Below are 54,368 nucleotides of genomic sequence, written 5' to 3'. Positions count from 1 at the left end.
GCTTTGACGGGGTTATCCGTGAGCCCGGCAAAGATGTCGCGCAACCGCCGCCCGGCGAGCGCCCGCAGATGACGGTCGAGCAGGGCGGTTCCGAAGAAAAACAGCCCCAGGCCAGCTAGCATGGACCCGATCAGCGACGACATGCGCGCGAATCTGGGGCATTATCCTCCTAGAAGCCAGCACTTTAAGCAGGTTTCTTACGGCATTTATACTTCGGGCCGCCCGTCCATACTGAGCCGGGCGGCCTCCACTGGTTCAGCGCGGGGGGACGCTGCACAACCACTTAAAAACCAATGCCGATGACCGTCAGCACCATCAGTAATCCGAGTCCGGTAATGATCAGCAGCAAAGTCATTTTATCTTTCGCTGACAGTTCCATGCCGTCCTCGTAGGTGTTATGCTCCCGGCGGTCATCATGCGAAAAGTGCATGTCGGGGTTCATAATGTACACTAGCCAGATTTCAGCTATTGGCAACTTGCCCGGATGATCAGTAGACGGGCTAATGGCTGGCTTTTTGTTTACTGTCCAGCGTCGTCTTACTCGACAGGAATCTGGATTTTTTGACCGACCGCCAGTCGTCGTGGGTCCACGTTGGGATTGGCTGCGAGGATAGCCGCCACGGACACATTATACTGGTCGCTGAGCTTGGTAAAGGTGTCGCCCGAACGGATGGTGTGTGTGCGGGTTTCGGGGCTGGCCAGGGGCAGGGAGGTGGTGTCTTCCTGGCTGGTGGTGGCGACGGGCAGTCGCTCCTGCGGAGTTGACGCCGTTGGAGCCGCAGGGGCGGCTGGCCCAGTGTTGATCCCGGTGGAAGCCGGAGCGCTGGCGGCGGGGCGTCCACTGCGGTTAAGCGAGTCAATCAGCTCGGAAAGCTTGTCTGCGGAGACGTCGATCATATCTCGGTTTTTCGTGATCTCGATGCCGACCTTTTTGAATGCGCCATTGGCGTCATTGGTCAACTGCTCAAGCTTCTGCTCGGCGTCGGCCAGTTGGCTTGCCTGTTCGTTGTACTTGGTTTCGAGATCGGCCAGGCGGGTTTCCAGACCCTCGGCCTTGGCGGTCATTTGCTTGAGGTTGCTTTGAGCGTCATCAGTCGCGCCCGCGCCGGTGAGGCTGAAATACAATGCAGCTCCGCCCAGGAGCACGCCGGCAAAGCCAACCAGTAGCGGTGCAATCATGCCGCCCCCCCCGGGGGAGGAACTGGTGTCAAAGGACGAAAGGTCGGAGTCAACTGACATATCCCCTAAACGTAGAGCAGCCTTTGCGGCCAAATCAAGCTGCATGTGCCATTTCTCTGGGGCTTTAACCGATTTTTCAGCTGAAGTGCGCTGATTTCGGCTCCTTTTGAGAAATTCGTATCGACTTAAATGAACGCGAACCCGACAAAAACGGCAGCAATGATCCAGGCTCCGATGGTGACTTCCTTGGCCCGTCCTGCGAGCGTCATCAGCAGAACGTAAAAGATAATGCCTGCCATAATGCCATGCGTGATGCTGAAACTCAGCGGAATAAGCAACGCAGTGAGGATGGCGGGGGCGACTTCGAGCAGGTTACGATAATCGATCTCTTTCAGGCCCTGCGCCATGAATAAGCCGACCATGATGAGCGCTGGCGCAGTCGCTGCGCCGGGGACAATCGTGAGGATGGGCGTGAAGAAGAGCGCTAGGAGAAAGCAGCAGCCGACGACGAGAGAGGTTAATCCGGTGCGTCCGCCTGCCTCGACGCCGGTTGCCGATTCGATGTAAGCCGTTGTGGTTGAGGTGCCCAGCAGGGCCCCGAAGGTGGTTGCGAGTGCATCGGCGGTGAGGGCGCGGTTGAGCTTGGGCATTTCGCCTTTATCATCCATCAGGCCACTTTGACGCCCGACAGCGATGAGCGTTCCCAGCGAATCGAACAAGTCCAGGATCAGTAAGGTCGCAATGATCGGCAAGGCGGTTTTCCATTCCTTAAACGGGTAAAGCCAATCGAGCGCCAGAAAGGTCTGCTTCATACTGGCGGGCAGCCCAAAAAAGCCATCGGGCTGCTGAGTGATTGCGTTGTCACCGTCATGAAGAAATAAGCCTAGAACCGTTAGTCCAAGCACAGTCATGATGATCGCGCCCGGAATTTTCCGGACGGTCAGCGCGGTCATGATGAGCAATCCACCAAGCGCCATGAGCGGGGCGGCGGTTAGCAAATTGCCTTCGCTGACGAGGGTGAAGGGGTTGTCGACGATCACCTTGGCATTCGTCAGACCGATGAACGCGATGAAAAATCCGATGCCGCACTGGATGCCCACCTGAAGGCAAGCTGGCAGCGAGCGGATGATCGCCTTGCGCACGCCGGAAATTGAGAGCAGGAGGAAGATGACGCCGTTCCAAAAGACCATGGCCAGCGCGCCTTCCCATGGAACGCCCATGCCAACGACGACGACGCTGGCAAAGTAGCTGTTGAGGCCCATGCCGGGCGCCTGGGCGATGGGATAATTCGTCAGCGCCGCCATGAAAAAGCAGCCCAGTGCGGCCGCCAGTGCGGTGACGCTGATCAGCCCCGCCTGATCCATGCCAGTGCCTTGCGACAGGATGCTCGGGTTGACCACGAGGATGTAAGCCATCGCCGCAAAGGTGGTGAGCCCGGCCAGGCATTCGCGGCCTGCGGTCGTACCGTGGGTTTGTAGTTTAAAGCAGCGTTCCAGCATGATGATGTGTGTGCAGAAGTTGCGCCTTTTTGACAGGCTTTTACGGCGTTGGCCAGACTTAGGTCTTGGACAAGCCCGGTTTCGACTTAACCTTGCCGACATGCAAATGGTTATCCTCGATGCTGGCACTTTCTACTTTGAAGACGAATCACCCTGGGCGCCTCTCCATGAATTTGGCGACGTGTTCATCCATGAGCATACACCGCACGATGATTCTGCGCTGATCGCCGAACGCTGCGCAGGTGCGGAAGTCGTGCTAACCAATAAAGTCCCGATGAGCGCCGATACGCTGGCGCAATTACCGGGCCTGAAGTTGATCGGTGTGCTTGCGACCGGCTACAACATCATCGATGTCGCGGCGGCCAAGGCGCAGGGAGTCACGGTCTGCAATGGCCCCAGCTACAGCACGCAATCCGTCGCCCAGCACACGCTGGCGCTAATGTTGGAGCTGTGTAATCATGTTGGTCTGCACAGCCAAAGCGTCCATGCAGGCGATTGGGTGAACTGCGAGGAATTTTGCTACTGGCAGAAGCCATTAGTCCAACTGACGGAAGCCACCGTAGGCTTCATTGGCTGGGGTGAAATCGGAGGTCGTGTTGGAGAACTGGTGCACGCCTTGGGCGCGAATGTCATTGCTCACACCCGCAGTCGCCAAGGCGCCCCCAACTGGGAAACCGGCTTTACCTGGGCGGATCTTGACGAGGTGTTTGCGCAGTCAGACATCGTCACGCTGCATTGTCCGCAAACGCCCGACAACACCGGCTTCGTTAACCGCAACCGCTTGGCGCTGATGAAAAATACCGCGTTCTTGATCAACACGGCGCGTGGTGGTCTGGTGGATGAAGCCGCCTTGGCTGAGGCTCTGCAGCATGGCGAAATCGCGGGCGCCGCTCTGGACGTTGTCTCCCAAGAACCCATGACGGCGGATAACCCACTGCTCGGCGCGCCGAATTGTTTTATCACGCCGCATGTTGCTTGGAGCAGTTGGCCAGCGCGTCAGGCTTTGCTCGACATCACCTTGGCGAATATCCGCGCGTTTCTGGCTGGGCGCCCGCAGAATGTGGTCAATTGATCCATCGTTTGACATTTTTGGGTAATAATTCGCTATTGCGCGACAGCGGGCGCAGCGCATGCTGGTGCGTTTATTTATCCACTAATCATCGGCTACTGTGACCTGGGAAATCATCTTCGTATTGGCATTGCTCGTCTTTGCCATCGTCAGCTTTGTGAAAGAGAAGCTGCCGGTGGACGTGACGGCGATTACGGTGTTTGCGATCTTGCTGGTCGTGGGCATGGCCTCGGGCTCTGACCACCTGCCGGATAAGGATGCGCTTATTGACGTCTTCGCCAACTCGGCGCCGCTGACGATTGCCGCGATGTTTATCATCAGCTTGGCTCTGGAAAAGGTCGGCGCCATCGAGCTATTGGCTGAGGCCTTAGGGCGGCTGACGAAGCTTCCACTGCGCATGTTCATGGTGGTGATGATCCTGTCCATCGCGTTCGTCTCAGCGTTTATGAACAATACGCCGGTGGTCGTGGTGTTCCTGCCGGTTGTTATCGGACTGGCGCGCAAGATGCAAACGCCGGCTTCCAAGCTGCTGATCCCGCTGTCTTATGCGTCGATTTTTGGCGGCGTTTGCACCTTGATGGGCACCAGTACGAACATCTTGATGAGCGGAGAGTTACGTGACGCGGGTATGGAGCCATTGGGGATGTTTGAACTATCAGCGGTGGGCTTGCCGTTGTTGTTCATCGCTACCGGATTCCTGGTCCTGTTTGGCCCGAAGCTGCTGCCCGTTCGTGAGACTTTGACCGCCATCCTATCCGAGGAAGAGCGCCGTGAATTCATCACCGAAGCCTTCGTGCGTGCGAAGTCGGAGCTGATCGGCCAGAGTTTTGGCGAGTCATCACTCAAACGCGCGCGCGGCATTCGCCTGTTGGAAATTATCCGCGACGGTGTGGCGGTGGATGGCGATATCCGTAAAACGAAATTTGAGGAAGGCGACCGCCTGGTCTTATCCTGCCGTCCCTCTGGTCTGGCCGAAGCACAGGCATCGGGGGAGGTCGACTTCGTGCATGAGCGTGGGCTGGACCTTGAGCAAATCGCCGCGCACCAGGGAGCGATTGTCGAGGGTGTTATTGGCCCGAAATCGAGCATCACGGGTAAGAACATTCGGGAGATCAACTTCCGACAGCGTTACCGGATGATCATCCTGGCGATCCACCGTCATGGCCACAATGTCCGTGACCGCCTGGAAACGTTGCCCTTGGACTTTGGTGATACGCTCCTGATGATGGGCACCGACCAGGCGATTGAGAAACTGCGCAACAGTGACGACATTATGCTGCTCGATAAGCCCCCCGTTTCGGCGAACAGCCTGCGCAAATGGCTGCCGTTGGTCGTGGGCTTGGTTGTGGCGATGGTTGCTGCGGTGAGCTTCCTGCAACTGCCGATCGTGGTGGGGTCCATCGCCGTCATGGCGATTATCATGGTGATGGGCATTGTGAAGCCGAAGGACGCTTACGCTTCGGTGGAGTGGCGGATTTTAATGCTGATTTATGGCATGCTCGCGCTTGGCGAGGCGCTCGAGGTCAGTGGCGCAACGGGACTGGCGGTCGAGCAAATTGTCCATTTGTCCGACCATGTGCCGGAAGGCATACGGCCGTTCCTGATGCTGGCGGTCGTCTATCTGGTAGGCAGCATTTGCACAGAGTTTCTATCGAACAACGCCACTGTCGTGTTGATGGCTCCCGTGGCGATCAGCATCGGGTTAGCGCTCGACGTCGATCCGCGTCCGTTCGCCATTGCGGTTTGCGTGGCGGCTTCAGCCAGTTTCGCGACTCCGATTGGCTACCAGACAAACACCTACGTTTACAGTGTCGGCGGCTATCGTTTTTCGGACTTTGCGAAGGTGGGCATCCCGTTAAACCTGCTTTATTTCATTGTCAGCGTAATCGTGATCCCCATGTTCTGGAGCTTCTAATTCGCTACTGCACATGAAACGTTGGTTCCTCGCCTCTGCGTCGCTTCTATTGATCATCAGCCTGGTCGGCTGTGAAACTTGGCCCATCGCCGCCGCTCGCGCCGCCAAAAAACGCACGTCGCAAACGGGACCTGTCGTTGGCGAGCTGGAGCAAGCCGCCGACATCGACGACCCCCTCGGTCGCAAGCAGAACGACATCGACAGCACGGCGAATAATATCGGCGATAAGCTCGATAATCTGTGAGCAGGTAAGGGGGGGCTGAACGATTAAAGCCTTTGTTCCCCTCACAAAAAGCCCCGGCCATTGCTGACCGGGGCTGAAATTGATCGATGCTTAGCTTGCTGCGTTAAGCGATGGCCTTGCTGTAGTATTCAGCAACCTTGTCCCAGTTGACGACATTCCAGAAAGCGGAAATGTAATCCGGGCGCTTGTTCTGATACTTCAGGTAGTAAGCATGCTCCCAAACGTCGAGGCCGAGGATTGGCGTGCCGCCGCAGCAACCGAAGGCTTCGCCCATGTAAGGGTTGTCCTGGTTGGGGGTGGAGCCCACGCAGAGCTTGCCGTCCTTGACGATGAGCCACGCCCAGCCGGAACCAAAGCGAGTCGCTGCAGCGTCGGAGAACTTGGACTTGAACTCGTCGAAGGAGCCAAAAGTGTAGGTGATGGCTTCGCCGAGCGCGCCGGTTGGTTCACCACCGCCGTTAGGGCCGATGACGGACCAGAAAAGGGCGTGGTTGGCATGGCCGCCGCCGTTATTGCGGACAGCGCCGCGGATGTTTTCTGGCACTTCGGAAAGCTTCATGCAGAGTTCGGCGGGGCACTCGGGGGCGTCAAAGCCGCTGCCTTCGAGCGCGCCATTGAGCTTGGTCACGTAAGCATTGTGGTGCTTGCTGTAGTGGATTTCCATCGTTTGCGCGTCGATGTGCGGCTCGAGCGCGTCGTAAGCGTAAGGAAGAGGTGGCAGTTCGTAAGCCATTTGATGTCTTTCTGTGTTTTACGTGGTTTTTGAGTGAGTTACGGAACTAATAACGTGAAGGCATCCGGGGCTTACGTCAATGTCCGTGAGCATTTTTTGCTTCAAGTTTTCCTACAATGACCCCGCCAACGCTAAATTGCAGTAGGCAATAGAGCAGCAGTGGGAGAATGACGACGCCGGAGTCCCATTCATGATAAATCAACAGGCTTTGCGCCATGGGCACGCCAGCGGCCACGGTTTTTTGAGTGGAGCAGTAAAAGGCGGCAATCTTGTCCTCCCGCGAAAAAGGCATGTATTTGAGCAGCAGTGCGCAGAGCCCCCAACCCACGACTGCAATGAGAATAATGCCCAGTACTGCGGTTGCCAGAGCGCTCGCGGGTTGCTTTTCCCAGAAGCGATTCAAGACAGCCTTGGCAAAGGAGAAATAAATGATGCTGTAGATAATGTAGGGGCAGACCTTTCCAGGAACATGCTTGTAGCGATTAATAACTGCATGTGCGAACGGGCGGATGGCCTGACCTAAAATCAGCGGCAGCAGGAGCAGCAGAAAGATTTTGAACAGCATGGAGCCAAGGGGAAAATCGGCGCTACTTGAGCTAGCCCCGGTATACCACAGGAAAAACGCTGGCACGATGAAGATCCCCAGCACGTTGGCCACGGATGTGTTGAACAAGGCGACGATAAGCGAGCCGCCGGACTTCGTTGCGTAGACGACGGAAGTGGAAATCGTGCACGGGATGATGCCCAGATACAGCCAGCCAAAGCTCAGTACTGGTCCGACAATGCCCGTTAATGGCATGGTGACCAACCAGGCGATCAGTGGCATAACCACGAAAATATAAACCTGAGTGAAGACATGCACCTTCCACTGTGAGAGGCCGCGCCCTAGTTCTTCCGTTGGCAGAATCAGCCCTTGTAGGAAGAAAATTACGAACACGCCAAGCTTCGTCGCGAATTCGGGAAACAGCCAACTGTCCTCCGCCGCGCCTTGTGGATAGATCGCAGCCAGCAACGCAGCAACGAATACGCCGACAATAAACTGGTTGGACATCACGAAGCGGACCATGGCGCTAGCATTCGGATCGTTGACGTGGAGTCACTTGCAAAATGTTGTCAGGGGCCACGGACAGACTCCAGTTAATCCGCCTTCTGGTCTCGGGTGAGGAGGATCACCAGCATGACCCAGATGCTGAGGATCAGGTTTTGCAGCGGCACTTGTAGCGCCAATGGAAAACTGTAGATGATGGCTGTGGCCGGAACCCACACGCCCCAGTTAGAGATCAACAACGGGATGCAGCGCTCCCAATAGCCACGCCGCGCCAGTGCAGCTCGGGTCTCGGCGAGGCTGTAATTACATTGTTTCCAGAGGTAGCCGAGCACCATGCATGGCACCGCAGCCAGTGGGACATACACGAATTGGTCGACGAAAATTTTCGGCAGCACGCTCTGCCATGTGGCGTCTTGGCCGAAGAGTTTTGCCTGCAGTTCGTAGAGCAGGAAAACTTGCAGCCCCATGTTTCCCCAAAAAAGAATCTGGAAAAGATAATCCCGCCCAGTGCTGCCCTCTTTAAGAAAGAGTCGTCGGAATACCAGTGGCACGATGCCGCCAAATACAGCGGTGGACGGCACGGATAGAAGCGGCCCCAGCCGTGCCTGCCAGCCGCCAATCCAACTGAGCGCCCCGTGGATTGCCGCCACCTGATAATAGCCGAGCACCAGCAGCACGCCGCACACGCACAGGATCGAACCCGGGATCAGGTTCTTCTTGGCGGCGTTGAGGCCTTCCTGGATTGCGGCGCCCAAGCGACTTGGCTCAGTATTGGACATGGCAGCGACGCTGGACATTTAACCGGCAATGCGCAATCCCGCTTGCAACAAAGTCATTTTTCGACAAGGTCATTGGCAACATGAGGTTAGCCAACGCCACCGAACAGTAATGCCGCTTCTCGACGTAAAAGACCTAAAGATCAGTTTCCATGGCCGTGACCGTGTGACGCAGGCCGTGAAAGGCATTAATTTCTCCCTTGAAGAAGGGCAGACACTCGCCGTAGTGGGTGAAAGCGGCAGTGGGAAATCTGTCACCGCCATGTCGCTCACGCGCCTCTTGCCAGATCCACCGGTTTGCCAGATTTCGGGTGAAATCATGCTGCGCGGCAAAGATGTGCTCAAGATGCCCAAGCGCGATTTACGCACCATTCGCGGCAAGGAGATTGCTTATATTTTCCAGGAGCCTTCGACGTCGCTCAATCCCGTTTTCACGGTGGGTTACCAAATCGCCGAGGCGATTAAACTTCACGTGCCGGAAGAAAAAGACATTACGGGCCGCGTGATTGATTCCCTACGCAAGGTGGGCATCCGAGACGCTGACAAGCGTTACAAGGCCTACCCGCATGAGATGTCCGGCGGTATGCAACAGCGTGTGATGATCGCCATGGCGTTGGCCTGCGAACCCAAGATTCTTGTGGCCGACGAGCCGACCACCGCGCTCGATGTAACCATCCAGGCCCAGATCATCGAGTTGCTCAAAGAGCTGCGTGAAAAGACGAATATGTCGATCATCCTGATCACGCACAATTTTGGCATCATCAAGGGATTTGCTGATCAGGTGCAGGTCATGTTCCGCGGTGAGGTGGTGGAGCATGGGCCCACGGAGAAAGTTCTTGAGAATCCGCAGCACGCTTACACCAAGGCGCTGATCGCCTGTATCCCGCGCCCCGGCGTCAAGCAACGTCGCCTCACGACGATTGATCATACGACGCTCGTATAATTTTCAATTTTCGGCTCTCGAATATCAATTTTCAATGGAGGGAGATTTAGCAGTAGAACCTAACTGATATTTGAAAACTGACCTTTGATATCTGAGAATTACCTTTCTAGCCCATGCCTGAAGACCAACCACATCCGCACGAAGCGCCGCTCCTCGAAGTCAAAAACCTCAAGGTTTATTACCCGATTCACGGTGGGCTGATGCGGCGCGTGGTGGACCACGTGAAGGCGGTTGATAAGGTATCCTTCCAAGTGAAGAAGGGGACGACTGTCGGGCTCGTGGGCGAATCCGGCAGTGGCAAAACAACGATCGGTCGCAGCATCATCAAGCTTGCGCCAATTACCGGTGGGCAGATCTTTTATCAGGGTAAAGGTGTTGCCCCAGCGCCGACTTATCAGGATGCCGCGTTGGGCGACGACGTAAAGCCTTCGGCGGGGATGGTGGAAATTGGCGGCATGACGCGCAGTGAGTTTTTCCCGTTTCGCAAGAAAATCCAGATGATCTTTCAGGATCCGTTTAACTCGCTGAATCCGCGCATGACCATCGAGCAGATCATTGCCGAGCCGCTGGACATTCATTTTCCGCAGTGGGACAAGGCGAAGCAATCAGCGCGCGTCATAGACCTGTTGGATAAGGTCAATTTGCCCGCCGATAGCCGCAGCCGTTATCCGCACGAGTTTTCCGGCGGTCAGCGTCAGCGCATCGGCATCGCACGCGCGTTGGCGGTCGAGCCGGAGTTGATTTTGTGTGACGAGCCTGTCAGCGCGCTTGATGTTTCGGTGCAGGCGCAGATTGTGAATTTGTTGCAGGATCTGCAGGAAGAGTTGGGCTTGACGTATCTGTTCATCGCGCACGACTTGGCGGTGGTGGAGCACATCAGCGATTACGTGCTCGTGATGAATCACGGCAAGATTGTTGAGCAGGCCAACGCCGATGAGATCTACGCGAATCCGCAGGATTCTTACACAAAAAAGCTACTGGCTGCAGTGCCGACGCTTTAGACAGAACTTGTTTATCCGAGGTTTTCTTGAGCGTCTACCGATGTCGTTGGTTCCAAGCTATGGCTTCGGTTTATCAGGTGCTTCAATAACTTTGTTGCACAAACGCCTAGCAGAATCGGGCCAATGATGAACGCCATTTCCAGCCATGAGGCATTGTGTGCTTGGTCAACACTTTCCCAATCCGATGTGAACGATACCAAGACACCCCAAACGATAAAACCGGACATCATGGCAAGACCTTCGGCGTAACTTTTTCGGGCGGTGCGCAAATAGCCGATGGAAAAGATGAGGCAACCGACAGAGAAGACTAGAATTGGGAGTATAAAGATCAGCCCCAGAAAATTTTCACCCTCCCAGAATATACTCAATAGCGCTGCAAGTGGAGCAGTTAGCATGAGCATGCCCAATACCAGTAGTATCCAGGAGGTTATTTTCAGAAAGAGTTTCATCGTAAGGTTCAAGTTCACTGGCTCTGGTTTTGGGGCGGGGAAATCCTTAATTATTGTCGATCAGTGATTGGTGTTTGGCAATGTTTTTGAGTGATCGATAGAGGGTGAGGTCAAGTGAGCTTGAGTAACTGAGGTTGCGTTTTCTGCTCCGTCGGCGAGTGTTTTAGTCAACTTGTGCATATTGTTTCAAAGCAGCTCAATTTACAACTGGGCCGTAAAAGACGATCAATAGGGCGTAACGCTTTGTAGCTGATACCCGTATTGAAGATCCCCTTGAAGAAACAACAACCAGGCTTTGCGCTCGTTATCGCGCTCGTATTGATGGCTTTCATGGTCATGTTGCTATTGTCATTGTCGACGACTTTGATGGTGGAGTCCAATGCGACTATCGCCAAGAGCCAGGATGCCGAAGCGCGAAGCAATGCCCAGTTTGCCTTGGTGAAGGCGTTAGGAGATTTACAAAAACTCGCGGGACCCGATCAGCGCATCACGGCGCGGGCTGATATTCTAGTCGATGATGCGCCTTATTGGACGGGTGTTTGGTCCAGTGATCCTGACGACGAAAATTACACGACGAGTGGCGATCAGACTCAGGCGGAAATCAAAGATCGCGGCCCAATGAAGTGGTTGGTGAGTATGCAGAATACTGGTAGCAACGCCGCGATGACCGCCTACCAAAATCGCTCTGCCAGCAGCTTGACCGATGACGAGGTGTTGATGACGGATGACGATATTGACGGCCAGGCAATCATCCTGCCCAAAGAAGACATTGTCGGTGATGGCGTGGTCAAGGGACACTATGCCTACTGGGTGTCGGATGAGGGTTTGAAGGCCAGTATTTCAATGGTTCCCGATGATGGCCGATCGAACAACCGCGATGCCCGAAATCCATCGACAATGAATATGAGCGCATTTGATGGCGTCGCAGACTTGGTCAGTGATCCGGGTGACGTGCGTTCGCTTCTGGGGGCAACGAATCATTTATCGGAACTGCCATTGGCCTTGTCGACGGATGACTCCCTCCTGTTGGATTACACGCACGACATGACGAGTCAGTCTCGCGCGCTGCCCGTGAATGTGCGTGACGCCGGTTTGAAAAAAGACCTCAGTGCGGCTTTCAGCGATGCTGGCGATTTCCAGGATTTAATTACCTTCCATGGAAGCTCTCAAGTCTTCGATGCAGAGAGCGGTGTCGCGAACGATCGTGATCCTGGCGGCCCGCGTTGGGAGCAATTGCGCTCGTATTACAACTTACGGCCCAACGAAGACGGTGAGCTCGTTTCACGCGAGCAAACCGACACCGAAGTTGGCCTCTACCCGGTCATCGCGCAATTCTCTCTGCATCATCATTTGATGGTTTATTCTGTGGGCTCCGGGCAGTACCAGCCGCGTTTGTGCGTTTTTCCGGTAGTCGTTTTATGGAATCCCTACAACCAGCCTATCGCTGCGGACACGTATTACCTGAAGGTCACGGATAACAACACCTACGACGGCGCCGAAGGCATGACGATGGAAATCCAGTCGCGCATTTATCTGGAAGAAGACGATGGTCGCGCCGACACCATCACCTACACGAATCCGAATAACGGCAATACTTCCTACTACAAAGAAAGCGACATCTTTCCGGATACGAGTGATCCAATGCGCTTTGAAATTTCCAGCCCGGTCATTGAACCAGGCGAGGCGATTGTGTTCTCTCCAGGCAGCATTACCGAGTGGGATTCCAATCCCGAAACACCGATGCCGCTCGAGCTTGGCTTTCGCGATGGCGAGTTTTTTTACCGCGAGGGCGTGAGTCCATATCATCTGGATGACTTAGGCGTCAGCCAAAACATTAATGAAATGGGCTTACGGATGATGTCGGCCAATTACCTGCGCCTGCGTCTGGCGCGGGAGAGCGTAGCCAAGGTGGAAAATGATGAGCTGTTACAGCATGTGTCCGGGCAGAATTATTTCATTACTGGTTCCGGCAGCACCGGCAAAGGCAGCGTGCTTTGGCCGGCCAACAATGCCTCCCTGATCAGCTCCGCGCAAAGCAATCAGCCGATCATCGCTGGGCACCCTAACTATAACCTGGCAACCTATCCAGCCGCTGGCGCTTACATGCACCTCAAATTGGCGGAGAACTATGCGGAGGTAAACAACAACGACGATCTTACGGACGCACAGCGTGATTTCATGCCGTATGTGAAAATGATCGCCAACTACAACCCTCGCGCTCCCCGCAGCACCAAAAGCCCTTTGGAGTCAGTGGATTACGGTAATAACAATGGCAGCGACTTCGCCTTTAACCCGAACTACTTTGGGAATACGGAAAACTACCATTGGAATAATGGACTGCCTACCAACAATTCTTACTTCGCCTACAATCACGGCGACGAGAAAGTAAACTTCAGCTATTCCGATGATCCGAGCGGAATCGCTGAAGGCGGCTTTATTCTTTATGAAGCGCCTACGGATGAAGATTATTTTTTCTCAATTGCTGACCTCGCGCACGCAAATTTATCACAGCCGTTTGTCAACCCAAACAAGTATTTCAATAACCCGACTAAAACCTACAACGCTCAAAATACATGGCCGGCATACGCCATTGGAAATTCGCTGCAAGATCCGCGCATTCCAGCAGCTCAAACATCGCGCAGCGTGTGGCCGGATAGTAATCCCGATCCCATTGGCTATTATCACTACGATGTCTCTTACTTGTTGAACGACGCGCTTTGGGACGCCTACTTTTTTTCGGCCTACAACGTGGCTGATGCTGTTAGTGATAATGTCCGCTATTCAGTCTCCGATGACTTTGACTTTGGCTGGGATACCTCGGCGAGCAGCCTGTTCATCGAAGGCGCCTTCAATGTCAATTCCACTTCCCAACGTGCATGGAAAGCATTCTTGTCGAGTGCTCAGGTCGCCGCCGTTCAAAGTCGGGCAGGGGAGTTTGACGATGATGATGTGACGCCGTTTCTTCGGGTCTCAGCGCCCGATGGTGACCCCACGCCAGATGACCGCAACACACTCTCTGATGAAATTTACAATGGCTTCCTCACACTCTCACCCAGCGACATCGACCGGTTGGCTACGGCAATTGTCGAGCAGGTGAAACAACGCGGGCCATTTATTTCCCTTTCGCATTTCGTTAACCGAGTCCTGGCGGATGGAGACTATCGCTCCGAACGCGAACAGGAGTATGGTGATTCCGATGATGTCGGCGCGCGTGCGATGATGGTTGGCGCATTGCAGGCTGCGATTGAATTGTCCGAAGTAAATGTCGAAACAGACGAGGGCTTACCGCGTTTCAACGATGAAGCATTTCAACTGACCGAAACCGAAATGTCGCAGTTTTACCGTGAACTTGATATCGACGCTAGTGTCGGGGATCGCGCCACGGGAGCCTTGGGCTACCTGACTCAACTGGATTTACTGGACGCAATCGGGCCATATATTTCAACGCGCTCGGACACCTTCGTCATCCACGCTTATGGCGAGTCCATAAACCCGCTCTCCGGCGAAGTGCAGGCGACGGCTCGTTGCAAAGCCACGGTGCAACGACTGGCGCAATATGTGGATGCAAACAATGCGGCGACTGATGAGTTTGATGCGCTCACTACTACGAACCAAAACTTCGGACGCCAGTTCCGCATCATTGATTTCCAATGGATCGATTAAAGTCATTACTCTCGCTTGCGCTATTGATCGTTGCTTTTTTGAGTGGTGCGGAGGCCTACGCTCAGCGCACACAGGACGCTTGCTCGGTTGAGTTCCAGGTCATGTTGTTCAGTGCTCGCAAGCAAGTTTCTGCTGGCTCCATGCAGAGGCAGCGTGAGCCGCTGGAATTGCCAGAGTTGTTCTACCGTGGCGCGGATGGCTACACTGCGCTCGACATCAACCCTACAACGCTTTCGAAACCATACGACTACGCTGGGCCAACGCAATTCGATCTCTACACGCAGCGTCTTACGGACGATGGCGCGGTCTATACTCCGGTCATCAGCGTGAACTTTGGTTCGGCTTGGAAGCAAGCGATCGTAGTTTTGGTGGCCGACAGCTTGGGCGAGCAAAAGAGCCGTGCATTCGCCATCAATACTTCGACCTCTAATGTTCCCGTTGGCACCATCTTGATCTATAATCTTTCGCTTAAGGAATTGGTGCTCAATGCTGGAACGGACGTCTACAGTTTGCCGCCGCTGGAGCCTGCGTCAGTGCCCATTGGCAATATTCAGAATAACACCTTACCGGTGCAATTGGCGCTGAAAGACAACGACGACTATAAGCTCGTTTACCGTCGAAAGTGGCGTATGCAACCGGAGGTCAGCGGCGTTTATTTCCTCTTCACGCTCAACGACGATGATCGCCGTTGGTTTATGCGTAATGTGATTTTATGAAGACGGTTGCTCCGGAAGACAAAGTTCCGTTCTATCAAAAACTCGCCTATTCTTCAGCCGCTCCCATCGATTGGTTTTCCGTTGGCTTGGCGACTGCTGTTTTATGGATGCCGATCTGGAACATCGCCTATGGTGTGAGCCCGGCGATACTCGGTATAATCCTGCTCATTTACCGCGGTTGGGATGCACTGGCTGATCCGGTGATGGGGAATATTTCTGACAATACGCGGACGCGTTGGGGGCGTCGCCGCCCCTACATCTTTGTTGGTGCGATTCTCACGGCGCTTCTGTTGCCGGTTTTATGGAATCCGCCTGCCGGGCTCACCGACTGGACGCCGCATTTACCGTTCCTGGGTGATGAGCACCAGGTTAACGGGCTCGTCATCTACCTGACAGTCGTTGGTCTGTTGCTCTTCACTGCGTTTACCGTTTGGGCGATGCCGTATTACAGCCTTATGCTGGAGATGACGCCGGATTACGACGAGCGAACGCGTCTTGCCGGCTACCGCACTGCGATCACGAAACTCGGGGTGTTTGTTGGAGGCTGGGTATTGGCGCTGGCGTCGTTGGATTACTTTATTGATCCCGCTACCGGCGAGCCTGATGTCAGGCAAGGGATGGGGGTCGTCAGCTTTGGCCTTGCAGCCCTGGTGTTGATTCTTGGCGTGTTGCCAGCGATATTTGTTAAGGAGCGATATTACAAAAAAGAGGCGGCGCAGCAGAAGAAGGTTTCGATCGTCGCAGGTATAAAAGAGACAATCAAAATCAAGCCATTCTGGCTACTGTGCGGATTCATCTTCTTGTTCATGTTTGGCAATGGCGTGGTGAGTAAACTGGGCATTTACCTGAATATTTACTTCGTCAATGATGGGGAACTGCAGAAGTCTTACATTATCGAAGGTTGGAAAGGCACGGTTGCTGCCGTCGTTGGCATTGCGACGATTCCGCTCTGGACTTGGATCTGCGAAAAGTTCGACAAGAAGTGGGCGATGTTCATGATTCTGGTTTCAGGCTTCATTGGCGCAGGTCTGAATTATGTGTGCTTGCAGCCGGACTACCCGTATCTGCAGCTTGTGCCGGTGGCGTTTAATGCAGGCGTCATCGGCGCGATGTGGTTGATCGTGCCGTCGATGCAGGCGGACATTGTGGACTACGACGAAAAGACGACGCATCAGCGACGTGAAGGGAGCATAAACTCGATCTTTTCCTGGTTCCTTAAAATGGCTTTCACGTTGTCGGCTGGCGTGTCGGGCTTCATCATTGAAGCGACTGGGTTTGATGTGAGCGTTGGCAGTGAGCAGCCGCCGGAAGTACTCACGCGTATGCTGCTGTTTTTCGTTCTCATTCCACTCGGTTTTTGGGGCGTTTCGGCCTACATGATGTGGATTTACCCGCTCAATCGCCAGAAGATGCACGCCATTCGTGCGGAGCTTGAGGAGCGCCGCGGTAAACTTTAACGTCGCTTACGAGGCGCCTTCTTTTTCGATTGGACAGGCTTGGCTTTGGGCAAGCTATCTCCGTCGACCCATTCACCGTTAACCATTTCGATCAGACTGGCTTGATCGGCGCCGTGTTTGCTGGAGCGCACCATCAAGTTGAGTAGTTGCAAGCCCTGACGCAGCAGGATGACGTTGTCTCGGTAGTAGCCTGCTATTTGCCCGATGTATTCCGGGTCCCACATGTTTATGGAAAGAAACGCCAAGTCTTTGGGCATCGAATAGCCGAGCGCTTCCAGAGTTTCGTAATGGTGATGAGTGTCGCCAACCACGACCTCTGGTCGATAGCGTTCAGCCCATTCGCCGACTGCCGCGTGTTGATCGGTGTCGTGGAAATCGTAAAAATGAATTGGGATCGTGTTTTGCGGATTCGTCTCACGATAGTGGCGGCAAAGTACGGCGCTGAGTCGCTGATCCATGGTGAAGGACTCCGGGTAATCTTCGAACAATACTCCAATGCGCTGATAGCCTTCCGCTTTGAGGCGCCGCCAAATATGCTCAATGGCAATGAACTCATCGTGCATGACGATTGGGCAATCGGGCTGCATCGCCGAAACGTTGATGCTCACTGCGGCAAACCGCTTTAAGAGTTCATCGATCTCGTAGGGTGCCTCCGAAATATACGAGAGCACCACACCACTGACTCCCTTGGCTTCAATGCGCTGGATCAATTTCTTAACACTGGGATAGCTGCGCAAGTCCTCGGGAATCAGCGTATAGCCTTGGCTAAGCGCGTTCTCCCGATAGCGCTTATACTCCATGTCATCAGTCTCAGTAAGGTCCTTGCTGTCGTAAATGTAGCTGATGTTCAGCCCCTCGTTGGAACGTCGTCCCCGCCAACGTCGTTCCACCAGTATCTGAAACCCTGGGTCCGGACGATAGCCCATGCGTGCTGCAGCGTCTTTGACTTTTTTAATCGTCGATGCCGCAGTTCTGGGGTCGGACCGTAATGCCCGCGAAATCGTGGCCAGGCTCATGCCCGTTTCTTTGGCGATGTCACGCAGGGTTACGTTCTTATCGGATGTCTTCTTGGGGTCGATGCCGTTATTTTTAAGACTGTTTTTCGAGAGTCAAGCTTGGCGCATCTGGCAATTGAGCGGCAATCCTTGAAACCTGCATCGAGGTGCATGGCGTGGTGAGGCTTTTCGCTGTGGATCTTGTTACATTGTCGTCCCCTTGAACTGACTACGCTGTTGGATATGATTCCATTTCATTAACCCTAACCATAGTTTCGAATGAATATACCCAATTCTATCCCATACGTCCTGGCCTCGCTCATTCTGGCGCCTTTGGCTAACGCTCAAACAACCTGGATTGGCGCGACTGACAGTGCTTTTGCTGATGGCTCCAACTGGTCTGATGGCACACCGAATAGCGAAGGCAATGATGGCTTCATCACCAGCACCGGCCCATCGGTTTCCATTGACAACACTTTCTCCGCGAATGTGACGCAATCTGGCAATACGGTGACGTGGGATGTTACTGCAGCTAAGAATTTCACTGATGGCGTCTACAACTTGAATGGCGGCACATTTGATTTAGCAACGTCCAATATATTAATCCTGAATGGATCGACTTTCAATGTCGCTGGCGGCGCTTTCACTGCAAGTGTTGGTTCCGGTGCGATCCGAATGATAGGGGCCTCTCAGCTTAATATTTACAACACGGTCAACATGCCCTCTACGACGAACAACCAGCGTGATGGCAGTGTGCTCATTGATGGTGCTTCGGCCACCTTCGGCACCTATCTGTTTGCGCTGAACGGCGAAGTGGATCCCCAATTGATGATTCAAAACGGCGGATCGCTTAATGTGAGTATGCTCCAATATGGAGCGAATCCGGGCACTGGTTATGGACAAGTAACGATGGGTAGCGGCGTGAACTCGATAGTCGCAGGAGATACGACTGGTCGCTTTACGGAATTTGACTTCGACTTTGCTTTGGATTCCGTTGGCAGCAGTATCACCGTTTCTGGAACCAGTGCTCCAAGCGAAGCAACTTGGATATCGCAATGGGAAGCGGGTAAGCTGACCATCGCGGGCAGCAATGCGGGCACGTTTGGCGACTACTTCACCTACAGTGGCGAAACGCTTACGCTTACTGCGGTGCCGGAGCCAGGAACCTATGCGCTGCTCTTGGCGATCGGAGTTCTCGGTTTCGCGATACGCCAGCGCCGCCGTTGATTGTCTGGACAGCTAATTCCTTACGTCGAGTCGACGTTCGCGTTGAGTGCGCTGTTTAGAGGGCATTATTTTACTTTGAATCGCAGTACCGTTTTCAGCTTTTCAGGAGCCGTCTTCCGGAAGTCCGACAAGTAAATTTCACGATGTAATTTTGATTGCCGGGTGAGTCCTTGGTTAGTGGCGTAGGCCTCCATTATCTTGAATGTTTCTGCTTCGGTATCGAAAGGTCCTACGTGTAGCATCTGCAAACAAAGTCCTTCTTCGATCTCGGTGAGTTCAACTTCATCGAATAACGGGTTCGGAATCTTCTGCTTTGAAATATCCAGAATTCTGAGAAAATAATCCCTGGTGACAAACGCTGGCTGGCGCAGCATCAGTTCGTAAACTAGATCATCCTTATTGATCTTACCGCTGAAATTCTTTTTGGCTTCGTCGCTAATATCCCAGACGCCTTCTAATGGATACACGGTAAAATCATAATGTCCCTTCGGCGCCATTTCAGGCTTTTTTGCGATCATTTTAATCCCGTATGCAATGGGATAGAGTGCTCGGATTCGTTCATTGAATGGTTCCTTGTTGGGATCGCCCTCACCACGAATGCGAATGAACTTAAATGCAGGCGCCTTTATCAAGGAGGGTATCTGTTTCGGGCAATAAATTTCCTTTTCATGCCGTCTCCATTCATGTTTCGGTTTTATCATACTTCTATAGACGTGAGGTGGAAATCTGGCGTGGATTTGGAACCGTGAAACAGTGGAAATACAACACCAATCTTAAGGAGTTATGCTATCAGATTCGCTTGCCTGGCTAAATTAATTGGATGATTTAGGTCGTTGAAGAAGTCAAGGCTTGGCGAATCGAGATCGAAGGCCAGATTTAGCCCATGCTTGGTTCGGCGGAGGAGATTTCCTATTGGTGATCCGAATGGGTGCGATGTAGCTCTGCGAATGCTGCGGATGGGTTCATTTGTGTAAGTTCGATCGGTCTACGTACTGTTTGGAACGAAAATAATGTTTGCTAAATCTTGGGAAGGATTTGGCCACGTCAGCTTGGAAGTCGTCCAGGTAGCGTTGCAATTCGTCTGATGACCTAGCTAGTCCGCCCCTATGCGACAGATGCCGAATTGGCATAACAATTACACGCCTCTGCTAAACCATAGCAGTGCCGCTGCTAAGGAATGACATTGTCAGTGTTAAGCTTTAGCATGGGCGCTGCTAAGGAATGACACAGGCTGTGCGCTGGCGTGGCAGCGGTCAGGCCGCAAAAAATCCCGCAAGGCTTAATGTCTATGCGGGTTCGCGGGGGGCTTGGAATGGAGCCGGGCATCGGATTTGAACCGACGACCTACTCATTACGAATGTTCTGCTATGGCTGGATTGGTGAAGGGTAGGGGGCACATTGATGGATAGTTGATAGAAAAATGATCTTACTGCATAGAGTTAGCGCTATGAAAATAAGAATGTTTACTTCATTTTTTTCTGTTCATCCAAATGCATAGTGCTGTTATGGACTGATATATGGAGATTGTAGTTATCATTTTGATAGTATTAGCTTTTGGGCTACTGTTTGGCATTGTTGCGCTCGGTAAACGCTTGGAAAATGCTGCCAAGGAAAGCGCGAGCATTGAAGAATCTACTTCGGGTATCCCTGAGAACTCAATAGAGTCTAGAGGGACACTATTAACGGAAGCCGAACAAGTATTCTATGCCACGCTATTGCAGACGGTAAATGGCGCATACGTAGTGATGGCCAAAGTGCGCCTCGAGGATATCGCGCAGGTTAAGAAGGGCATTGATCGAAAAATAGCATTTGGACTTCGCAATCGGATTAAGTCCAGGCACATTGATTTTGTGCTTTGCGATCAAGGCACTTTAGCTTTGCGCGCCTGCATTGAACTGGATGATAGCTCACATGCAAAGGCAGATCGACAAAAGCGCGACGAGATGGTTGATGCAGTTTTAAAACAAGCAGGTGTTTATCTGGTGAGGGTTCCTTGGAGCCCAGCGTATGACACAAAGCAACTCTACCAGCAGATATTTGCCCATGAGGCACCTGTTGTTGGGCAAGGCGCTACAATATCCTGATTTCCGTGTAGTTACCGTCTTTGTCCTTGAGGTGCACTGTGTTTCCATTGTCCAGGACTAGCTCAAATAAAGCGAGTGCGCGTCGAATGACTTCTACATTGGACGTGGATTCAGTGCTAGACTTCATCTTCTCAAGCTTCTCTTTGACTTGAACCGGAAAATCTAGGTTTAGGCGAAATTTATTCTTTGTCTTCATCGTGCGTACGGGCTCGATAGAACAATTGCATTGCTCCTATCCCGCTTAGGAATATTAGCAGGTATGCAAACCAAGGGCCTTGGCTTATCGCAATTGCTGCTATCGCACCTCCGCTAATCAGATGAGCGAGTAGCGTCGCGCTTTGCCACGGGGTGGTGTTGCGAAGGTTGCTAACTTCTTTAAGGTCTTTGAACCCCTTGAGGTGATCTTGATATGACTTTTCAGTTGAGGGAAGGTTGTCGTTTTCCATCTAGTGTTGCTTTGTTCAGCAACAGTTTCTCACAACCTTTGGAAATGGTTTTTGAGGCCATGGTAAGCTATTGCTGAATTGTTAAGTGTGGCAGCTGCCGGAGTAGCTGCGGTTTGGCGAGTTCGTAACCATGATTGTGCGTGTTAGTTAGTTAGTTAGTGCTTTTCGTTTTACTTATTAAGCTGTTGATAGATTTTTACGGCTTACTTTTTATTTCTTAGCACTTTATGAGTTGGTATCTTGTGGCTGTATGTTTCCATACATTAGCCCTACTTTAGCACGTGTTTTTAATGTGTCAAGCGTAAGAATTGAATGTGTTTTTAATGGGTTTTTCCGGTATTTGGATTTGATAGAACATGAACGCTTAAATTCCGAACTGCTCCAGAGCTGAGGTAAAAGATTCGTTGGATGGTTTGTCAGTCGTGATTGGCGCGTGCTTATAAATTTCACCTTCATACATGATGGCTCCATCATGAAGACGCACAAATAGCTTGGGATCTAGTTCATTGAGAACTGACCCATTACTCAAAGTCACAGTCATCGAGGAGTATCGGCAAAAGTCTTTCCGGTAAGGCACGCGGGAATTCATGCGGTATTCGACTGCCCCATTAACGCCCATTGACGTGTAAGTCAGGCTTTCGGGTTCAGTAGGAATCTCTGCTTGCGATGGTGGATTGTTCGCTACCTGCTTGGCTACAGGCGCGGTAGAGGGCTTGGGTTGCTCCTGAGAGGGGTTGTCTTCGCTGGCGGTTAGGAAGGTCGTAGCGCCCGCGATCAGGGCTCCAAAGGCGGCGCGGCGAGCCCAGCGCTTAGCGAAGTTTTTAACCGGCGTGGGCTTGGCGGGTTTGTCGACTTTTTGCATTTCGATCTTGGGCTTTTCCTTGATCGCCTTCACCGCTTCGGACTGGACGTCGTGCGAAACGTAGAACGTGTAAATGCGTTTGTTTTTCCACTTGAGCGCCTTGTCGTATTTGATTTTTGGGTTACGTGCGTCGACCTCGGCAAAGATGTAGGCCGGGATTGGGCAGGTTAAACCAAGGAACTTGATTTTCTCCAGGTCGCGAAACCAGAGGACCGACTGCGCTTTATTGCGAATCTGCGCGAGAATCTCATTAAAGTGGTGGGCAATGAAAACGGTATCGATGTGCAGCTTACGAGCGTGGACAATCATTTCGAGAACCTTGCGGTCCATCTGGCGTTTATCCATCGTGTTGTGGTGCAAGCCTGCTTCGTCAATCACGAGCTTGTTGGGCTTCTTGTGCTCGCCCTTGACGAGTAACTCCACGAAGTGCCCCGCCTGTTCTGGCGTGATGACGACGTATTGCTTGTCGTCCAGTATGAGGCCCTTTTCGTCCTCGAAGAACATTTTGATGCGGTCCCACTTGAGCGGAATATTCGTCATGACGACGCCGCCTTGTTCAAGGGTGTCGAGGCATTCGACTACGCCATGATAGCTCTTGTAACTGCCGAGGGTTCCGGCAAAGACTCGGAAAATTGCGTCTTTCATGTGAGCGTGGGGATAAAGGATTTGATGATGCGGACAGTGGCCATGGTCGCCTTAAGGCCGAGTAGAATAGTTCCCAGCTCAAAGACGAGATCGAGGGGGAAGAAGGTATTCACGGTCACCCAAAAATCCGTAGCGACGCTATCGAGGCCGTGACTGCCGACCGACACATCTAAGGACGATACGGCTTGATCGACTTGGCCCAGCAGCCAGCCCAACAGTTCGTGGAGCTGCGACAAGACCGTGTAGCAGATCGTCAGGAAAATGGTTAACGGCGAGAGGACGACGCCGAGAAAGCCGTCGATGCGCTTCAGCCAGTTGATGAGTTCTTGCAGTGACTTGAGCATTACGCGAAGCCTCCTCTCACGGTTTTGATGGCCGAGACCATGAACATGATAACGACGAGTCCGACCTCAAGCGAGCGAATCAGTTCAATCACGCTTTGGTAGGGCGTCAGATCGATATCGAATGAAAAATCAGCGCCCTTGTAGGAGGCGAACGACATGGAATAAGTGTAGTCGCGGCCGCTGACGGTTGGCAGCGCTTGAGGGTTGGGCACGAGTCCAAGAATCGTCGTTACGGTGCCCTGAATGTCCTCATTCATGGATTCGAATAGCGAATCATCTTGGCCGTTGGTATACGCATCAACGTTGACCGGCCCCGGGTCTTCTGCGCCTTCCACGCCGGAAGTTAGCGCGCTGTTGAGTTCATCAATTGCGTTCTTGGTTGCGGCGTGGCCATTGGAATTGATCGTGGTGTTTTGCGCGATGTAGGCAATGATTTCATCTTGGCGATACTCTTGCGCGGTGTTCAAATCATCGAAGCGCTGAGTCAAGTTATCCTCAGACTGACGCCACATGTTTTCGTCAGTGAGATGCTCTTCGCGGCGGTTGTTGTCATGCCGGTCAATGGCTTCGACAATATCCGTGCTGTCGGCTTCGGGATCAGGGATTGGATTGTTGTCGTAGTCTTCGCCAAACTGATCTTCGCGATCATCCGCAGAAACGAATTCAGGCGACTCTGGCCATTCGGGGAAGAAGTTATTCTCGGGAACGAAAGGCGGCGTTGAGCCTTCGGTCAAGTGAGGCGTTACGCCTTGCTCGTCGGGCGGATCATCTTCGCTGACGGTGAGCGAGGCATAAAACTGGCCCACAAAGGCGGTGCCACCGGCATACTCACGGTAGAGGTGCACGGAAAAGTTTTCGTAGAGCAAACCGGTAAACTGCAAGTTGTGGTTGGCGGGAACAACGACGCTGGCTCCGATCTGCGATTGGGGTTCCGATGCGCCGCCCGTGCCATAGTAGCGGATAACGTAATGATAGGTTACGTCCGAGCCTGTGTCGTTGTAAAAACTGTCCGTTGCGAGTTCCCACCATTTATATTCCTGCGCAATGATCGGCGACCAGTAGCCATCCAGGACGTTATCGGCGTTTTGCGCTAGCATGTAATAATGACTGCCTGCGCGAAAATCTTTGATGACATCATATGTGTAAGGATAGGGGCCAGTGTTCTGCGGGTCGTAATAAATAACAATATCGTCAGTGTCATTCGTTGGGTAGATGTTCATGAAACTGCCGCTCTCATTGGCCCAAACATTGAATTCTACGCGCCACCACCCCTCATTGTCCGGCGACTCATAGACCGCAGTCACGCTCAAGTGTGCGTCCTTATCTGGGTGCTGATAAGTGCCCGTCGGGACATTGGCCGCATGCCCAACAACGGTTAATGCCAAGCAAATAAAAACAAGACATGTCTGCTTGGCGCTCATGATTCGCGGGTGCTCCAAAAGACCGACCAAATCAAAACGACCACGGCGGCAATTTGCTGCTCAAGCGTGATGCGAATCAGAGTGGCCATGGTCTCGGTGTTGTTGGCGATTTGCTGTAGTAGTTCGTTGTCAGTCATGGCTTAGTAAGGTGTCCATTCGTCATCGACGGTGATCTTGCGGGGTGGCTTGCCTTCCTGGTCTTGGACCCAAATTTCGTCGCCAACCTGCGGAGCGGAAGAAGCTCCATCGTCTGTCACCGACTCCCACATGCGGCGGGCAAACTTGATACCCTGTGGCGCGGCAAAGAGTCCGACAACGGCCACGGTGATGCCGAGGCCCAGTCCGAGGATACCCGCAAATTCTGCGGTCATGGAGCTGGTTAAAGAGGAGAAATCAACTTGAGCGAACATGGCGTTTCCTTTCGTGATTAGCGGAAATGGGGCGGAGGAATGAACCCCCGCCCCATGCCGATTAGCCAGCAATGGCTGCCCACATGCGCTTGGCGAACTTCACGCCCTTGGGAGCGGCGAAGAGGCCGACAACGGCCACAGCGACGCCGAGGCCGAGCGCGAGGATGCCCGCGAATTCACCAGTGAGGCCACTGGTAACAGTCGAGTAATCGACTTGTGCGTTAGCGATAACAGGCAGGGACACGAGGCCCACTCCAGCGATTTTCTTGGTCTTAGTCATGGTGGTATGGTGGTGTTGGGGTTGGTTTGGATGTGTGGCCTTAAGCCACGGAGAGATCAGCCGCAGCGCTGAACATGCGCTTGAAAAACAAGACGATGTATTGGCTGGCCCAGATGGAGCCATAGCCCGCAATCCATGTGCTTACGCCTGTCCAGAACTCGGAGTTGAAATCCATTGGTTTGCGTCAATTACGAAAGGTAAACCAAGTTAAGCGGCGGTCGCCTTCGTCCGCGCAGCGCCACCGGCGCTCGCGCTGGACGAAGCCGCTGCGCCGAGGCCCTTCGGGCGAATTTCGAGCTCGGTGACTTCAAGCCAACGGACTTCGGTAAGCTCCGCCACGGTGTTGGCGCGTTCGTTGCCGTTACGGTCCTTATACGTGCCATCGGTTACGCGGTGGCTCTTGAGTCCGCCGACAGAGAAGACGTAATAGGTGTCACGTTCGAGGTCCAAGGGCTCTTGGCCTTCGTTCAGGTTCGACCAGCTCGAATACTGGTATTTGCGGCCATCGGATTCGATTTCGATAGCGGTCTGAACCTTGTAGACGTTGACGCCGTCCACTTCTTTAACGTGTGGCGTGTGCTTAATGGAGATCACCTTGCCTGCAAGCAGGAGGCCCTCCGGATTGTGTTTGCCCTTCAGCTTATCGGCTTCGGGCTCAACAAAGTATTTATTAAGCAGCGCCTTGGAGACCTGCTGGGAGTTGGATTCTTGGTTTGACATAATCTAGGATGAGTTGGTGTTTTCTTACAGTTGCGTGAAAGGGCGCCAGAAGGTCCCGCAAGTGGTGCGGAAGATTCCAGAGACGCCCGAAGAAAGATTCGGTGCTGATGGTTAGCTCGAAGGCCCTGACCTGTTTGCCGTCTTGGGTTTCGTAGACGGTCGTAATGCGGCGAGCCCAGCCCTTGAGCCGTTGGCCAATCGTGGGAGCTTCGGAGCGGTTATCTTTGCCGTGTTGATATTCGTCCTCTAAGCGGTCGAGTTTGTCTTCGATGCGCTCTTCCTTGGGCTTCTCCTGCTTCGGGAAAATGCCCTTGGTTTGAATGAAGCGGATACGCTTGTATTTGAGCAGCCAATTAGGCGGGCCCATGCCTTCTTTGAAGACGTACTTGAACTCGTAACGGCCAATAGCTTCACCGTGCCCAAAGCACTCGATGCGCTCCACATCGACCCCGCCGAGATTCCAGGCGCGCTTGATGATTTCCCAAGGAATGAAGCGGCGCGTATCCAGCAATAAATGCCAGTGCGTCCACTCGGGGGAATCGGGGTGAAACTCAAGTTTCCAGATCCAACGATCAAAGCTGAATCCGTGGCGTGAGAGGTATTCGAAGAACCGCCGCATACGATCTTTGCCAGCCAGATAACCGGCTTCGGGATCGTGGTCGAACTGTTCACGGTCGAGAGTCAGCGTAACGAACAACCAGCCGGTAAAATCGGTAGGCATGCCACGGCGAACCATGTCTTTGTGAACCAGTCTGCCACCACCTTCACAAAGGTAGCTCTTGGCGCGGTAGGGCATCACTTGAATGTCACCGCTGGCCAGATCGGCATTAGCGTATTCATCCTCATAGGCCGTTTCACTACGGCCATTGGAATACGCCTCGGCGCGGTCCATCTTGTTGTGCTTGGGGCTACTCACGACGCAGCCTTCCAGTCTTCGGCTACGCCTGCGACGCGCAGTGGGGTAGCAATTAGATGGAGTCGAAGGGGGTTCAAGACCTCCGCGACAAAGTGAGTAGAAAACAAACGGAAATGATCCCGTCCCAGCGAAGCAAAGCCGCTGGAACGGGTTGGCATGGTGGATTGAGCGCAAAGAGATGCTGGCCGTGACGCGCTATGAGAACACCCACTGTTGGGATGCGTCACGGCCAGCGGGGCAACTGCAACGATTAGCAGGGAAAGAAAAGCCTTCATGCTGCTTGCACCTCCATTGCCTTGGCTGTGTTTCTTAGGTAAGGAACAAGATAGCTATCGCTTCCCTTGCCTTCGTTGAGTCGCTTTAAAATTCGTAAGACCGATGCACGGCGAATGCGCGTAGTCAGCTTGCCCGAACGTCGTGCGCTCGTAAATGCGGCGCAGAGGCGTCGATACCAAACCGGATTGCGGTCGTAGGGAACACGGACCATGTGCCCCTCATGCATCGGACGTGGAGCCGGAGCGAGCACCACCAAAAGTTGATGACTCTCAAGCTCGTTAATCATTTGCTCGATGCCGGTCATTGCTGCTCCCCAATCGTGTTGCCATACTCGGACCACATGCCAGCAGACCATTCTGCCATGAAACGGCCCAACTCCAGAGCCGTGTCTGCTGAATCAACTTCCACGGTCAGAAAATGCAGCCCGTCGTTTCGCTTAGCGGTAAAGCCTGTTAGCTCAAGCGTTCCGGGGTGTCCAAAGTCGGCGAGCTTAGCACTGCATGACTTGACCATCATAATGCTGTTCTCCACCGACTGAAATTCACTGATATACAGTTTGATTGCTTCCATTGCTATTGCCCCTTTGAGCCGTACGGTTTGTAAGAAACGGTGCAAAGCATGCGGCCTGAGCCGTGGCACTGGCCGCATTGCTTCGTGATTTGTTTAAAGTCTTTACCGTGACCGTCCTTTGGTTCGCTCCATGAGTGAGAGCCAGATCCCCGGCAGCTGTCGCAGATGACGACGTAACGTGTTTGCTTCCCCTGCATCGTCATGACCCCTTAAGCGGCGCTTAGGCCGTTGTTGAAATTGTGGATGCGCGGACGAATGCCGCAGCGGTCCAGGCGCATGACTTCGGTTCGCTTGATACGGTAGCCGGAGGGCTTGCCTTTCCTGTTAACGCGACTCGGGAAAGCTTCGATATTCCCGGCGTCGATGTGCTTGCGGATTGTAGACGGGCTTAAGCAGAAGCGACGGGCTACGAAGGAGGGCGTTACCCAGTCTTTGAGTTGGTTCTTCTTGTTCATGTCGTATGAGAATGCATAGGAATCCTACGCAAACAACATAAAAATAGGAATCCTACGCAATGGGTCCCAATGGGATGCATGCAAGTATTTGATTGTGTGTGGCTTGCATGTGCTGGACAAAAGCGAAAAAAAATATAGGGATACTATATTATGGGCAGGAAACAGATCAATGTAACCGTCGAAGACGACCTTAAGCGTGAGTTTGAGGCCGTTTGCGATAGCGTTGATATGCCTGCCGGTATGCTTTTACGTCACGCAGCCCGCGCTATTATCGAATTCTACAATGAGCACGGCTACATTAGTAGCCCCCTGAAGGTTGTTCCTTCGGGCAAAGCAGACTCAGGATTCAGCCCACAGCGTGAGCCCGAAGACAGCCCTTATAGCCCCAAGGCTAAGAAGAAGGCTGCCGTTCGTAAGGCTCAATGACCGATCAGATACACGGGATGAAGCCCGCAGTGTGGGCATACCGGCAGGCTCTGAGGGGTTGTCAGACTCTAGAGGAGTGCAGTGAGATATTACTAATGCTGTCTGAGGAAATAATGCTTCTTGACCAGCAAATTGCTTATTTAGGCCTTGATTTGCCAGAATGGGAATTGCCAAAGATGAGTAGTCTATCTCTAGGGAGTGCGTTTGAGGTAGGCCTTACGCTGTGCTGCCGTCTTGAGTGTTTAAAACTTCATATCCGTGAGACAAGTGGCGGCAGGGAATGGCCGTGGCGTGCATATGATGCACTATCTATACATGATGGTCTAGGGCTTTGACTTGCAGTCAACTTGTAGTTAAGATATACTAGTTAACGCCCATAATAATTCATGTTTAGACGCTCCAGATATGAGCTGCCTGCTTAGGATATATGATTCTTCAGATTTGCGCTTGTTGGTGAGGGTAATTTTAGTTGGACCAATATTCCGTATGCCATCTTTTTCATTTATAGTTTTTTTCGAGAACTCTTTTACTAAAGATTTTGTGTCATTTGATTTGATTAGACTTTCAATGCTTTGCGGTAAAATGTTGTTTTTAAAAGAGTAAAACACTTCATTGCTGTCAAATTCTGCTGTGCCATCTTCGCCCTGACTGCATAGCCCAACTGCAAAGTTGATACAGCCTTTATAGTTTAGACAATCGCTCTTGGGAGTTTTGTTCATCAACTTTAAGCGATGGATAAACGTTTTGTTTGTGACTGCAGAAAAGTTTACTAGGCCTATGATTTCTGTTAGGCTGGGCGGATTATTTCTGTCTGAGAAATAGGCCTCGAGTTTGTTTTCAGAGAGTAGAAAATAGGGGTATAGATCGTCGGTTTCAGCCTCGTATTTTTCAATTCTGTCGGACTGCCTTGCTGAAGATCTGTTTGGTTTTTCTTTCAACTTTCCGTGGTGTCTGTCAAAGCTGAGGATATGCCCCACTTCGTGAGCGATCGTCTCTCTTAAATCCTTATCCAGTGGCTTATTTGATGATTCCGCGATGATGGCTTCCTCATTTGTCTTGAAGCTTTCTTCATCAATTAAAATTAGCCATGGGTTTTTCTTTGATCCGTCGGTTTCACCATGTTCGTTTTTTGCTGACATTAGCATGCCTTCGACTAGCAAGGGTCTAATCATGATCTCAGCATTGAATTTATTTAGTAAACTATTTGCTGTTACGTAACCATAACTATCTGCGCATGAATTACCTGCGGCTATAAATTTATGAACTATAGTATCCCTCATTGCTGTGCAACTTGTCTCTGTTTATAGGTTTGAAGCATCTCTTGATATCTGCTTCAGCTTTTTTTCGCTTATTGAGCTATGATTGCGGTTAGAATCTTTGTTCAGTGAATATTTTTGATTACCCAAATCGGAGAGGTCGTATCTTTTGAATTGTTCTAAGATGAAGCTTAGTTTTTCTGGACTGTCTTCTCTATGCTTTAGTTTGAAGGACTTATAATGATCGTCATACCTAATGGTTTTTCCAGTCATGGGTATGTATTGTTTGTAAATTCTATCGCATTCTTTTTCGAAGGGTGTCCACCGTATGTGAACCTGCGTAGGTTTCGAGATTGTTTCTTCGTCTTTTTCTGTGCTTTTTGCTAATAGGCCTTTGAGATATGGAAGGTATGTTTTGTTTAGCTTTAGTTCAATAGCCTTAAAGGCATCATAGCATTTGTTTGAATCAACTATATGCGACAATAGTATTAAGTAGAATTGGAACCAGTATGGCTTAAGGGCTGATTCTGCCTTATCGATATACGTTTTAATGTTTAAATTATTTATCTTCCCAGATTCATGTCTCAACACGGCTTCATGCATGCAAAATTCATTCACTGATTCAATTACCCCTTCCCCGGGGGGGATGGCATTCATAATCGAATTTTCTGCTTCTGGAGATCTGTAAAAAGACTCGATAGTCTCTTTTGCGTTTTTGAAGTCTCTTTCGTATAGGTGCATGGAGCCTGCAAAGTATACGAGTTTGCCGCATTTTACGCCAACATTATTGGCAACTATTTCTGCGAGCATTGAGAATTCAAAAATATTGTATGGCATCAACATAAACGCGTTGTTAGAGCGCATGATGATTGATGTAATAAGTTGTTCTTCCCTAATGTGAAAAAAAATGCCGAATGCGCATGGTATATCCCGGGAATTTCTTGCAGAGTCTTCGGGATAATAAATAGATACCGCAGCCCTTCTACTAGCGGGGTTTCTGCGTAATTCTTCTATGCAGGATACTAGTTGGTCAAGGCCTGGTCTGGCATTTCGCATTCGTTTGCCATAGCTTGAGCCAGGAACTATGAGGCCATCGTCACTAAATTTGCCTACAGCCTTTGTGTAGAATGCGATGTCTTGCAATCTATCATTCCCAGAAATGAGCCAAGTGAAACGAGCAACGGCCAGAGGTAGGCGGAATTTGAGATGTGGATTGGTCGTTAAGCGGGCGAGTGGGTTTGTTATGGTTAGTTTGTAACCAATTATTTCTTTAGTCTTATGGCCTGCCCCAGTGGACTTGGTCGTGTTAGGGTCAATAATGTCTGACCCTTCTCGTATAAGGTTAGATAGTGTATGGACTACTGCTTCTTCTGAATTATTGGCTACACTTTCACCATTCTTAGCTTCTTTTACCATAGAATGACGAAAACACTAATTATCAGCTTAACGCAAGATTTTCTGAGCTGTTTCCCGTGGTTGTAGCGGGCAAGGTTTCTGACCGTTTTTGAATGATATTTGAAACTATTGCCGCAATCTCCTCATTCGTTTCGTAGGGGCATTGCCATGTAGATGATTGAGTTTCGAGAAAGCCTCTAATGAATCGACTTACCATCTTGCCTGATTGCCAGACCGCGATGATTGGAATGCCCTTGTTCGCAGCAAGAGCTATTTCAGCGCCTACTCCATGGGATGGCTCATCTAATATAGCTAGAACATAGTTAGCTGAAAACATGGCATCAATATCGTCCTCGAAAACATCTGTCGGCTTGGATTCAATGTTGATGACGGGGTCAGTTTTTTTATGAGGCAAATACGGTTGGTAGCCCAAATGCCGCAGTTCGTCAGCGATATTTTCATATAGCAGTCTTGCATTTTTGAGATCGGAGGAGGCCGCAAGGGCTGATGAGATATATATTCGTGAACTCACTTTTTAAATTATGCCTTCGTTTTCGAGTATTTTGATCGTCTTGTCTGCGCGTTCAATCGGGTTTCCTGATATGGTGCTAAAATTTATACCAGTATTGAGTAATGATTCTTTTATGTCTTTATCGATTTGCCTTTGGAATGCCTTGTCATCTTCTCTTACATCGTCCTGCTGAAGTGGTATTTCGATTGGTATATATAGGATTAGTCTATATGCTGACAGGGAGTCAGCTACTGCGCTGAACAGTATATCCCTTAGTTCTATAAATTCTTTAGTGGCATTGAATGTATTCTTGGTATAGATCCAATGATCGAGGATAGTCCGATCACTAAGTGTTATTCTGGAGGTTGCAGCACGTTCCCTCGCAAGCTGCAACATCATTAACATGGTTTGTTTACTTAACGTATTTTTATCTCGATGAAAAGCATCATCCCCTAGTTGCCGGCAAATTTCTCGGGGTATTTCACTAATTACCGAGTGATCAAGGCCTTTTGAATTCAGGGACCTACTTAAGTCATTGATGAGAGTGGTCTTGCCGGTTGAGTGCGACCCGGTTATGGCGATAAGCTGTGTGTTTGACGGCATCTTTAATCGGTGTATTGCTGACGCGGGTTAATCTCGAGAAAATCTAATAAATCAGATTCGGTGACAAGTTGATAATAGTGTCTGTAGATGATTTCAGGTGTGTTTCCAGCTTCTCTTGCTGTCGATCTTTCGTTCTGGGTCTCAGCAAGACGATATGATATCCAGGTATGTCTTAGGATGTCGGTGCACCAAGTGTTTCGTAGGCCGGCCTTTTCAATTGCTTTGTCCTGTAGCTTGCGGAAGTTAGCTGGTTTTATTGGCTGATAGGCGAATGAATCTAACCATCTACGTAGTGTTGGTATCATCGGAACAATGCGAATAGCACGGCGACCTCTAATCTTTCCCTGGGCGACACGAATTCCATCTTTAAGTATGTCGCTCTCTGATAGATGCTCCTGTTCGCTTGGGCGTAAACCCGCAAAGAGTCGCAATGCTACTGCTCGAGCAATTCGCCCGCCTTCGATTTTCTCGACAGCTGCCATGAATCGTGCCGCTTCCTCAGGTGTTAGGATTACAGGTTGCTTGGCGTCGATGGTTATCGAGTCGAAGCTCTCTAGTGGGTCTGTGCTCATCCATCCTCGCTTCCGGCAATAGCCAAAGAATACGCTCAATGTCGCCTGATAGCGCTTTATGCTGGCGGGGGATAGGTGAGGGCGGGATAGGTAGTCGCGGCAATTCTCAGGCGTTACGGCGCCGACATGCTCAGCGAGTGAGAACTTCCGGAATTCCTTCAAGCGGTTTTCGTGCTCTTGGAGTGTCTTAGGGCTACGATTGGCGCGGCGCTTGGCGGCGATGAAGTCATGTATGGCTTCGAGGAAGTCCTTTTCGGCGCATTTGGGGTGACGTTCGAGCCAGTAGTCGACTACCTCGGATAGCGATACGTCGTAGGGATCAAGGCGACGTTTAGCGGCTATGTAATCCGCTCTGGCTTCAGCTCCAAAAACAACACCTTCAATGCCCTCAGCTGCAATCGCGTCATTGAGCCGGTCCACCTCCGCTTGGGCCTTTTCTTTGTCCGAGTAGTGCTTGCGGATTGGCTTCTTACCGGGCTGGTTCAGGTAGACCTGCCACGGTGTAGAAGGGTGGTTGATTTTGTAGAGTCTAGCGCCTTTGCGTTTACGTCCCATCGTTGACAAAGAATTGATAGATAACTTGGAAAAACTGCCGAATTTTGAATGTATGAGCAGTGGTATTGCTATCACTCTGCCAGGGCGCAAAAAATCCCGCAAGGCTTAATGTTCATGCGGGTTGTGGGGGTTCTTGGAATGGAGCCGGGCATCGGATTTGAACCGACGACCTACTCATTACGAATGAGTCGCTCTACCAACTGAGCTAGCCCGGCAACCAAGAAAGCGAAAATAAACAACATTCTTGGGAGGGCGGGTCAAGGACGAAAATCGCGTTGTTCCAGACTCTGTCGCCGTCTGTTTGTTGTATACTGCCTCGCAGGCTTGCTTTAGCGGTCCGGGTGCCCATGGTGTGGGGATGCGTTTTCTAGAGAGTCGTTTGAGGCGGGTTATGCTCATGGGAGTTATCGGTTCGTTGTGGCTGTTTGGTGGGTGTGCGCACCAACAGACGGATGCTTTACAGGGAGACACTAAAAACCGCCGTGAATTTGATCGCCTGCTCGATAGCGTGGTGCGGCTCGACGTGTGGGAAACCACGTTTGAGGGCGGCGCCAAGCGCACGGCGCGGGGGGTTGGCAGCGGTGTCATCATGACTGAAGATGGGGTCATTTTGACCAATGCTCATGTGGTGAATCCCTATGCTGAGCGTATTTCGGTGACGTTGAACAACCTCGAACGCGTGCCGGCGAAGCTGATCGGGTGGGACCATTGGACAGACCTTGCGGTAGTCCAGTTGGACGCTGATGAAATTGCCAAGCGTGGATTGAGTTTTTCGCATGCCGAGTTTGGAGACAGCAGCAAGCTTCGGCCCGGTGAGACAGTCTATGCCGTTGGCACTCCCAATGGTCTGACACGCACAGTGTCCCGTGGGATTATCTCCAACACAAATCGTTTCTTTGAAGGCCGCACGGTGGGGCAGGGCTACGAGACCGGAGCCTTCAACACTTGGTTGCAAACCGATGCGGCGATCAATCCAGGGAATAGCGGCGGACCACTGGTGTTGCCTAATGGTCAGGTAATCGGCATTAATACACGCGCCTACCTCGGAGCAAACAACCTGGCGTTTGCAGTGCCAAGCGATATCGCACGCGAGGTGCTGAGACAGTTGCTGGAGACGGATTCCGTGATTCGTAGCTATGTGGGAATCACGCCGGGGCCGTTACAGGATCTGGAGAATTTCTACCAGCTTGAGGCGAATCGCGGCATGTTGTTGCAGAGCATCGACCCGGGGTCGCCTGCGAGCAAGGCAGGCATGAGCCCGGGAGATATTGTATTGAGCATTAATGGAGAGGCGGTTGATGGGCGTTTCCCGGAGCAGTTGCCAGCGATCCAGAACTCTATTGCTAGCCAACCGGTTGGTAGCGACATTGAGTTTGTTGTACGCCGCGGTGATAAAACGCAGACTATGATGCTTATGACCGAGCCGCTGGAGAGCCGGGTTGGCGCGATGGAAGCATTTGAAAAATGGGGCGTTAGTGTGCAGCGTATATCGAAGGCTGTGGCGCGGGAAGAGAAGTTGAAGTCCAGCGACGGCGTTCGGGTGATGGGGGTGCAGGCTGGTTATCCGGCGGCTGAAGCTGGCGTTGGACGGGGGGACATTATTTTAAAAGTCGGCGATAAATCGATCACGACGCTGGATTCCCTCAAGGAGGCTTACGAGGCATGGGTGGCGAAACCAGAGAAGGTTTTAATCGAGGTCGACCGTGGGCATCAGGCATCCTATCTAGTGCTGAAACCTCGCTAGGGCCAACGGACATTCATTCTGAGCGCCAAAGGCGCGGTTTTATTCTAGCCTAGGGTCAGCAAGGAGCGCAGCGACGAAGCGCAGCCCTAGGAATAATCAACAATGTTTCTTTGGAGTGCTGAAAGCACGGCCTCATGAAGCTACCCTTTCAGTGCTTAAAGGTTTGTTTGTGTCTTGATACCTAGAGCACTTTTCATCTAGATTGGCCGAGTCAGGTGGGGTAGAGATTGGATGCCGCGCAAGGCGGCTTTGATTGAGCGGGCTGGAAGCCCGTGATTGAAATGCCAACGCGGCGAACTTCCAATCTGGCCCCAAGCCCTAAACCGAGTGCTTTTCCGCGCCAGTGTTGTTGGCTTTTCGCTCACAGGCTTCCAGCCTGCGACGCTCAAGCCGCCTTGCTGGACACGAAAAATCACTGCGGCCTGATCGGCCAATCTAGATGAAAAGTGCTCTAGGGCTGCACTTCAGTCGCGCTGCGACTTACGTTGACCCTAGGCTAGAATGAGATCGCACCTTTGGTGCTTATCTTCAGTGACATATGATAATTCTACTCCTGGACGAATTGCTATTTTGAATGTCCGTTGGCTCTAGAGACGAATGCTGAGGCGTGGGAATTTGCGGGTATTTCGGCGGACAAAGCCTTACTTGGTGGCTTCGTGACAGAGCGCTTGATGACAGTTCAATAAAGTAAGATGTATCTGGCGACCAGCCATCTCCTAACGCTAACTTGAGAGCATTCTTTTCATTAAAGTAGCCGTATCAATCTTGCCCCGGGCGTTTGTGGGGATTTTTAGCAGGCGCTTGACGCGGATGCGGCCTTGGAGGTAGGGGAACGCAGTTTGTAAGTTGGCTAACGCAACATCGGCCAGGGTTTGCCCCTGGATGGCTACGAGTAGGCGGTCGTTGCGAACATCGTGGAGCGCCGTGGCGCAATCGATACCTGGAGTCGTCACAGCCACGTGCTCCAGAGCGGCAAGATCAATGCGTTTGCCGGCACATTTGACAATGCGATCGGCGCGCCCACACATTACGATGCTGCCATCTGCCAGGAACGATACTTTGTCATCCAAAGTAAACCGGGATCGACCACTTGCATCGATGCTTCGTCCGTAAGAACTAACTGCCGCCGATTGCACGCGGAGCAAGCCTCGTTGAGTGATGCTGAGCGATACGTTTTCCATCGGTTGGCCAATGGATTCGCCGGTGACGCCTGCTATGCCTGTGCGATCATAGGCAATGCCGCCACATTCACTGGCGCCGTAAAAATTATGAATGTAGAGCCCGTACTGTTCGCGGAATTTTTGAGCAAGTTTCGATGATAAGGGGGCTGCCGCTGAAATGCAGAGCCGAAGTTTGCCGAGGTCAATGTGCTCGAACTTCGTGAAGGCGTCGAAGACTGACGGGACGGATGGAAATACGGTGGCTCCAGACTCGGTTATTTCCTCTGCGATGACACGTGGCAGGGGCGTGCTGCCTATTGCCAGCGGAATGCCACTGGTCAACAACGGGACGACTAAGTTCCCCAGGGCATAGCTGTGGGCAAAGGGCAGTAGTGCGAAGTTCAGGTCATTCGCGCGCAAGCCCATGGTCGCAATGATGTTGTCTGCATCGGCGCAAAGTTCAGATTCGGTAAAGGGAATTGCTTTAGGGGTTCCGCTGCTGCCCGAGGTGACTTTCAGTAGCGCAACGTTGGACTTCCACTGACGTGGTTTATCGGAAACTGTTTGGAGCGATTTGCTTTGCAATGCAAAGCAACCCAGGTGTTGTGCGCTCCTCTGGGCATAGTCATGGGTCGCGCTGGCGTCGAATGGGATGACTACGGCGCCAAACCAACGCAGCGCAAGAAACGCCGCCAGCCAATCTGCGCTGTTGGGCAAGTGGAGCGCAACTCCCATCTGCTTTAAGCGGAGCCCTCGTAGTTGCTCATGATACTGCTTCGCGAGTAAGTTTAGCTCACGCCGTGTCCAGCGTTGCGCGCCGTGAATTACGACGAGCTCATCGGGGCCTTGTTCAACTAGTTGAGCCCAGCGTTGACAGATCTCGCGACTCATTTGGCCAGGATGGTCAGTTGGCCTGCCGCAAGTTGTATGGAGCCAGCGTGCAAGGCGCCGTTGAACATGAAGACGCCAAGCTCGCTGGCCGCGTCGAGGCTTGCCTTCACGGTCAGCAACTGCTCGGTGGGTAGGTGTTGGGCGTTCAGTTCCCAACGCGTGGATTTAATGAGACGTCCCCCACGAAAGCCTTGGTGGCGGTGGCAGTGCCCAATCAACGCCGCGCAGGCCTGGGCCACAATTTCCAATGACCACGCAGCGGGCACGCCATGCCCATTGGCGTCCAATGAGCCAGGCGATAATGTCGTTTCTCCGCAAACGTGATTCTGATCGAGCTGGGTGATATGGTCGATCAGCACCATGGGCGGCTCGTGCGGGATTAGTTCGCGAATATGGGGAATGGCTTCAGGCATCGTGCTTAACGTGTGATGTTTGCGCCGCATCTGGCAGGCTCAGGAGTTCTGCCATGAGCCAGGCAAAGAATACGGTTATCGCTACAATTTGGCCAAGCTGGGATATTGCAGGCATCGAGCAGAGTGACAAGATTAGGAAAGCGGTGAACGTTGTGGCGGCTGATATGCGAATTGAGGCAGGCGGTTCGTGCGTGGAGGCCGTAAACGCCCCATAGTCTAGCGCCAAGCAGAAGGCCAGAACGGCGCCAATCGCGGCGAGCAGACCGATTGACGTTGCGCCCAGTCCAGTGACGGCCAAGCCCAGTGTGACGGCCCAAACCGGAACCGCCATGGTCCGGAATGCTTTTTTGCGAAAGAAAATCATGACGCAGGCAACGATGCCCAGTAAGCCATAGACAGCGCTGCGTAGTATGCCTTGTCGAGCGTGCTCCAGCACAAGGTTAAGCGTTTTTTGTCGCGATAGTTCCCGCGTGAAAGCTGAAATACTCTGAGGAATTGTTTCGTCGTATGGAGCCTGAATCACTGCCGCCCAGTAGTCGCCATTGGTCATCAGTAGCGCCTGTAAAGGACCTTGTAGCTCAACTGCCAAATCCCGGTAGGCTTCCTCGATGCTGGTGGCGGACCCCCAATGGTCGGCTTCAGCCAGAGAGCCGAAAAACGGTCTGAATGATGCTGAGGTAAAGTCTTGTTCTTCGAGTTGAAGTTTTAAGGCGCTAGCGAAGGTTGAACTTTGCGATGCAAAGCTTGTGAGCGTCTCGGATGGACCAGTGGGCAAAATGATTTCGATGTCAATGGACGCTTCAACTGCGCGTAGCCGTTTTGCTAGCTCCACGGGGCTTTCCGCAAAGACATACCAGCGCTGCGCAACGTCTGCGTGGCTGATACTGTCGGCGAGTGCTCGGTATTGTTTAATGACTTCCGGCATCGGCGTTTGAAAGTCCGTAATGTCGTCATTAAATGGCTTGTGCTTGATCAGGATGAGCAGGCTGCTGAGCCAGAGCAAAGCGACAATAGGCGCCCAGTATTTGGCCCGAACGTTGGGCAGTGGTCTTTCGAGGACGGGCCATAAATGATAGGCGCCTGCGATTGGCTCCAGCCAAGGCAACAAGTAGCGCACCGCAAGTAGTGCGGCAATGAGACCACTCGGCGCCATGACCCCAACTTGCTTGAGCGCCGATATTGGCGATAGCAGCAGGAAAGAAAATCCAATACAGGTCGACAGACAACTGATGATCAGCGGCAGTCGCACGTTACGCCAGGCTTCCAGCAGATTGCCGTCGCCGCGTTTTGCTGCCAGATGGACGGCGTAATCGACAGCGAGCCCCAACACCACAGACGAAACGGCGAGCGCAATGACATGAATGTGCCCAAAAGCCAAGAGCCCCATCACAATGCACCACAACACTGCAATGGCCACAGGAACCGTCGTGAGCAGTAGGAAGCCTGTCCTTCGAGTGAATAGCAATAGTAGCGCCAGAATCGCTATAGCCATGATCGAGTTGAGCACGGACATTTCACGCTTAATCCGCGTGGCGCTTTCTGCAGCGATTTTGTAAACGCCGGTTGCCTCTTGTTGATAGTTGGGGAATTGCGCCTGCAATTGAACGCGTAGTGCTTCGAGCGATTCATTGATCGTGGCTTGGTTCTTTGCTGTTAATGGATCAATGGTCAACGGGATCCAGGCGATGAAACTGCCTTCTGCTTGTTGTGTCATCGCTGGAATTTTATCCAATGCGCTGGGTAAGAGCAGCAGCGGGTCGACTGGAATTTCGCTGGCGTAGGCCAAGCTTTCCGGCTGATCAAGAAACGTATTTAGACGCTGGACGGTATCCTCCGCCAACCAGGGAATGAAATTGTTTGGAGGTTGATTCAGCGCTGTAAATTGAGTCTGCCGCTCGGTGATCCATTCATCGGCAAAGAAGGTTTCGCGGTGGTTGAGAAGCACTTGCTTGAGCTCAGTGAATGCGGCGTTTTGGCCGATGATGTAAGGTTTGCTGAAGCCCGGTTGCTGCGCGGCCTTTCGAAATGCGCTTACCAATGACTCGGTTTCTGTTTCCGCCGACACCTTGAGCATGATGGGGTAGATCAGCCGCTCGTTTAGCATTTCGCGCACGGCGTGGCCGTCGGCGGAATCATGCTCCTGAGGGAGAAGCTCGAGGATATTGTCATTGATTGCGGCGCTCCAATCGACCGTTATCAGGTAAGCCAGCGGAGCGATCAAGAGACCGATAATCGCGAGCCATGGTGTGCGACGTGTGGGGCGGTTGGCGCTCATTACTCGGCAAAGGGCGCTGTCGCCAGATCTCCTTCGACCCAGTTTAAGTCGCCAAATTTATAGAGGCGGACGACTTGATTGCGCTGATGCACTTCCACAGTTTTGACGCGCTGGTCTTCGACCGTGACATCGATGTATTTTAACTCGCTGGCAATGGATTCGAGCGTGGGTGTCAGGCGTAGTCCGTGGTCTTCTACGGTGCTGGTCCAGTCTGCTTTCAAGCGCTCGATGTCGCCGCGTAGCAAATCACTGATCGCCCGCGCGTCGGCGTCGTTGCCGGGAAGCGGTTTGAGCGTGCCATCACCATCGTCGAACAGAATTTTATCGCCGCATATGACGAGCCGAATGTTCGCTGGTGACGGGTAAATAATCGCCAAATCGCCATTGGGGGCGCGATACATTTGGCCCTCAAAGCGCTTGGGAAAGCGACGAAAAGGAAAGGTCCGTTCTTCGGTGAACGCCAGTTGCGCCGTTTCGCTTTTATCCGGCCAGGTCAGCACGGCAACGTAATCGTCGAGCACATCGCCGTGAGCCGGTGGCAGCAGCGTGAGCAGCGCGACTAAGAGGAGGATTCCTCGGCGGCTAGCTGACGCCATTTGAGGCTGAGTTGGGCAACACGAAAACATCTAGGTATGAACGCTGCCAAAAGCCGGGCGTGCAGGCAAATCATTGTTAGGTTGTCGCGCAGATAGTGGAAATGGCTGACGCCGCCTTCTTCTTTCGCCACATAGCGGACTGCGGCGGTGCGCTTAATGGGACGAACACCCGCCCAAAACAGGCGCACTGCCGCCTCGGGGTCGAAGTCGTAGCGGCGGCCGGATGGTGTTTTAGCAAAGGCGTCGATCAGCGGTCTAATGGGAAAAATTCGAAAGCCGAAAAGCGGGTCAGCAATGCCGCCCCACAGCGTTTCGAGCTGCGTCAGCCCAATGCTCAATTGACGCCCAGCCAGCCGGATAAAGGGGGCGTCGGGACCGAAGTCGGGCTGCCCCATGATCGTGGCTTCCGGACATCGTTTCGACTCTTCCATGAAGTCCGCCACGCGGTCGGTCGGGTGCTGTCCATCGGCATCCATCAGCAGCAGATGAGTGAACCCGACGCGATGCGCCTCCTCCGCCGCCAAAAGGGCAGTCGCGCCTTTTCCTCGGTTTTCAGCAGAGACAAATACGCGGAGGCCGGGCCATTGGTCGGGTTCTTTTAAAAACTGCTCATGCGCGCCATCGGTAGAACCGTCGATGAAGAGCCAAACTGGCTGCCATACCGCAATAGCCTCGCGGATCGTGCGCTCCAGAATGCGCCCCGTGTTGTAGGAGGGGATCACGAGCACGTGGGTGGTCGATTCAGTCATGGGCGATCAGGGTGAGCTGCGCGTAAGGTCCGTCGGCATCTGAGACCTCAGCCTTCAAACCGAACTTGCCTGGCTGAATGGACAGCGTGACATCGCGCCCGGGGGCGAGCTCGCGCAGGAGCTTGAGCTGCTGGATGGTCCAGCCGTTGGCGGAGGGATTCACTTCGTTGGCGAGGTCGATTAGCCACTGGGTTTGCACGGCGGCCGGGACAATGGGATGCCCGGGGAAGTGCCCAGCGCAATGTCCGTTTTGTGTGGTTACTTTAAGCTGTTTGCTCGCTGTATCTGCCATGATGCGAAATCTTCGACGGAAAGTTCGTTGCGGTAAAATGACTCAACTCGCTCACAAAAGTGAACTGCTTTTTCGCCATCTTCGACGTGGAAAACCGGGCCCGGTGTGAAGGTGTATTCGAACGGCGTGGCGTAGCGCCGCAGCAGGCCGCCGCCTTTGCCTAGCAAACCACAGGAGTTACGGATGATGATTGTGTGCACCGGCACTTCGGCGCGTCGAGCGACGAGGGCGAAGCCGCCTTTGAAATCATTGAGCGGCGGCGCTTCGGTGCGCGTGCCCTCGGGGAAGACGAGGATCGTTTTCCCATGGGCTATAGCGTCTCCCATGGCGTGCAGCAGGTCCAGCCCTTCGTCATTGGCGATGAAGCCGTTTTCCTTGATCACGCCGCAAAAAAACGGGCTGCGTCGCAAGCTGGATTTGAAGACGCAGACCACGTCTTTTAATTCGGTCAGCAGAAACAACGCGTCGAGTAAACCTGTGTGGTTGGCGACGATGATGGCGGAACTGTTGGGCATCGATTCTCGGATGCCGTTAAAGCGCACCCGACCGACGCCACCGGCCTGAATGGCCGCGATGAATGTCTTGAGCAGCCAGACCATGATCTTGCGTGACCAGCGTTGCCGACGTTCGCTGGGGGGGAGTGGCTGCGTGATGAGGCACAGCACATTGTAGCTCAATGCGCCCACGCCAAAGAACGTCACCAGCCCCAGGTAGATCAGGTAGCGTCCGAGTGGGGCTTCTGTGCTTTTCGCCGACATGGGGGATTGCTGTCCGCTGACCAGATAGGATTCAACGGTAAAAAATTAAACCATTGGTAAGGCTGCTCCTGCAAGAGCGCTTCCAGCCAGTTGAGCACCTTCTGAAAATGCGCATGTGCGGCGGCTTGATCCTCGCGTCGATTACCCGATGGACGAAAGCATTCGCTGGCGTAGACTGCGAAATCATCGCGCGAATCATCTCGGGGCAGTGCAATGAAGAACTGCACCGGGCGTTCGTAAAGCTGGGCCAGTCGGTAAATGGTCACGGGAAAGGTTCGTTTTGCGCCAAGGAAATCGAAGCCCTCCGTTTTTGAGGCATACTCTACCCGGTCGCATTGCATGGCGATGGTCTTACCAGTTTCCAAGGCGTCCTTGACGGCAAACACGATCTCCGATGGATCGTTGACCCAGATGATTTCCACTGCGCCGCCAGACTTCGTGAGCAGGCGGTCAATGTCTTCTGAATTGCTGACTCGCTGGCGAATCATCGACACCTTGCGACCGACCTTTTGAATAGTGAAACCCATTAAGTCGGAAGCGCCTACATGAAAGGTGCCGACTAGTGCAGGCTCTTCTGCGTAGAGCAGGCTGCCGCGCTCACGGTTTACCTCGTCGGCCCAATCAATTTTCGTGCGGGTTGCTTCGGTGATTCGCAGCTTAGCCAGCAGGCTGTGAGTAAATTCGCCAAAGTGCTGGATGCCTTGTCTATGCCTGGCGGGGCGACCGAAAACGACGCTCAGGTATTCAAGGGAGGCGGCGCGCTGTGTGGGCATGAGGGCGTAAGCCACAGCACCGCCAATCGCGACGGCGGCGTTTCGAAGTGGGGTGGGCAAGTGGGTGTCCCACCAATGAATGGCGCGATAGCCCCAGCTTGGCCCTGGGTTCTTGGGTTCGTTTATCGCCATTGTAAGCGAATCAGACCACCATTGGATAAGGCAGTCGCCAGCGATTCACGCTTATCCAGGCGAACGGCAGCCTCGCGGATCGTGAGTGGCGGCGTGTCGCCAGCCTGTGGTTCCAGGGTTAGTTCGGCAACGGCGCTCTCTTCACTTGGGCAGATCTTTAGATAAAAACCGAACGAGTCGTCGGCGCCCAAGCCATGGGTAGCCGCCCAGGCAGTGAATTCCTCTCCACCCACGAGGTGGACGGTTTTGGCGGGGGAAATCATGGCGGTCAGCAGTGCGTCTCCCAGCAGATGCTCGCCGCCAACGATTGGCGTTAATTGGTTGGCCGCTTGACCACGAGCCACGTTGACGAGGTCGATTGGACCGGGTTGGATCGAGTTTTGGAAATGTAGCGGGCTCGGGTTGGGGAAGCTGTTCAGGTAGTTTTCCAAGCTGATTGATCCTCCAAACTCGGATGCAAATACCCATTCATCGGTTGGTTGAGGAGCTGCGCTTTGAGTCAATTCGCCCAGCAGGAGGGGGAGGGTGGTCAGGCGTCGGGCGGCGAGCGGTTTGAAGTTTTTGCGCAGCTTCTTGCGCGTCTCATCCGGAATTTCCTGGATAGGCGCGAAGGCGGAGACGACGGTGATGTAGCGCTTATTCACAGATTAAAAGGTGTCCGGCGTGGGCGCCGCCAAAGGCGCTGCTGAGTAAGACGACGCCATCAAAGTTCGTGAGGGAAAAGGCTTTAGCTTGGACATTGTCGCATATGAACGGTGCGCTGGCGCCGACTGTGCCAGGAGCCTGCTTTTGGCAAAATGACTGTTGTGCAATCGCGAGCTCGATTAAGCCACAGGAACCCAGTGTGTGGCCGAGTGAACCCTTCCACGACACGAGCGGCGCGCCAGGAAACGCTTTGGCGGCAGCGGCAGACTCTAACCGACCGGCTTCCAGTGTGCCGGTGCCGTGCCCCTTGATCCAGATGCGGCGGTCTGTGGCGGCTTCGGCGAGTGGCGTCATAACTGCGTCGAACCCCTTGCCGGATGGGTCGTTGCCGGTCATGTGATAAAACTCGGAGTGCGTGCTTGATGCAGCCAGCCGGAAGGCAGAGGGTTCACGACTGAGTACGGCGTAGCCCGCACCATCGCCTAGGCCGATAGAGCCCGTTTCACGGTTGGCGTAGGGCTGAGGAAAGTCGTTGTTGAGAATCTTAAGTGAGTGGAATCCACCCACGACAAAGTGGCTCAGGTAATCGAACGAGAAGACCAGCGCTTCGTCGGCCAGGTCATTGGCCAACAGGCGTTCGGCGTGGATTATGCCAAGTTGAGCCGACACGCAGGCATTGGAAATGATGGTTCGGTTGGAGCCCCAGCCAAGCTGTTCAGCAATCACGTTGGTTGCGGTGATGGCGGTCGCGCGGTCACGACAGGGGGCGCTGTTCTGCTGGTGAAAGGCGAGCATTTGATCGATGCCGAAGTTGCTGCTGGTGATGACAACAGGGTGGCGCGGGTCACCCCAGGGGCGATCAGTGACCTGGGCCAACAGGTCGAGGCTGGGCTCCAGCCAGCGTGGCGGTTCGTAGGCGCCAAGGTCGCCGGTTAGGGCAAGGGGCACGGCGTCATCAGAATCGGGCAGGGGGGGCGTGGCGCTTAGGGCGACTTGGCCGTTGACGAGGCTTTGCCAGGAAGCATGGGCGTTTCCGAGCGCCGTGCGGCAATCGCATGCCTGCAAGTAAACATCGGTTGGGGCAGCCATGGGGGCTAGGCGCTGGCGCCCAAGCGAGACTCGATGAAATTGGCGAGCGTGTTGATGCTCCCGAGGGCTTCGCGGGCTTCCTCACTGTTCTTGATCTTGATCTTGAACTCCTTCTCAATGCGCACCACGAGTTCTAATGCGTCGATTGAGTCAAGGCCAAGGCCGCTGTCCATGAGGGGTTCATCATCGGCCAGGTCTGCGGGTTCGACATCTTCCAGTTGGAGAGCGTCGATGATCAGGTTTTTTAATTGGTCTTTCAGGGCACTCATTCGTTCTGCGGTCAAGTTGTCGAGGCGTCTGTTTGAGTCAAGTCTGCATGCCGTCGGCCGAAGGTTACACGGAGACCGATGATGGTGACGAGCACCACGAATCCGCCCCATAGCGCGGTCTGTCCGTCTTGGGTGATGGCGCCATTGGCGGTGAGCGCGACGCCAATGAGGAAACAACCTTGAATGATCAGGGACAACGTTAGGTATTGGCCAAAGGGCACCGCCAGCACACCGAGCAGGTAATTTTGCACACTGTATGGGATGCCGGGGATCGCACGCACTAAGATGGTCAGACGCAGCGCGCTACGCTCATTCATCGAGAAAACAGCGGGCCAGCGCGGGGCGAATTTTGCTTGCAACGGCTCGCGCCAGATTGTCGCCAGAGCGTAGCTGGCGGACATATTCAGGGCGAGACAGACGAGGCCTATGGGGATGCTTTGCCACGGTGAAAAGATGGCTCCGGCGCAGACGTAGAACGCCGAAATGGGAAAACCGAGCATTGGCAGAAAAATCATGAGGGTGGCGAAAATCAGCAGAGTCCACGGATTGGCGGGGTCCAGCCAGTAGCGCCAGGAAGGGCCGGAGGGGAGCATGATCCAGGCAATGCCAGTCAGAAGCGCCCAACCGAGCGTCCATGCGATCCAACGGCGGTTGGCGCTGCGATTAGTTGACAACGCGTTTTTGCTCAATGAGATCGGCTAGGTCGTTCAGGTGCACGAGTTTGCCGAGCTCCTGATTGTTCATGGTAACGTCGAACAACTCCTCTACAGCAAACGCAATTTCGGCCAGCAACATGGAGTCGGCGCCAAGATCGTTGTGCAGATTAAGGCTGGCGGCGTGTTTGGCCAGCCATTCAGGGGTGAGGTCTTCGATGTGGTGCTCAAGCAGGCCAATGGACAGCGGCACAAGGCAACTGCGGTCACCCGTCGTCATGTAGTGGACAAAAGCGTCCTGAAACGCTGGGGTATAATGCCGGGCGCGTTGGCGCCAAATGGCTTCCTCTTCGGTGTGACGCTCGGTATCTGGGGCTTGCTTGGCGTTGGTGGTATTCACTTGCAGTTTATTACTAATATGAATGGTCGCTTCATTCGCAACTACAGACTTAGTCTTGAGACGTCATTGACAAATTTACATCTCCAGCGACGCTTTATCGCAATGGCTTATAAGCATGTGATCTGGGATTGGAATGGCACGCTGATGGACGACGGTTGGCTGTGCGTGGAAATAATGAACGGCTTCTTGACGCGTCGCGGGCGCACCGCGATCGGCATGGATTTCTACCGTGAGCATTTTCAGTTTCCAGTGAAGCGGTATTACGACACGCTGGCCTTCGATGAGGCGCTCGACCCGTTTAAGCAAATCAGTCATGAGTTCATCGACGCCTATGAGGCGCGCAAACGCGAATGCGGACTCTACCCGGACGCCATCGAAGTCCTCTCAAAGTGGCACGCCGCGGGCGTCGAACAAGTCGTCCTATCCGCTTACCGTCAGCCGCTTTTGATCGAGATCATCGAGTTCTACCAACTGACTCATTACTTCGACCGCTTGATCGGGCTCGATAATATTTACGCCGAGGGCAAAACGGGGAACGCCCAGTTGCATGCGGCTTCCATCCCCCATGCTCCCCATGAGCTGCTACTGATCGGCGACACCGTCCACGATTTCGAAGTCGCCGAAGCCATCGGTGCGGATTGCGTGCTGGTCGCGCACGGCCATAATTCGCCCGAACGGCTCCGGGCAACCGGCGCGACCGTGGTTGAATCTCTGGCCGAAGTCGCCACGCGCATCCCCGTCGAAAGGAACACGCACCATCAGCACTTTGAATTTCCAGACACTACGTAATCCGCAGTCGCTTACAGAATTTTACCTGGCTGCAGATCTTTCGCCTTGGGGTAAGCATCGCCCCATTTTTGGACCTGCTTGATGAAGGTCTCGACTTGCGGGTCGGCGGCGCCGGTGGCGTGGCCAGCTGATTCGTAAATGTGCCTCAGGTATTCAGGGGTGAGGCCGAGGCGCTCGTCTTTGCCGAGGCGGTCAAAGAGGTCGTTCTCTGAAATCTTGCAACTGCGCAGATCCATGGCTGTGGCCACTGCGTGCTCCTTGATGACCTCGTGCGCGGTTTCGCGGCCAATGCCTTTTTTGACGGCGGCCATGAGCACGGTGGTGGTCAAGAGGAAGGGCAGGTAACGGCGGTTTTCCTGTTCAATCATGCTGGGGTTGGCGCCCATGTTGTTGAGCACGGTCAACAAGGTTTCGAACATACCATCGATGGCGAAGAAGGCGTCCGGCAGCATCACGCGGCGAACCACGGAGCAGGATACATCGCCCTCGTTCCACTGGTCTCCCGAGAGGCCAGCGGCCATTTCCAGATAGCCACGAAGGATGACGTGAAAGCCGTTGACGCGTTCGCAGGAGCGGCTGTTCATCTTGTGCGGCATCGCAGAGGAGCCGACCTGGCCGGGGAGGAAGCCTTCGCCCGCCAGTTCGTGGCCCGCCATCAGGCGGAGCGTCTTGGCAAAGGACGATGGCCCGGCGCCCAGTTGGTAAAGCGCGCTGACGACCTCGAAGTCCATGCTGCGCGGGTAGACTTGGCCCACGTTGTCCAGGCTCCGGGGAATGCCGAGGTGCTTGACCACTTCGTCTTCCAGGCGGGACACTTGGCTGGCGTTCTGTTCAAACAGATTGAGCTGGTCGAGCTGCGTGCCAACGGCGCCCTTGAGCCCGCGTGCGGCGTATTGACGCATCGTTTGCTCGAGGTTTTGCATGGCTTGGAGCATGTCTTCGCCAAACATGGCCAAGCGCTTGCCGAAAGTGGTGGTCTGCGCAGCCACATTGTGCGTCCGGCCAGTGATGACGAGCCCCTTGTACTCCTCCGAGCGTCGGGCGAAGGCGAGGAGGACGGCGGTGGCCTTGGTCGCCACGAGCTCCAGTGAGCGCCAGATCTGCAACTGCTCGACATTCTCTGTGAGGTCGCGGCTCGTCATGCCCTTGTGGATGTGCTCCACGCCAGCTAGGTCATTAAATTCCTCAATGCGCGCCTTAACGTCGTGTTTGGTCACGGCCTCGCGCTCACGAATGGAGTCAGGGTTCACATTGTGCTTCGCCTTCTCGTAGGCGGCAATGGTATCGGCGGGAATGCTGAGGCCGAGTCCGCGCTGGGCCTTCATCACGGCAATCCAGAATTCACGCTCGAGGATAATGCGGCCTTCGGCGGACCAGATGTCCTGCATCGCGGGCGACGCGTAGCGGTCGGCTAAAATGTTGGGTACGGCTGAGCTCATTGCCCCAACGATTCACGGGTTCGGGCCCTAAATCAAATAATTTTGTCTTCGTTGGCGTTTTTTACACTCCTATGAGGAATTGGGCCTGTTTGCTTGGTGGAATTTGTGGGCTTCTGAATTTTATAAAACGTTCTGAATCAAAGCGGATAGGATTAGCCCTAAGCGGGAAGACCTTAGTTGTGCTGGAAGTCGGCTCTGGGTGAGTATGAAGTGTTTCAAGAGTCTGGCGCGCCTAAATCCATTGCAAATGCTTAGCAGAGTGAGGGCAGGGTGTCCGGGTCATCCACGTCCCAGTCGCCATTGGCAATGATTACGCCCTGGTTCTGGTTAATGCGGTCGAGGTCCATCACATAAGTCCAAGCGGTGCCGATGGATTCGCCGTCGTCCAGATAAACGCTGACTTCGACGCGTTGGTATTCGTTTTCCGAGGGACAGCGACCGGGCTCGTAATCTTCGAGCGTATCGAAGCCTTTCAATACGGCTTCATCGTGCAAGGTGAGCAGGTAGCCCTGGGCCCAGCCATCGCCTGGAGAGAGGGCTGGATAGCCCATGGGAAGGGCATATAAATTGCCCTTAACCTTCGCCTTGAGCATCTGTGAGATGCGGCCTTCACAGAAGCGATGCCAATAGTAACCGCCTGGCTTGAGTGTGCCATAAACGAAGACTTTCGGTTGTGCTTTGTTTCCCATTCCCTGCAAAAGCATCTGTCAATTTCTAGGTTATATAGCTCATTGAGTCAATCGATATTTTCTTCAGTGAGACTCTCGTGGAACACCCATAATTATGGCATATCTTCCTGAATTTGCGATTATTCTTTTTCGGCATCTTTATAATCCTCCGTTTTCGCGTGCAATAGCACGATGTGTTGTAGGGCGCGTTCCTTTGATTTTCCGACTCCAAGTGGAATCAGTGTGATGGCGGCCTGACTGTTGACCACCGCTTCCTCATTGTAGGAAAACATCAGCGCGCCGCCATCGGGAATCATGCTCGTGGCAACGATTGAACTATGGCCCCGGTCGTGGTCCCCGGCCAAGGATGGCGAGCCCTGTGTAAGCTTGAGCTCGATTTCGTCGCCCATTGATCGCGGTGTCACGAAGAGATAGCGCCCAAACGAAATCGGCGGTTTGCCCGATGGCTGACGCACGGGAGGCGTTCGGATGGATATTTGAGCAGGCAAATTGTTTTTGGTGACCACGCGCTGTTGGCCGCCGAGCTTCGCTTGTTCACTCTGGACGAGCAACGGCAGGATGAGTTCGTAATCATTCGCACTCAAACCATTGCGTCCAGTAATGCCCAACTGAGTCAGGAAGGCGGTCTCCACATCCAGCGTGGTGACTTCGACCACGATGTTGGGCTCGGCGCGGTCAAGCTGGTTGATGATCGTGTGCAAATTCTCCTTCATTTCGGCCGGGTAGGAGACGATCAGGCTGTTCGTACGCGGGTCGGCGGTGACGCGGGATTCCGGACCGAGGGCGCTGGCAATAACAGGCACAAGTGATTCGGCATCGCGGTTTTGCAGCTCAAAGACCTCCATTTTCTGGAGTCCAAAGAGCTGGCTGGCGCACAACAGCGCCAGCCAAATAAGGGATATACGGCGCACGTTTTTTTCATAGCAAGAAATATGACAATTGCGAGGCTCAGTTATTCACAGTGGGAAATGGCTCCGTTTCGGGCGGATTGATCGGTGTTGCAGGACTCGCATTGCGGCATAAAGCCGCTCCCACATTGGCACTTTGTAGGAGCGGCTTTATGCCGCGATGCCGACAGCCGAATCTTGACCCGGCGGTGATAAGCCTTCATCCTGCGCGGCTTTCTCGAATCTAATGAACCGCGTGCACATCAAAACCTACGGGTGCCAAATGAACGAGCGTGACTCCGATGCAGTCGCGTCGATGCTGCGTGGACGCGGTTATAGCATCGTGGCGGACGAGGCCGACGCCGACATCGTGCTGCTCAACACCTGTTCCGTGCGCGAGCTCGCCGAGCAAAAGGCCCTCGGCAAAGCCGGCCATCTGCGCAAACGCCGCAAGAAGAACCCGAATTTCATGATCGGCATCATGGGCTGCATGGCCCAAAATCGCGGCGAGAACGTCCTCGACCGCCTGCCAGATCTCGACCTACTCGTGGGCACGCAAAAGTTCCACGCCGTCCCCGACCACCTCGATGCGCTCATCGCGACGCGTCAGGGGCAGGGGCCGCGCCCGAACACCATTATCGACCTCGACGCCGAGGAAGGCAGCCAAAACACCATTCGCACCCACAGCAGCGAACGCCAGGTCAGCGCCTTCGTGAGCATCATGCAGGGCTGCAACATGAAGTGCAGCTACTGCATCGTCCCAAAGACCCGCGGCGAAGAGCGCGCCCGACCGATGGACCACATCGTCGCCGAGATCGAAGAGCTCGCCGCCAACGGCACGAAGGAGGTCACCTTGCTCGGCCAGATCGTCAACCAATACGGCGTGCGCGAGTTCCCCTTTGTCGACGGCAAGAGCCCGTTTGTCCAGTTGCTGGAGCGCGTCAACGCGATCGACGGCATTGAGCGCATTCGCTTCACCAGCCCGCACCCGGTCGGCTTCCGCGAAGACCTGATCAACTGCTACGGCCGTCTGGAAAAGCTCTGCGAATACATCCACTTCCCGCTGCAAAGCGGCAGCGACCGCATCCTCAAAGCGATGCGCCGCCCCTACACCGTGGAGCGCTTCAAGCGCATCATCACCGCGCTGCGCGAACGCTGCCCGGACATGTGCATTTCCACGGACGTCATCGTCGGCTTCCCCGGCGAGACGGAGGAAGACTTCGAACTCACCCGCCAGGCCTTTGCGGACGTCCGCTTCGACATGGCCTACATCTTCAAATATAGCGTCCGCCCCGGCACGACCGCCGAGCCGCTGGGCGACCCGATCAGCGACGAGGTCAAGGCGCAGCGCAACCAGCTTCTGCTCGATCAACTCGGCGAATACTCCCTGGCGCGCAACGAATCGATGATCGGCACGGTGCAGGAAATCCTGATCGAAGGCCCGGCCAAGCGCGGCGAAAACATGTTCGTCGGCCGGAACCTCGGCTACCGCAAAATCATCGTCCCCGCGAGCGAGCGTCTGGTCGGCGAGCTGGTCAAAGTCAAGGTCACCGAAGCCAGCGCCACGACCGTCATCGGCGAGCTGCTGCTCGAAGGCGTGGAAGCGGGCGTGTAGAGCACTCATTTAACCGTACTCCTGACGGGCAAGACTGTCTGTAGTAAGCGTTGCTATGAAGCAGCCACTTTAGTCTGGCTCTGGTTATTATTCTTATCGTTGCTCAGTAAATCTGTCACCAATGCTGACCAGCACGCTTTCGTAATTATGATCGCTAGAATTGAGAACAATAAAGTTCCTCCTATTCCGATGCCGATCACCGTTCCCTTTTCTTCATTTGTCAGCTCATTGCTCATTGAGCTTATCGATTCATAAGCATTGAGTCCGAATGCGATTGGAAAGAAGCAAATAAGCACAATCAGAAGCAGCAGCGCTGGCTTCGCGACAGCATGAGACAGAAATTTTGTAATGAATGTTTTCATTGCTATGCATGAAGCCTTGTTAGGTATCCGCGCTAACCCAGCAGCGACTGCATTTGTTCAAGATGACTGCCGAGCGCTTACTCGTCAAGGCTGCACGGTGATGCAGACTAGTTATTCATGTCAAATCCAACTGACAAACGCGTTCGAGTCCAGATCTCCGAAACAACCGCCATCAATGCGCTGTTGCTCGAAGGCGTGGAAGTGGGTGTGTAGGGACACCAGGCTCCACCTTTTAGAATAGTTTCTGGCCGTTCTTCAGTGCTAGAAGAGGTCGCTGTGGGTGCCGGTCCGCTCAAGGCGAAGTTCATCCTCGGTGAGTTGGTAGATGAGGACCCAGTCGGGCTCGATATGGCAGTCCCGCCTGCCTTCCAATTGCCGATCAGCGGATGATCTTTTGCGGCCTCGGGTAACGGTTCGCCAGCGACGAGCAACTGCACGATTTGACTCAGCTTGTCGGGATCTTTGCCTCTCTTGATCTGCTTTTTGATGTCCTTCTTGAACTGCGCAGTTTGCGATAGCTTCATTCCTTGGTCCAGCTAGCCGTCAAATCATCCAGCGAGTCGAAGGACTCGACCTCTTCATTCCGATCGCTTTTGTCCAGGGTTTCCGCTGTCAGCGCATTGGGCACTCGAAGTTCGACGGGGAACTCGCCACGCAGCGCAATCTGACGATACAGCAAGCGAACCGTATCGGTCGGGGTCATCCCGAGATGCCTCAGGATAGCTTCAGATTTCGCCTTTGTTTCGCTATCGAGGCGTGCGTGAACGGTGGCTGTTTGACTCATGCAATTGATGTAGCGCGTTTGCAACACGCGTCAACTGTTTGTTTTGAGGGCTGAAGTCTGGCATGTCGCTCTGCATATTCATTATTTACTACTAGCAGGATTGTCTTTAGGATCTACTTTCATCGAGTTAATGATCTCCATTACTTCTGGTCGTCTTTTAAATTTTCCTATCGAAACGAATGTGAACTTTTCGCGTTCCAGAATGGAAGAGATATCTAATAATCTGCTCAAAAACAGGTAGTGTTTGTAACTCTCGGATTCAAGATCTTTTATCTTGTCTATGAATGCTTGAGCGATCTCTTCTTCAGTCGAAGAAATCTCAACTTCATCTTTACTGATAGTCCGGATCGCAACGGCAAGGTCATGATTGAAAAAAGTATTTGCCCCATCAACGAATGCGATAACACTTTGTAGTAATTTCCATGGAATATCATCTCCAACGAGTTGTCGTAATCGATGTGTTGCTGTGATATTCAAATTTGAATGGTCGACGGGCAAAAATCCAGAAAGTCGCTTTTGATCAAATCCTACCCTGATATCTCGAAACTGTTTAATGAGTGAGATTGCCAGCACCCAGTTATATCTATACACGCTAAGCGTTTGTTCGATGTGGGCAATGGTCAGATCTAGTCCTTCATCCAAATATCTCTTTCGGACAATTTCATGCTCACGCTGGATTAAATAGTGACGATATCCGAGTGCTGCGGTCACTAATGGAATCATAATGGCAAGGCATGCGGTCAAGAATTCTTGCGATAATTTAAGGTTCATGTTTTAATTGTTGACTTTCTTTTGCCGAGCATTCGCTAACTGCTTGGAACATTATTATCTATTTAGATTGTGTAGGGGTGAATTTGTGTCAAGGGGTTGAGGTGATTATTTATATTCATTATTCATATTGAAGTTTGAATGAATTCTTAATGACAGCCAGTTGTTGTTAAAGTATCGAAAGCACGCCCATCTCTCGCACCAAGACACGCCCCTATGTCAGAGTAAACCCAGTGCTTGTATTTACCGAAGCCTTGGCGACGCTCCGTAGAAGTGTCGGGTCGCGCAGTCGGCGATACTTCGGCCACTCCGGGGGTGCCTGATCGCTCGGCTTTCATACAGAAATCATGTCCGAAAAACCGCGCGATGGCAAGGCGTGATGCAGATAAAGCGGCAGATTGTGTCGTAAACAGTCAATAAGGCTGCGCTCGACTCTAGAGCACTTTTCATCTAAATTGGCCGATTCAGGTGGGGTAGAGATTGGATGCAGCGCAAGGCGGCTTTGATTGAGCGGGCTGTAAGCCCGTGATTGAAA

63 protein-coding genes, 1 tRNA gene and 1 pseudogene (1 of these 65 running past the window's edge) are annotated in these 54,368 nt (G+C 53.2%); 14 read left to right on the top strand and 51 right to left on the bottom strand.

Translation table 11 applies throughout. The features are described 5' to 3' along the window. The 4 genes from RBB63_RS20625 to RBB63_RS20610 all read right to left on the bottom strand — a co-directional run. Positions 1-143 carry the start of a Na/Pi cotransporter family protein gene (locus tag RBB63_RS20625; protein ID WP_309387088.1) on the bottom strand. Its footprint begins 1,453 nt before the window's first position, so only the first 143 of its 1,596 coding nucleotides appear in the window; the start codon lies at positions 141-143; its stop codon lies beyond the left edge, outside the window. Positions 144-283: 140 nt separating this feature from the next. Further along, positions 284-430 carry a hypothetical protein gene (locus tag RBB63_RS20620; protein ID WP_309387087.1) on the bottom strand — a complete coding sequence of 49 codons (147 nt, stop codon included), beginning with the start codon at positions 428-430 and terminating at the stop codon, positions 284-286. Positions 431-537: 107 nt separating this feature from the next. Continuing rightward, positions 538-1,239: a LysM peptidoglycan-binding domain-containing protein gene (locus tag RBB63_RS20615; protein ID WP_309387086.1), complete on the bottom strand. Its 702-nt coding sequence runs from the start codon at positions 1,237-1,239 to the stop codon at positions 538-540. A gap of 125 nt (positions 1,240-1,364) precedes the next feature. Further along, positions 1,365-2,678 (bottom strand): NCS2 family permease, encoded by a 1,314-nt coding sequence (locus RBB63_RS20610; protein WP_309387085.1) that lies wholly within the window; start codon positions 2,676-2,678, stop codon positions 1,365-1,367. A gap of 100 nt (positions 2,679-2,778) precedes the next feature. Between RBB63_RS20610 and RBB63_RS20605 the strand changes: the two genes are divergently transcribed. The 3 genes from RBB63_RS20605 to RBB63_RS20595 all read left to right on the top strand — a co-directional run bounded on the left by RBB63_RS20605 (position 2,779) and on the right by RBB63_RS20595 (position 5,906). Then, a complete protein-coding gene (locus RBB63_RS20605; protein ID WP_309387084.1) occupies positions 2,779-3,750 on the top strand; it encodes a D-2-hydroxyacid dehydrogenase in 972 nt (323 codons plus the stop codon). A gap of 97 nt (positions 3,751-3,847) precedes the next feature. Beyond that, positions 3,848-5,662: an SLC13 family permease gene (locus RBB63_RS20600; protein WP_309387083.1), complete on the top strand. Its 1,815-nt coding sequence runs from the start codon at positions 3,848-3,850 to the stop codon at positions 5,660-5,662. A 13-nt stretch (positions 5,663-5,675) separates the two neighbouring features. Then, positions 5,676-5,906, top strand: coding sequence for a hypothetical protein (locus tag RBB63_RS20595; RefSeq protein ID WP_309387082.1), 231 nt, complete (start codon positions 5,676-5,678; stop codon positions 5,904-5,906). Between the two features lie 103 nt (positions 5,907-6,009). Here RBB63_RS20595 and RBB63_RS20590 read toward each other — a convergent pair whose 3' ends face one another. From RBB63_RS20590 to RBB63_RS20580, 3 genes are all read right to left on the bottom strand, one after another. Next, positions 6,010-6,639 carry a superoxide dismutase gene (locus tag RBB63_RS20590; RefSeq protein ID WP_309387081.1) on the bottom strand — a complete coding sequence of 210 codons (630 nt, stop codon included), beginning with the start codon at positions 6,637-6,639 and terminating at the stop codon, positions 6,010-6,012. A 76-nt stretch (positions 6,640-6,715) separates the two neighbouring features. Then, positions 6,716-7,705, bottom strand: coding sequence for a bile acid:sodium symporter (locus tag RBB63_RS20585; RefSeq protein WP_309387080.1), 990 nt, complete (start codon positions 7,703-7,705; stop codon positions 6,716-6,718). A 71-nt stretch (positions 7,706-7,776) separates the two neighbouring features. Beyond that, positions 7,777-8,484 (bottom strand): Mpv17/PMP22 family protein, encoded by a 708-nt coding sequence (locus RBB63_RS20580; protein ID WP_309387079.1) that lies wholly within the window; start codon positions 8,482-8,484, stop codon positions 7,777-7,779. Between the two features lie 91 nt (positions 8,485-8,575). On the opposite strand from RBB63_RS20580, the gene RBB63_RS20575 reads away from it, so the two are divergent. Beyond that, positions 8,576-9,406 (top strand): ABC transporter ATP-binding protein, encoded by an 831-nt coding sequence (locus tag RBB63_RS20575; RefSeq protein ID WP_309387078.1) that lies wholly within the window; start codon positions 8,576-8,578, stop codon positions 9,404-9,406. Positions 9,407-9,519: 113 nt separating this feature from the next. Continuing rightward, entirely contained in the window at positions 9,520-10,407 is an 888-nt protein-coding gene (locus RBB63_RS20570) for an ABC transporter ATP-binding protein (RefSeq protein WP_309387076.1), read from the top strand. Between the two features lie 11 nt (positions 10,408-10,418). On the opposite strand, the gene RBB63_RS20565 is transcribed toward RBB63_RS20570, so the two are convergent. After that, entirely contained in the window at positions 10,419-10,856 is a 438-nt protein-coding gene (locus RBB63_RS20565) for a hypothetical protein (RefSeq protein ID WP_309387075.1), read from the bottom strand. Between the two features lie 273 nt (positions 10,857-11,129). Between RBB63_RS20565 and RBB63_RS20560 the strand changes: the two genes are divergently transcribed. Genes RBB63_RS20560 through RBB63_RS20550 form a run of 3 tightly spaced genes read left to right on the top strand, consistent with a single transcriptional unit; the run spans position 11,130 to position 16,692 of the window. Continuing rightward, positions 11,130-14,519: a hypothetical protein gene (locus RBB63_RS20560; RefSeq protein ID WP_309387074.1), complete on the top strand. Its 3,390-nt coding sequence runs from the start codon at positions 11,130-11,132 to the stop codon at positions 14,517-14,519. Further along, positions 14,507-15,235, top strand: a complete 729-nt coding sequence (locus RBB63_RS20555) for a hypothetical protein (protein WP_309387073.1) — start codon at positions 14,507-14,509, stop codon at positions 15,233-15,235. Before RBB63_RS20560 ends, RBB63_RS20555 begins: the two co-directional genes overlap by 13 nt. Next, a complete protein-coding gene (locus RBB63_RS20550; protein WP_309387072.1) occupies positions 15,232-16,692 on the top strand; it encodes an MFS transporter in 1,461 nt (486 codons plus the stop codon). Before RBB63_RS20555 ends, RBB63_RS20550 begins: the two co-directional genes overlap by 4 nt. Here the strand turns inward: RBB63_RS20550 and RBB63_RS20545 are convergent. Then, positions 16,689-17,726 (bottom strand): LacI family DNA-binding transcriptional regulator, encoded by a 1,038-nt coding sequence (locus RBB63_RS20545; protein WP_309387093.1) that lies wholly within the window; start codon positions 17,724-17,726, stop codon positions 16,689-16,691. The two genes, RBB63_RS20550 and RBB63_RS20545, sit on opposite strands and share 4 nt — an antisense overlap. 240 nt (positions 17,727-17,966) lie before the next feature. On the opposite strand from RBB63_RS20545, the gene RBB63_RS20540 reads away from it, so the two are divergent. Next, positions 17,967-18,914: a PEP-CTERM sorting domain-containing protein gene (locus RBB63_RS20540; protein ID WP_309387071.1), complete on the top strand. Its 948-nt coding sequence runs from the start codon at positions 17,967-17,969 to the stop codon at positions 18,912-18,914. Positions 18,915-18,979: 65 nt separating this feature from the next. Here RBB63_RS20540 and RBB63_RS20535 read toward each other — a convergent pair whose 3' ends face one another. Further along, complete coding sequence (locus tag RBB63_RS20535; RefSeq protein WP_309387069.1) at positions 18,980-19,615, bottom strand: GyrI-like domain-containing protein; 636 nt, start codon at positions 19,613-19,615, stop codon at positions 18,980-18,982. A gap of 816 nt (positions 19,616-20,431) precedes the next feature. Between RBB63_RS20535 and RBB63_RS20530 the strand changes: the two genes are divergently transcribed. Further along, positions 20,432-20,998, top strand: a complete 567-nt coding sequence (locus RBB63_RS20530) for a DUF2726 domain-containing protein (RefSeq protein WP_309387068.1) — start codon at positions 20,432-20,434, stop codon at positions 20,996-20,998. Here RBB63_RS20530 and RBB63_RS20525 read toward each other — a convergent pair. From RBB63_RS20525 to RBB63_RS20460, 14 genes are all read right to left on the bottom strand, one after another. Next, positions 20,985-21,125 (bottom strand): hypothetical protein, encoded by a 141-nt coding sequence (locus RBB63_RS20525; RefSeq protein WP_309387067.1) that lies wholly within the window; start codon positions 21,123-21,125, stop codon positions 20,985-20,987. The two genes, RBB63_RS20530 and RBB63_RS20525, sit on opposite strands and share 14 nt — an antisense overlap. A 52-nt stretch (positions 21,126-21,177) precedes the next feature. After that, positions 21,178-21,444: a hypothetical protein gene (locus RBB63_RS20520; RefSeq protein WP_309387065.1), complete on the bottom strand. Its 267-nt coding sequence runs from the start codon at positions 21,442-21,444 to the stop codon at positions 21,178-21,180. Between the two features lie 364 nt (positions 21,445-21,808). Then, on the bottom strand, positions 21,809-22,951 hold the full coding sequence (locus RBB63_RS20515) for a zonular occludens toxin domain-containing protein (RefSeq protein ID WP_309387063.1): 1,143 nt from the start codon (positions 22,949-22,951) through the stop codon (positions 21,809-21,811). Beyond that, entirely contained in the window at positions 22,948-23,295 is a 348-nt protein-coding gene (locus tag RBB63_RS20510; RefSeq protein WP_309387062.1) for a hypothetical protein, read from the bottom strand. Before RBB63_RS20510 ends, RBB63_RS20515 begins: the two co-directional genes overlap by 4 nt. Further along, positions 23,295-24,680 carry a hypothetical protein gene (locus tag RBB63_RS20505; protein WP_309387061.1) on the bottom strand — a complete coding sequence of 462 codons (1,386 nt, stop codon included), beginning with the start codon at positions 24,678-24,680 and terminating at the stop codon, positions 23,295-23,297. Before RBB63_RS20505 ends, RBB63_RS20510 begins: the two co-directional genes overlap by 1 nt. Positions 24,681-24,712: 32 nt before the next feature. After that, entirely contained in the window at positions 24,713-24,853 is a 141-nt protein-coding gene (locus tag RBB63_RS20500; RefSeq protein ID WP_309387060.1) for a hypothetical protein, read from the bottom strand. Between the two features lie 3 nt (positions 24,854-24,856). Further along, a complete protein-coding gene (locus tag RBB63_RS20495; protein WP_309387058.1) occupies positions 24,857-25,126 on the bottom strand; it encodes a hypothetical protein in 270 nt (89 codons plus the stop codon). A 61-nt stretch (positions 25,127-25,187) separates the two neighbouring features. Continuing rightward, on the bottom strand, positions 25,188-25,406 hold the full coding sequence (locus RBB63_RS20490) for a hypothetical protein (protein ID WP_309387057.1): 219 nt from the start codon (positions 25,404-25,406) through the stop codon (positions 25,188-25,190). A 40-nt stretch (positions 25,407-25,446) separates the two neighbouring features. Then, the gene (locus RBB63_RS20485; RefSeq protein ID WP_309387056.1) at positions 25,447-25,581 is read right to left on the bottom strand and encodes a hypothetical protein; all 135 of its coding nucleotides are present in this window, start codon (positions 25,579-25,581) and stop codon (positions 25,447-25,449) included. A 32-nt stretch (positions 25,582-25,613) separates the two neighbouring features. After that, on the bottom strand, positions 25,614-26,126 hold the full coding sequence (locus tag RBB63_RS20480; RefSeq protein ID WP_309387055.1) for a hypothetical protein: 513 nt from the start codon (positions 26,124-26,126) through the stop codon (positions 25,614-25,616). Then, on the bottom strand, positions 26,077-27,042 hold the full coding sequence (locus RBB63_RS20475) for a rolling circle replication-associated protein (RefSeq protein ID WP_309387054.1): 966 nt from the start codon (positions 27,040-27,042) through the stop codon (positions 26,077-26,079). Before RBB63_RS20475 ends, RBB63_RS20480 begins: the two co-directional genes overlap by 50 nt. A 271-nt stretch (positions 27,043-27,313) precedes the next feature. Then, on the bottom strand, positions 27,314-27,604 hold the full coding sequence (locus tag RBB63_RS20470) for a hypothetical protein (RefSeq protein WP_309387053.1): 291 nt from the start codon (positions 27,602-27,604) through the stop codon (positions 27,314-27,316). A 14-nt stretch (positions 27,605-27,618) separates the two neighbouring features. Then, positions 27,619-27,888, bottom strand: a complete 270-nt coding sequence (locus tag RBB63_RS20465) for a hypothetical protein (RefSeq protein WP_309387052.1) — start codon at positions 27,886-27,888, stop codon at positions 27,619-27,621. A 209-nt stretch (positions 27,889-28,097) separates the two neighbouring features. After that, positions 28,098-28,343 (bottom strand): MerR family transcriptional regulator, encoded by a 246-nt coding sequence (locus RBB63_RS20460; RefSeq protein ID WP_309387051.1) that lies wholly within the window; start codon positions 28,341-28,343, stop codon positions 28,098-28,100. A 150-nt stretch (positions 28,344-28,493) separates the two neighbouring features. On the opposite strand from RBB63_RS20460, the gene RBB63_RS20455 reads away from it, so the two are divergent. Continuing rightward, positions 28,494-28,769: a hypothetical protein gene (locus RBB63_RS20455; protein WP_309387050.1), complete on the top strand. Its 276-nt coding sequence runs from the start codon at positions 28,494-28,496 to the stop codon at positions 28,767-28,769. Positions 28,770-29,122: 353 nt separating this feature from the next. Here RBB63_RS20455 and RBB63_RS20450 read toward each other — a convergent pair whose 3' ends face one another. The 6 genes from RBB63_RS20450 to RBB63_RS20425 form a co-directional block, all read right to left on the bottom strand. Further along, the gene (locus tag RBB63_RS20450) at positions 29,123-30,049 is read right to left on the bottom strand and encodes a hypothetical protein (RefSeq protein WP_309387049.1); all 927 of its coding nucleotides are present in this window, start codon (positions 30,047-30,049) and stop codon (positions 29,123-29,125) included. A gap of 21 nt (positions 30,050-30,070) precedes the next feature. Continuing rightward, positions 30,071-31,441 (bottom strand): thymidylate synthase, encoded by a 1,371-nt coding sequence (locus RBB63_RS20445; protein WP_309387048.1) that lies wholly within the window; start codon positions 31,439-31,441, stop codon positions 30,071-30,073. A gap of 22 nt (positions 31,442-31,463) precedes the next feature. Next, on the bottom strand, positions 31,464-31,952 hold the full coding sequence (locus RBB63_RS20440) for a nucleoside 2-deoxyribosyltransferase (RefSeq protein WP_309387047.1): 489 nt from the start codon (positions 31,950-31,952) through the stop codon (positions 31,464-31,466). A 3-nt stretch (positions 31,953-31,955) separates the two neighbouring features. Beyond that, positions 31,956-32,534 (bottom strand): ATP-binding protein, encoded by a 579-nt coding sequence (locus tag RBB63_RS20435; protein ID WP_309387046.1) that lies wholly within the window; start codon positions 32,532-32,534, stop codon positions 31,956-31,958. A gap of 2 nt (positions 32,535-32,536) precedes the next feature. Continuing rightward, positions 32,537-33,661, bottom strand: a complete 1,125-nt coding sequence (locus tag RBB63_RS20430) for a tyrosine-type recombinase/integrase (RefSeq protein ID WP_309387045.1) — start codon at positions 33,659-33,661, stop codon at positions 32,537-32,539. A 139-nt stretch (positions 33,662-33,800) separates the two neighbouring features. Then, positions 33,801-33,876, bottom strand: a tRNA-Thr gene (locus RBB63_RS20425). Between the two features lie 182 nt (positions 33,877-34,058). Here RBB63_RS20425 and RBB63_RS20420 point away from each other — a divergent pair. Beyond that, entirely contained in the window at positions 34,059-35,405 is a 1,347-nt protein-coding gene (locus tag RBB63_RS20420) for a trypsin-like peptidase domain-containing protein (protein WP_309387044.1), read from the top strand. 722 nt (positions 35,406-36,127) lie between these two features. Here the strand turns inward: RBB63_RS20420 and RBB63_RS20415 are convergent. Genes RBB63_RS20415 through RBB63_RS20355 form a run of 13 tightly spaced genes read right to left on the bottom strand, consistent with a single transcriptional unit; the run spans position 36,128 to position 46,500 of the window. After that, positions 36,128-37,456: a class I adenylate-forming enzyme family protein gene (locus RBB63_RS20415; RefSeq protein WP_309387043.1), complete on the bottom strand. Its 1,329-nt coding sequence runs from the start codon at positions 37,454-37,456 to the stop codon at positions 36,128-36,130. Further along, positions 37,453-37,869: an ApeP family dehydratase gene (locus RBB63_RS20410; RefSeq protein WP_309387042.1), complete on the bottom strand. Its 417-nt coding sequence runs from the start codon at positions 37,867-37,869 to the stop codon at positions 37,453-37,455. The genes RBB63_RS20415 and RBB63_RS20410 overlap by 4 nt, the downstream gene beginning before the upstream one ends. After that, on the bottom strand, positions 37,862-40,144 hold the full coding sequence (locus RBB63_RS20405) for an MMPL family transporter (protein WP_309387041.1): 2,283 nt from the start codon (positions 40,142-40,144) through the stop codon (positions 37,862-37,864). The genes RBB63_RS20410 and RBB63_RS20405 overlap by 8 nt, the downstream gene beginning before the upstream one ends. Beyond that, a complete protein-coding gene (locus RBB63_RS20400) occupies positions 40,144-40,740 on the bottom strand; it encodes a LolA-like protein (RefSeq protein ID WP_309387040.1) in 597 nt (198 codons plus the stop codon). Before RBB63_RS20400 ends, RBB63_RS20405 begins: the two co-directional genes overlap by 1 nt. Next, a complete protein-coding gene (locus RBB63_RS20395) occupies positions 40,704-41,489 on the bottom strand; it encodes a glycosyltransferase (RefSeq protein ID WP_309387039.1) in 786 nt (261 codons plus the stop codon). Before RBB63_RS20395 ends, RBB63_RS20400 begins: the two co-directional genes overlap by 37 nt. After that, positions 41,482-41,781 (bottom strand): ApeI family dehydratase, encoded by a 300-nt coding sequence (locus RBB63_RS20390; RefSeq protein ID WP_309387038.1) that lies wholly within the window; start codon positions 41,779-41,781, stop codon positions 41,482-41,484. The genes RBB63_RS20395 and RBB63_RS20390 overlap by 8 nt, the downstream gene beginning before the upstream one ends. Next, complete coding sequence (locus RBB63_RS20385) at positions 41,748-42,539, bottom strand: lysophospholipid acyltransferase family protein (protein ID WP_309387037.1); 792 nt, start codon at positions 42,537-42,539, stop codon at positions 41,748-41,750. The genes RBB63_RS20390 and RBB63_RS20385 overlap by 34 nt, the downstream gene beginning before the upstream one ends. Beyond that, complete coding sequence (locus tag RBB63_RS20380) at positions 42,497-43,444, bottom strand: LpxL/LpxP family acyltransferase (RefSeq protein ID WP_309387036.1); 948 nt, start codon at positions 43,442-43,444, stop codon at positions 42,497-42,499. The genes RBB63_RS20385 and RBB63_RS20380 overlap by 43 nt, the downstream gene beginning before the upstream one ends. Continuing rightward, positions 43,435-44,088, bottom strand: coding sequence for a hypothetical protein (locus RBB63_RS20375; protein ID WP_309387035.1), 654 nt, complete (start codon positions 44,086-44,088; stop codon positions 43,435-43,437). Before RBB63_RS20375 ends, RBB63_RS20380 begins: the two co-directional genes overlap by 10 nt. Beyond that, positions 44,081-45,178 (bottom strand): beta-ketoacyl-[acyl-carrier-protein] synthase family protein, encoded by a 1,098-nt coding sequence (locus RBB63_RS20370; RefSeq protein WP_309387034.1) that lies wholly within the window; start codon positions 45,176-45,178, stop codon positions 44,081-44,083. Before RBB63_RS20370 ends, RBB63_RS20375 begins: the two co-directional genes overlap by 8 nt. A gap of 5 nt (positions 45,179-45,183) precedes the next feature. Continuing rightward, positions 45,184-45,447 (bottom strand): phosphopantetheine-binding protein, encoded by a 264-nt coding sequence (locus tag RBB63_RS20365; protein WP_309387033.1) that lies wholly within the window; start codon positions 45,445-45,447, stop codon positions 45,184-45,186. 11 nt (positions 45,448-45,458) lie between these two features. Then, positions 45,459-46,121 carry a TVP38/TMEM64 family protein gene (locus RBB63_RS20360; RefSeq protein WP_309387031.1) on the bottom strand — a complete coding sequence of 221 codons (663 nt, stop codon included), beginning with the start codon at positions 46,119-46,121 and terminating at the stop codon, positions 45,459-45,461. Beyond that, positions 46,111-46,500 (bottom strand): acyl carrier protein, encoded by a 390-nt coding sequence (locus RBB63_RS20355; protein WP_309387029.1) that lies wholly within the window; start codon positions 46,498-46,500, stop codon positions 46,111-46,113. Before RBB63_RS20355 ends, RBB63_RS20360 begins: the two co-directional genes overlap by 11 nt. A 102-nt stretch (positions 46,501-46,602) precedes the next feature. On the opposite strand from RBB63_RS20355, the gene RBB63_RS20350 reads away from it, so the two are divergent. Then, positions 46,603-47,289 (top strand): HAD family hydrolase, encoded by a 687-nt coding sequence (locus RBB63_RS20350; protein WP_309387027.1) that lies wholly within the window; start codon positions 46,603-46,605, stop codon positions 47,287-47,289. Between the two features lie 11 nt (positions 47,290-47,300). Here the strand turns inward: RBB63_RS20350 and purB are convergent, their stop codons facing one another. The 3 genes from purB to RBB63_RS20335 all read right to left on the bottom strand — a co-directional run bounded on the left by purB (position 47,301) and on the right by RBB63_RS20335 (position 50,328). Then, positions 47,301-48,728 (bottom strand): adenylosuccinate lyase, encoded by a 1,428-nt coding sequence (gene purB / locus RBB63_RS20345; RefSeq protein WP_309387026.1) that lies wholly within the window; start codon positions 48,726-48,728, stop codon positions 47,301-47,303. Between the two features lie 251 nt (positions 48,729-48,979). Further along, complete coding sequence (locus RBB63_RS20340) at positions 48,980-49,417, bottom strand: gamma-glutamylcyclotransferase family protein (protein WP_309387025.1); 438 nt, start codon at positions 49,415-49,417, stop codon at positions 48,980-48,982. A 119-nt stretch (positions 49,418-49,536) separates the two neighbouring features. Next, positions 49,537-50,328 (bottom strand): secretin N-terminal domain-containing protein, encoded by a 792-nt coding sequence (locus tag RBB63_RS20335; protein WP_309387024.1) that lies wholly within the window; start codon positions 50,326-50,328, stop codon positions 49,537-49,539. Between the two features lie 223 nt (positions 50,329-50,551). Here RBB63_RS20335 and miaB point away from each other — a divergent pair, with 223 nt between their 5' ends. Beyond that, entirely contained in the window at positions 50,552-51,919 is a 1,368-nt protein-coding gene (miaB, locus tag RBB63_RS20330) for a tRNA (N6-isopentenyl adenosine(37)-C2)-methylthiotransferase MiaB (protein ID WP_309387022.1), read from the top strand. Between the two features lie 53 nt (positions 51,920-51,972). On the opposite strand, the gene RBB63_RS20325 is transcribed toward miaB, so the two are convergent. The 5 genes and pseudogenes from RBB63_RS20325 to RBB63_RS20305 all read right to left on the bottom strand — a co-directional run. Next, complete coding sequence (locus RBB63_RS20325; RefSeq protein ID WP_309387020.1) at positions 51,973-52,281, bottom strand: hypothetical protein; 309 nt, start codon at positions 52,279-52,281, stop codon at positions 51,973-51,975. A gap of 261 nt (positions 52,282-52,542) precedes the next feature. After that, positions 52,543-52,805: pseudogene (locus RBB63_RS20320) on the bottom strand (type II toxin-antitoxin system YafQ family toxin). Next, the gene (locus tag RBB63_RS20315; RefSeq protein WP_309387018.1) at positions 52,802-53,065 is read right to left on the bottom strand and encodes a type II toxin-antitoxin system RelB/DinJ family antitoxin; all 264 of its coding nucleotides are present in this window, start codon (positions 53,063-53,065) and stop codon (positions 52,802-52,804) included. Before RBB63_RS20315 ends, RBB63_RS20320 begins: the two are co-directional and overlap by 4 nt. Positions 53,066-53,146: 81 nt before the next feature. Further along, positions 53,147-53,836: a hypothetical protein gene (locus tag RBB63_RS20310; protein WP_309387017.1), complete on the bottom strand. Its 690-nt coding sequence runs from the start codon at positions 53,834-53,836 to the stop codon at positions 53,147-53,149. Between the two features lie 331 nt (positions 53,837-54,167). Then, positions 54,168-54,368: hypothetical protein (locus RBB63_RS20305; protein WP_309387015.1), on the bottom strand; the 201-nt coding region annotated here is incomplete at its 5' end.

The sequence above is a fragment of the Cerasicoccus frondis genome, from assembly GCA_031296915.1.
In the GTDB taxonomy this organism is placed as follows: Bacteria; Verrucomicrobiota; Verrucomicrobiia; order Opitutales; family Cerasicoccaceae; genus Cerasicoccus; species Cerasicoccus frondis.
Note: the sequence above shows the minus strand (reverse complement) of the source record. Positions and strands in the feature narration are given on the sequence as shown.

What these genes read in the sequence shown, in the direction of transcription:
- RBB63_RS20415 (WP_309387043.1), bottom strand. Translation starts at nt 37,456, where the DNA reads ATGAGTCGCGAGATCTGTCAACGCTGGGCTCAACTAGTTGAACAAGGC.
- RBB63_RS20405 (WP_309387041.1), bottom strand. Translation starts at nt 40,144, where the DNA reads ATGAGCGCCAACCGCCCCACACGTCGCACACCATGGCTCGCGATTATC.
- RBB63_RS20315 (WP_309387018.1), bottom strand. Translation starts at nt 53,065, where the DNA reads ATGAGTCAAACAGCCACCGTTCACGCACGCCTCGATAGCGAAACAAAG.
- RBB63_RS20525 (WP_309387067.1), bottom strand. Translation starts at nt 21,125, where the DNA reads ATGAAGTCTAGCACTGAATCCACGTCCAATGTAGAAGTCATTCGACGC.
- RBB63_RS20420 (WP_309387044.1), top strand. Translation starts at nt 34,059, where the DNA reads ATGGGAGTTATCGGTTCGTTGTGGCTGTTTGGTGGGTGTGCGCACCAA.
- RBB63_RS20485 (WP_309387056.1), bottom strand. Translation starts at nt 25,581, where the DNA reads ATGGATTTCAACTCCGAGTTCTGGACAGGCGTAAGCACATGGATTGCG.
- RBB63_RS20535 (WP_309387069.1), bottom strand. Translation starts at nt 19,615, where the DNA reads ATGATAAAACCGAAACATGAATGGAGACGGCATGAAAAGGAAATTTAT.
- RBB63_RS20550 (WP_309387072.1), top strand. Translation starts at nt 15,232, where the DNA reads ATGAAGACGGTTGCTCCGGAAGACAAAGTTCCGTTCTATCAAAAACTC.
- RBB63_RS20510 (WP_309387062.1), bottom strand. Translation starts at nt 23,295, where the DNA reads ATGCTCAAGTCACTGCAAGAACTCATCAACTGGCTGAAGCGCATCGAC.
- RBB63_RS20610 (WP_309387085.1), bottom strand. Translation starts at nt 2,678, where the DNA reads ATGCTGGAACGCTGCTTTAAACTACAAACCCACGGTACGACCGCAGGC.
- RBB63_RS20580 (WP_309387079.1), bottom strand. Translation starts at nt 8,484, where the DNA reads ATGTCCAGCGTCGCTGCCATGTCCAATACTGAGCCAAGTCGCTTGGGC.
- RBB63_RS20410 (WP_309387042.1), bottom strand. Translation starts at nt 37,869, where the DNA reads ATGCCTGAAGCCATTCCCCATATTCGCGAACTAATCCCGCACGAGCCG.
- RBB63_RS20380 (WP_309387036.1), bottom strand. Translation starts at nt 43,444, where the DNA reads ATGGCGATAAACGAACCCAAGAACCCAGGGCCAAGCTGGGGCTATCGC.
- RBB63_RS20435 (WP_309387046.1), bottom strand. Translation starts at nt 32,534, where the DNA reads ATGCCGTCAAACACACAGCTTATCGCCATAACCGGGTCGCACTCAACC.
- RBB63_RS20530 (WP_309387068.1), top strand. Translation starts at nt 20,432, where the DNA reads ATGGAGATTGTAGTTATCATTTTGATAGTATTAGCTTTTGGGCTACTG.
- miaB (WP_309387022.1), top strand. Translation starts at nt 50,552, where the DNA reads ATGAACCGCGTGCACATCAAAACCTACGGGTGCCAAATGAACGAGCGT.
- RBB63_RS20395 (WP_309387039.1), bottom strand. Translation starts at nt 41,489, where the DNA reads ATGACTGAATCGACCACCCACGTGCTCGTGATCCCCTCCTACAACACG.
- RBB63_RS20555 (WP_309387073.1), top strand. Translation starts at nt 14,507, where the DNA reads ATGGATCGATTAAAGTCATTACTCTCGCTTGCGCTATTGATCGTTGCT.
- RBB63_RS20450 (WP_309387049.1), bottom strand. Translation starts at nt 30,049, where the DNA reads ATGAGGGATACTATAGTTCATAAATTTATAGCCGCAGGTAATTCATGC.
- RBB63_RS20500 (WP_309387060.1), bottom strand. Translation starts at nt 24,853, where the DNA reads ATGACTGACAACGAACTACTACAGCAAATCGCCAACAACACCGAGACC.
- RBB63_RS20365 (WP_309387033.1), bottom strand. Translation starts at nt 45,447, where the DNA reads ATGAGTGCCCTGAAAGACCAATTAAAAAACCTGATCATCGACGCTCTC.
- RBB63_RS20565 (WP_309387075.1), bottom strand. Translation starts at nt 10,856, where the DNA reads ATGAAACTCTTTCTGAAAATAACCTCCTGGATACTACTGGTATTGGGC.
- RBB63_RS20515 (WP_309387063.1), bottom strand. Translation starts at nt 22,951, where the DNA reads ATGAAAGACGCAATTTTCCGAGTCTTTGCCGGAACCCTCGGCAGTTAC.
- RBB63_RS20340 (WP_309387025.1), bottom strand. Translation starts at nt 49,417, where the DNA reads ATGGGAAACAAAGCACAACCGAAAGTCTTCGTTTATGGCACACTCAAG.
- RBB63_RS20585 (WP_309387080.1), bottom strand. Translation starts at nt 7,705, where the DNA reads ATGGTCCGCTTCGTGATGTCCAACCAGTTTATTGTCGGCGTATTCGTT.
- RBB63_RS20480 (WP_309387055.1), bottom strand. Translation starts at nt 26,126, where the DNA reads ATGTCAAACCAAGAATCCAACTCCCAGCAGGTCTCCAAGGCGCTGCTT.
- RBB63_RS20445 (WP_309387048.1), bottom strand. Translation starts at nt 31,441, where the DNA reads ATGGTAAAAGAAGCTAAGAATGGTGAAAGTGTAGCCAATAATTCAGAA.
- RBB63_RS20570 (WP_309387076.1), top strand. Translation starts at nt 9,520, where the DNA reads ATGCCTGAAGACCAACCACATCCGCACGAAGCGCCGCTCCTCGAAGTC.
- RBB63_RS20620 (WP_309387087.1), bottom strand. Translation starts at nt 430, where the DNA reads ATGCACTTTTCGCATGATGACCGCCGGGAGCATAACACCTACGAGGAC.
- RBB63_RS20350 (WP_309387027.1), top strand. Translation starts at nt 46,603, where the DNA reads ATGGCTTATAAGCATGTGATCTGGGATTGGAATGGCACGCTGATGGAC.
- RBB63_RS20390 (WP_309387038.1), bottom strand. Translation starts at nt 41,781, where the DNA reads ATGGCAGATACAGCGAGCAAACAGCTTAAAGTAACCACACAAAACGGA.
- RBB63_RS20495 (WP_309387058.1), bottom strand. Translation starts at nt 25,126, where the DNA reads ATGTTCGCTCAAGTTGATTTCTCCTCTTTAACCAGCTCCATGACCGCA.
- RBB63_RS20595 (WP_309387082.1), top strand. Translation starts at nt 5,676, where the DNA reads ATGAAACGTTGGTTCCTCGCCTCTGCGTCGCTTCTATTGATCATCAGC.
- RBB63_RS20400 (WP_309387040.1), bottom strand. Translation starts at nt 40,740, where the DNA reads ATGGCGTCAGCTAGCCGCCGAGGAATCCTCCTCTTAGTCGCGCTGCTC.
- purB (WP_309387026.1), bottom strand. Translation starts at nt 48,728, where the DNA reads ATGAGCTCAGCCGTACCCAACATTTTAGCCGACCGCTACGCGTCGCCC.
- RBB63_RS20430 (WP_309387045.1), bottom strand. Translation starts at nt 33,661, where the DNA reads ATGGGACGTAAACGCAAAGGCGCTAGACTCTACAAAATCAACCACCCT.
- RBB63_RS20465 (WP_309387052.1), bottom strand. Translation starts at nt 27,888, where the DNA reads ATGGAAGCAATCAAACTGTATATCAGTGAATTTCAGTCGGTGGAGAAC.
- RBB63_RS20590 (WP_309387081.1), bottom strand. Translation starts at nt 6,639, where the DNA reads ATGGCTTACGAACTGCCACCTCTTCCTTACGCTTACGACGCGCTCGAG.
- RBB63_RS20325 (WP_309387020.1), bottom strand. Translation starts at nt 52,281, where the DNA reads ATGAAAACATTCATTACAAAATTTCTGTCTCATGCTGTCGCGAAGCCA.
- RBB63_RS20385 (WP_309387037.1), bottom strand. Translation starts at nt 42,539, where the DNA reads ATGTCGGCGAAAAGCACAGAAGCCCCACTCGGACGCTACCTGATCTAC.
- RBB63_RS20310 (WP_309387017.1), bottom strand. Translation starts at nt 53,836, where the DNA reads ATGAACCTTAAATTATCGCAAGAATTCTTGACCGCATGCCTTGCCATT.
- RBB63_RS20460 (WP_309387051.1), bottom strand. Translation starts at nt 28,343, where the DNA reads ATGAACAAGAAGAACCAACTCAAAGACTGGGTAACGCCCTCCTTCGTA.
- RBB63_RS20470 (WP_309387053.1), bottom strand. Translation starts at nt 27,604, where the DNA reads ATGATTAACGAGCTTGAGAGTCATCAACTTTTGGTGGTGCTCGCTCCG.
- RBB63_RS20455 (WP_309387050.1), top strand. Translation starts at nt 28,494, where the DNA reads ATGGGCAGGAAACAGATCAATGTAACCGTCGAAGACGACCTTAAGCGT.
- RBB63_RS20605 (WP_309387084.1), top strand. Translation starts at nt 2,779, where the DNA reads ATGCAAATGGTTATCCTCGATGCTGGCACTTTCTACTTTGAAGACGAA.
- RBB63_RS20540 (WP_309387071.1), top strand. Translation starts at nt 17,967, where the DNA reads ATGAATATACCCAATTCTATCCCATACGTCCTGGCCTCGCTCATTCTG.
- RBB63_RS20520 (WP_309387065.1), bottom strand. Translation starts at nt 21,444, where the DNA reads ATGGAAAACGACAACCTTCCCTCAACTGAAAAGTCATATCAAGATCAC.
- RBB63_RS20575 (WP_309387078.1), top strand. Translation starts at nt 8,576, where the DNA reads ATGCCGCTTCTCGACGTAAAAGACCTAAAGATCAGTTTCCATGGCCGT.
- RBB63_RS20615 (WP_309387086.1), bottom strand. Translation starts at nt 1,239, where the DNA reads ATGTCAGTTGACTCCGACCTTTCGTCCTTTGACACCAGTTCCTCCCCC.
- RBB63_RS20370 (WP_309387034.1), bottom strand. Translation starts at nt 45,178, where the DNA reads ATGGCTGCCCCAACCGATGTTTACTTGCAGGCATGCGATTGCCGCACG.
- RBB63_RS20490 (WP_309387057.1), bottom strand. Translation starts at nt 25,406, where the DNA reads ATGACTAAGACCAAGAAAATCGCTGGAGTGGGCCTCGTGTCCCTGCCT.